The organism is Corynebacterium auris, from assembly GCF_030408575.1.
In the GTDB taxonomy this organism is placed as follows: Bacteria; Actinomycetota; Actinomycetes; order Mycobacteriales; family Mycobacteriaceae; genus Corynebacterium; species Corynebacterium auris.
In genome coordinates this window covers 1869762-1926369 of sequence record NZ_CP047047.1, presented here as the reverse complement: position 1 = coordinate 1926369, position 56608 = coordinate 1869762, and the positions used below count along the sequence as shown (strand labels likewise).

General features: G+C 65.9%; 45 protein-coding genes, 7 tRNA genes, 3 rRNA genes and 1 pseudogene (2 of these 56 only partly in view). 40 read left to right on the top strand and 16 right to left on the bottom strand.

Features of this window, described 5'->3' with window-relative positions; all coding sequences use genetic code 11:
- Positions 1-913: the 3' portion of a succinyl-CoA:acetate CoA-transferase ScpC gene (gene scpC, locus CAURIS_RS09230; RefSeq protein WP_290341756.1), read on the top strand. The gene continues 590 nt to the left of window position 1, outside the view; only the last 913 of its 1503 coding nucleotides appear in the window; its start codon lies beyond the left edge, outside the window; its stop codon occupies positions 911-913.
- Between the two features lie 28 nt (positions 914-941).
- On the opposite strand, the gene CAURIS_RS09225 is transcribed toward scpC, so the two are convergent.
- From CAURIS_RS09225 to CAURIS_RS09215, 3 genes are read right to left on the bottom strand one after another with little or no spacing between them, the layout of a single operon-like run.
- Positions 942-1871: an ABC transporter substrate-binding protein gene (locus CAURIS_RS09225; RefSeq protein ID WP_290341755.1), complete on the bottom strand. Its 930-nt coding sequence runs from the start codon at positions 1869-1871 to the stop codon at positions 942-944.
- A gap of 12 nt (positions 1872-1883) precedes the next feature.
- Positions 1884-2651, bottom strand: coding sequence for an ABC transporter ATP-binding protein (locus CAURIS_RS09220; RefSeq protein WP_290341754.1), 768 nt, complete (start codon positions 2649-2651; stop codon positions 1884-1886).
- Complete coding sequence (locus tag CAURIS_RS09215; protein ID WP_435384046.1) at positions 2648-3655, bottom strand: FecCD family ABC transporter permease; 1008 nt, start codon at positions 3653-3655, stop codon at positions 2648-2650. Before CAURIS_RS09215 ends, CAURIS_RS09220 begins: the two co-directional genes overlap by 4 nt.
- Positions 3656-3785: 130 nt before the next feature.
- Between CAURIS_RS09215 and CAURIS_RS09210 the strand changes: the two genes are divergently transcribed.
- Positions 3786-3858: transfer RNA gene (locus CAURIS_RS09210), tRNA-Lys, on the top strand.
- Positions 3859-3893: 35 nt separating this feature from the next.
- Here CAURIS_RS09210 and CAURIS_RS09205 read toward each other — a convergent pair.
- Together CAURIS_RS09205 and CAURIS_RS09200 are read right to left on the bottom strand one after the other, a co-directional pair.
- Positions 3894-4478, bottom strand: coding sequence for a CG0192 family protein (locus CAURIS_RS09205; protein ID WP_290341752.1), 585 nt, complete (start codon positions 4476-4478; stop codon positions 3894-3896).
- The gene (locus CAURIS_RS09200; RefSeq protein ID WP_290341751.1) at positions 4478-4795 is read right to left on the bottom strand and encodes a metal-sensitive transcriptional regulator; all 318 of its coding nucleotides are present in this window, start codon (positions 4793-4795) and stop codon (positions 4478-4480) included. The genes CAURIS_RS09205 and CAURIS_RS09200 overlap by 1 nt, the downstream gene beginning before the upstream one ends.
- 157 nt (positions 4796-4952) lie before the next feature.
- Here CAURIS_RS09200 and CAURIS_RS09195 point away from each other — a divergent pair.
- The 5 genes from CAURIS_RS09195 (at position 4953) to CAURIS_RS09175 (ending at position 5893) form a co-directional block, all read left to right on the top strand.
- Positions 4953-5025, top strand: a tRNA-Glu gene (locus CAURIS_RS09195).
- A gap of 40 nt (positions 5026-5065) precedes the next feature.
- Positions 5066-5139 (top strand) — tRNA-Asp (locus CAURIS_RS09190).
- 190 nt (positions 5140-5329) lie between these two features.
- Positions 5330-5403 (top strand) — tRNA-Asp (locus tag CAURIS_RS09185).
- Positions 5404-5428: 25 nt separating this feature from the next.
- Positions 5429-5501 (top strand) — tRNA-Phe (locus CAURIS_RS09180).
- Positions 5502-5602: 101 nt separating this feature from the next.
- Positions 5603-5893: a GNAT family N-acetyltransferase gene (locus CAURIS_RS09175; RefSeq protein ID WP_290341750.1), complete on the top strand. Its 291-nt coding sequence runs from the start codon at positions 5603-5605 to the stop codon at positions 5891-5893.
- A gap of 32 nt (positions 5894-5925) precedes the next feature.
- Here the strand turns inward: CAURIS_RS09175 and CAURIS_RS09170 are convergent, their stop codons facing one another.
- Positions 5926-7158, bottom strand: a complete 1233-nt coding sequence (locus CAURIS_RS09170; protein ID WP_290341749.1) for an HNH endonuclease signature motif containing protein — start codon at positions 7156-7158, stop codon at positions 5926-5928.
- 317 nt (positions 7159-7475) lie between these two features.
- Between CAURIS_RS09170 and CAURIS_RS09165 the strand changes: the two genes are divergently transcribed.
- Positions 7476-8825 (top strand): IS256 family transposase, encoded by a 1350-nt coding sequence (locus CAURIS_RS09165; RefSeq protein ID WP_290340938.1) that lies wholly within the window; start codon positions 7476-7478, stop codon positions 8823-8825.
- Positions 8826-9476: 651 nt separating this feature from the next.
- Positions 9477-10238, top strand: coding sequence for a S41 family peptidase (locus tag CAURIS_RS09160; protein ID WP_290341748.1), 762 nt, complete (start codon positions 9477-9479; stop codon positions 10236-10238).
- An 18-nt stretch (positions 10239-10256) separates the two neighbouring features.
- On the opposite strand, the gene epsC is transcribed toward CAURIS_RS09160, so the two are convergent.
- A complete protein-coding gene (epsC, locus tag CAURIS_RS09155; RefSeq protein ID WP_290341747.1) occupies positions 10257-10844 on the bottom strand; it encodes a serine O-acetyltransferase EpsC in 588 nt (195 codons plus the stop codon).
- Positions 10845-10887: 43 nt separating this feature from the next.
- Entirely contained in the window at positions 10888-11829 is a 942-nt protein-coding gene (gene cysK, locus CAURIS_RS09150) for a cysteine synthase A (RefSeq protein WP_290341746.1), read from the bottom strand.
- A gap of 281 nt (positions 11830-12110) precedes the next feature.
- On the opposite strand from cysK, the gene ramA reads away from it, so the two are divergent.
- The 10 genes from ramA (at position 12111) to CAURIS_RS09100 (ending at position 28520) form a co-directional block, all read left to right on the top strand.
- Positions 12111-12950 carry an acetate metabolism transcriptional regulator RamA gene (gene ramA / locus CAURIS_RS09145; protein ID WP_290341744.1) on the top strand — a complete coding sequence of 280 codons (840 nt, stop codon included), beginning with the start codon at positions 12111-12113 and terminating at the stop codon, positions 12948-12950.
- Positions 12951-12976: 26 nt separating this feature from the next.
- Positions 12977-14227: a UDP-N-acetylglucosamine 1-carboxyvinyltransferase gene (murA, locus tag CAURIS_RS09140; RefSeq protein WP_290341743.1), complete on the top strand. Its 1251-nt coding sequence runs from the start codon at positions 12977-12979 to the stop codon at positions 14225-14227.
- Positions 14228-14769: 542 nt separating this feature from the next.
- Positions 14770-16285, top strand: a 16S ribosomal RNA gene (locus CAURIS_RS09135).
- Positions 16286-16629: 344 nt separating this feature from the next.
- Positions 16630-19715: ribosomal RNA gene (locus CAURIS_RS09130) — 23S ribosomal RNA — on the top strand.
- A 122-nt stretch (positions 19716-19837) separates the two neighbouring features.
- Positions 19838-19955: ribosomal RNA gene (gene rrf, locus CAURIS_RS09125) — 5S ribosomal RNA — on the top strand.
- Together the 16S, 23S and 5S rRNA genes form the textbook arrangement of a ribosomal RNA operon.
- A 117-nt stretch (positions 19956-20072) precedes the next feature.
- Positions 20073-20837: an ABC transporter ATP-binding protein gene (locus tag CAURIS_RS09120; RefSeq protein ID WP_290341742.1), complete on the top strand. Its 765-nt coding sequence runs from the start codon at positions 20073-20075 to the stop codon at positions 20835-20837.
- 11 nt (positions 20838-20848) lie between these two features.
- Entirely contained in the window at positions 20849-23392 is a 2544-nt protein-coding gene (locus CAURIS_RS09115; protein ID WP_290343370.1) for an ABC transporter permease, read from the top strand.
- A gap of 142 nt (positions 23393-23534) precedes the next feature.
- Positions 23535-24281, top strand: coding sequence for an ABC transporter ATP-binding protein (locus CAURIS_RS09110; RefSeq protein WP_290341741.1), 747 nt, complete (start codon positions 23535-23537; stop codon positions 24279-24281).
- A gap of 2 nt (positions 24282-24283) precedes the next feature.
- The gene (locus CAURIS_RS09105) at positions 24284-26815 is read left to right on the top strand and encodes an ABC transporter permease (protein WP_290341740.1); all 2532 of its coding nucleotides are present in this window, start codon (positions 24284-24286) and stop codon (positions 26813-26815) included.
- A 136-nt stretch (positions 26816-26951) separates the two neighbouring features.
- Positions 26952-28520, top strand: coding sequence for an MFS transporter (locus CAURIS_RS09100; protein ID WP_290341739.1), 1569 nt, complete (start codon positions 26952-26954; stop codon positions 28518-28520).
- A gap of 14 nt (positions 28521-28534) precedes the next feature.
- On the opposite strand, the gene CAURIS_RS09095 is transcribed toward CAURIS_RS09100, so the two are convergent.
- Together CAURIS_RS09095 and CAURIS_RS09090 are read right to left on the bottom strand one after the other, a co-directional pair.
- Entirely contained in the window at positions 28535-28891 is a 357-nt protein-coding gene (locus tag CAURIS_RS09095; protein ID WP_290341738.1) for a FluC/FEX family fluoride channel, read from the bottom strand.
- Positions 28891-29217 (bottom strand): CrcB family protein, encoded by a 327-nt coding sequence (locus CAURIS_RS09090; RefSeq protein ID WP_290341737.1) that lies wholly within the window; start codon positions 29215-29217, stop codon positions 28891-28893. Before CAURIS_RS09090 ends, CAURIS_RS09095 begins: the two co-directional genes overlap by 1 nt.
- A 91-nt stretch (positions 29218-29308) precedes the next feature.
- Here CAURIS_RS09090 and pgm point away from each other — a divergent pair, with 91 nt between their 5' ends.
- From pgm to CAURIS_RS09065, 5 genes are all read left to right on the top strand, one after another.
- Positions 29309-30952: a phosphoglucomutase (alpha-D-glucose-1,6-bisphosphate-dependent) gene (pgm, locus tag CAURIS_RS09085; RefSeq protein ID WP_290341736.1), complete on the top strand. Its 1644-nt coding sequence runs from the start codon at positions 29309-29311 to the stop codon at positions 30950-30952.
- A gap of 154 nt (positions 30953-31106) precedes the next feature.
- Positions 31107-31502 carry a MauE/DoxX family redox-associated membrane protein gene (locus CAURIS_RS09080; RefSeq protein WP_290343369.1) on the top strand — a complete coding sequence of 132 codons (396 nt, stop codon included), beginning with the start codon at positions 31107-31109 and terminating at the stop codon, positions 31500-31502.
- 45 nt (positions 31503-31547) lie between these two features.
- On the top strand, positions 31548-32294 hold the full coding sequence (locus CAURIS_RS09075) for a DsbA family protein (protein ID WP_290341735.1): 747 nt from the start codon (positions 31548-31550) through the stop codon (positions 32292-32294).
- 74 nt (positions 32295-32368) lie between these two features.
- Positions 32369-32441: transfer RNA gene (locus tag CAURIS_RS09070), tRNA-Ala, on the top strand.
- A gap of 29 nt (positions 32442-32470) precedes the next feature.
- Positions 32471-32543: transfer RNA gene (locus tag CAURIS_RS09065), tRNA-Ala, on the top strand.
- Positions 32544-33470: 927 nt separating this feature from the next.
- Here the strand turns inward: CAURIS_RS09065 and erm are convergent.
- Positions 33471-34307 (bottom strand): 23S ribosomal RNA methyltransferase Erm, encoded by an 837-nt coding sequence (erm, locus tag CAURIS_RS09060; RefSeq protein WP_290341734.1) that lies wholly within the window; start codon positions 34305-34307, stop codon positions 33471-33473.
- Between the two features lie 722 nt (positions 34308-35029).
- On the opposite strand from erm, the gene CAURIS_RS09055 reads away from it, so the two are divergent.
- The 5 genes from CAURIS_RS09055 to CAURIS_RS09035 are packed head-to-tail and all read left to right on the top strand — an operon-like array spanning position 35030 to position 39447.
- Entirely contained in the window at positions 35030-36322 is a 1293-nt protein-coding gene (locus CAURIS_RS09055) for an adenosylmethionine--8-amino-7-oxononanoate transaminase (protein ID WP_290341733.1), read from the top strand.
- Between the two features lie 4 nt (positions 36323-36326).
- The gene (locus CAURIS_RS09050) at positions 36327-37484 is read left to right on the top strand and encodes an 8-amino-7-oxononanoate synthase (protein WP_290341732.1); all 1158 of its coding nucleotides are present in this window, start codon (positions 36327-36329) and stop codon (positions 37482-37484) included.
- Positions 37481-38182 (top strand): dethiobiotin synthase, encoded by a 702-nt coding sequence (gene bioD, locus CAURIS_RS09045; RefSeq protein ID WP_290341731.1) that lies wholly within the window; start codon positions 37481-37483, stop codon positions 38180-38182. The genes CAURIS_RS09050 and bioD overlap by 4 nt, the downstream gene beginning before the upstream one ends.
- Complete coding sequence (locus tag CAURIS_RS09040) at positions 38179-38661, top strand: methylated-DNA--[protein]-cysteine S-methyltransferase (RefSeq protein WP_290341730.1); 483 nt, start codon at positions 38179-38181, stop codon at positions 38659-38661. Before bioD ends, CAURIS_RS09040 begins: the two co-directional genes overlap by 4 nt.
- 27 nt (positions 38662-38688) lie before the next feature.
- Positions 38689-39447 carry a fructosamine kinase family protein gene (locus CAURIS_RS09035; RefSeq protein WP_290341729.1) on the top strand — a complete coding sequence of 253 codons (759 nt, stop codon included), beginning with the start codon at positions 38689-38691 and terminating at the stop codon, positions 39445-39447.
- Here CAURIS_RS09035 and nadE read toward each other — a convergent pair.
- Complete coding sequence (gene nadE / locus CAURIS_RS09030; RefSeq protein WP_494337241.1) at positions 39444-40292, bottom strand: NAD(+) synthase; 849 nt, start codon at positions 40290-40292, stop codon at positions 39444-39446. The two genes, CAURIS_RS09035 and nadE, sit on opposite strands and share 4 nt — an antisense overlap.
- Positions 40293-40441: 149 nt before the next feature.
- Between nadE and ykgO the strand changes: the two genes are divergently transcribed.
- From ykgO to nrdE, 4 genes are all read left to right on the top strand, one after another.
- Positions 40442-40564, top strand: a complete 123-nt coding sequence (gene ykgO / locus CAURIS_RS09025; RefSeq protein WP_012732041.1) for a type B 50S ribosomal protein L36 — start codon at positions 40442-40444, stop codon at positions 40562-40564.
- A gap of 282 nt (positions 40565-40846) precedes the next feature.
- Positions 40847-41077 carry a glutaredoxin-like protein NrdH gene (gene nrdH, locus CAURIS_RS09020; protein ID WP_290341727.1) on the top strand — a complete coding sequence of 77 codons (231 nt, stop codon included), beginning with the start codon at positions 40847-40849 and terminating at the stop codon, positions 41075-41077.
- 65 nt (positions 41078-41142) lie between these two features.
- Complete coding sequence (gene nrdI, locus CAURIS_RS09015; protein WP_290341726.1) at positions 41143-41679, top strand: class Ib ribonucleoside-diphosphate reductase assembly flavoprotein NrdI; 537 nt, start codon at positions 41143-41145, stop codon at positions 41677-41679.
- A gap of 13 nt (positions 41680-41692) precedes the next feature.
- Positions 41693-43858: a class 1b ribonucleoside-diphosphate reductase subunit alpha gene (gene nrdE, locus CAURIS_RS09010; RefSeq protein ID WP_290341725.1), complete on the top strand. Its 2166-nt coding sequence runs from the start codon at positions 41693-41695 to the stop codon at positions 43856-43858.
- Between the two features lie 7 nt (positions 43859-43865).
- On the opposite strand, the gene CAURIS_RS09005 is transcribed toward nrdE, so the two are convergent.
- Complete coding sequence (locus tag CAURIS_RS09005; RefSeq protein ID WP_290341724.1) at positions 43866-44618, bottom strand: FadR/GntR family transcriptional regulator; 753 nt, start codon at positions 44616-44618, stop codon at positions 43866-43868.
- Positions 44619-44769: 151 nt separating this feature from the next.
- Here CAURIS_RS09005 and nrdF point away from each other — a divergent pair, with 151 nt between their 5' ends.
- Positions 44770-45789, top strand: a complete 1020-nt coding sequence (gene nrdF / locus CAURIS_RS09000) for a class 1b ribonucleoside-diphosphate reductase subunit beta (RefSeq protein WP_290341723.1) — start codon at positions 44770-44772, stop codon at positions 45787-45789.
- Positions 45790-46062: 273 nt separating this feature from the next.
- On the top strand, positions 46063-47853 hold the full coding sequence (ctaD, locus tag CAURIS_RS08995) for an aa3-type cytochrome oxidase subunit I (protein WP_290341722.1): 1791 nt from the start codon (positions 46063-46065) through the stop codon (positions 47851-47853).
- Positions 47854-47930: 77 nt separating this feature from the next.
- Here the strand turns inward: ctaD and CAURIS_RS08990 are convergent.
- Positions 47931-49191: pseudogene (locus tag CAURIS_RS08990) on the bottom strand (IS3 family transposase).
- 189 nt (positions 49192-49380) lie between these two features.
- Between CAURIS_RS08990 and serB the strand changes: the two are divergent.
- Positions 49381-50634, top strand: coding sequence for a phosphoserine phosphatase SerB (gene serB, locus CAURIS_RS08985; protein WP_290341721.1), 1254 nt, complete (start codon positions 49381-49383; stop codon positions 50632-50634).
- Positions 50634-51380, top strand: a complete 747-nt coding sequence (locus CAURIS_RS08980) for an aminoacyl-tRNA hydrolase (protein ID WP_290341720.1) — start codon at positions 50634-50636, stop codon at positions 51378-51380. Before serB ends, CAURIS_RS08980 begins: the two co-directional genes overlap by 1 nt.
- On the opposite strand, the gene CAURIS_RS08975 is transcribed toward CAURIS_RS08980, so the two are convergent.
- Together CAURIS_RS08975 and CAURIS_RS08970 are read right to left on the bottom strand one after the other, a co-directional pair.
- Positions 51340-53301: an ATP-dependent DNA helicase gene (locus tag CAURIS_RS08975; RefSeq protein ID WP_290341719.1), complete on the bottom strand. Its 1962-nt coding sequence runs from the start codon at positions 53299-53301 to the stop codon at positions 51340-51342. The two genes, CAURIS_RS08980 and CAURIS_RS08975, sit on opposite strands and share 41 nt — an antisense overlap.
- Positions 53302-53320: 19 nt before the next feature.
- Complete coding sequence (locus tag CAURIS_RS08970) at positions 53321-54658, bottom strand: nicotinate phosphoribosyltransferase (RefSeq protein WP_290341718.1); 1338 nt, start codon at positions 54656-54658, stop codon at positions 53321-53323.
- Positions 54659-54811: 153 nt separating this feature from the next.
- On the opposite strand from CAURIS_RS08970, the gene clpS reads away from it, so the two are divergent.
- The 3 genes in view from clpS to CAURIS_RS08955 are tightly spaced (at most 32 nt apart) and all read left to right on the top strand, a layout consistent with a single transcriptional unit that may run on beyond the window.
- Positions 54812-55111, top strand: coding sequence for an ATP-dependent Clp protease adapter ClpS (gene clpS, locus CAURIS_RS08965; protein ID WP_290343368.1), 300 nt, complete (start codon positions 54812-54814; stop codon positions 55109-55111).
- 32 nt (positions 55112-55143) lie between these two features.
- Positions 55144-55683 carry a DUF2017 domain-containing protein gene (locus tag CAURIS_RS08960; protein ID WP_290341717.1) on the top strand — a complete coding sequence of 180 codons (540 nt, stop codon included), beginning with the start codon at positions 55144-55146 and terminating at the stop codon, positions 55681-55683.
- A 19-nt stretch (positions 55684-55702) separates the two neighbouring features.
- Positions 55703-56608, top strand: partial view of a P1 family peptidase gene (locus CAURIS_RS08955; RefSeq protein WP_290341716.1) — the 5' portion only. 66 nt of this gene lie beyond the right edge of the window; the window shows 906 of its 972 coding nt (coding positions 1-906); its start codon is at positions 55703-55705; its stop codon lies beyond the right edge, outside the window.

Genomic DNA, 56608 nt, shown 5'->3' with positions numbered 1-56608 from the left:
CGGGTGCGGCGACCGCATCGGCACCACCTACATCGAGATCGACCCGGAGAAGGTCGTCGCGGTGATCAAGACCGACGACGCGGACCGCAACGCGGCCTTCAAGGCCCCGGATGAGATTTCGGAGCAGATCGCCGGCCACTTCCTCGATTTCCTGGAGTTCGAGGTCAAGGCGGGGCGCCTCTCGTACGACGGCTACATCATGCAGTCCGGTGTGGGTAACGTGCCGAACGCCGTCATGGCGGGCCTGATGGACTCCAAGTTCGAGAACATCCAGGCGTACACCGAGGTTATCCAGGACGGCATGGTGGACCTCATCGACGCGGGCAAGATGTCGGTCGCCTCCGCGACCTCGTTCTCGCTGTCGCCGGAGTACGCCGAGAAGATGAACAACGAGGCCTCCCGCTACCGCGAGTCCATCGTGCTGCGCCCGCAGTCGATCTCGAACCACCCCGAGGTCATCCGCCGCATGGGCCTGATCGCGTCCAACGGCATGATCGAGGCCGACATCTACGGCAACGCCAACTCGACCCACATCAACGGCTCCCGCCTGATGAACGCGCTGGGCGGTTCGGGCGACTTCACCCGCAACGCCTACATCTCCTCCTTCATTTCGCCGTCCGTGGCGAAGGACGGGGCGATTTCCGCGATCGTGCCCATGGTCTCCCACGTCGACCACACCGAGCACGACGCGATGGTGTTCATCACCGAGTACGGCGTCGCCGACCTGCGCGGGCTTGCCGCGCGCGACCGCGTGGAGAAGATGATCTCCATCGCCCACCCGAGCTACCGTCCGCTGCTCCAGGAGTACGTCGAGCTCGCCTCGAAGTCCCAGTTCCAGGCCACCCCGCACGACCTGAAGCACGCGTTCGACTTCCACAACCGCATCATCGAGACCGGGACGATGCAGAAGTAGCACTTCGCTTATCGACGCCCCCTCGGCGTCACTCCCCGGGGGTGTAGATGGCGCGGGCGACGGCGGCGAGCCCCTCGCCGACGCGCGCCGCGCCCGCCACCGTGACCTGGTCGCTGGGCAGGTAGTGGATGTTGCCGCTGAGCACGGCGGGCACCTGGCTCAGCGCCGGGTTGCCCAAAATCTCCTCGAAGTCGCTGCGGCCTCGGCCCCGGAAGTCCTCGATGAGGATGACGTCGGGGTTCAGCGCGGCGATGAGCTCCGGGTCGGCGGGGGCGGGGCCGCGCCCGCCGGAGTTGCCGGTCAAAGCCTCCGCCCCGGCCTCGGCGACGAGCCCATGCAGCAGCGCGGAGGGCGGGACGACCATGCGCTGCTCGCCGCGGGCCATCAGCGGCAGGACCCGCGGCGCCGGGCCCCCGGGGATCTGCTCGTGCACCCGGGCGCGGGTGGTTTCGATCTCCTCGCGCAGCTGCGCGGCGCGCTCGGGCTCACCGAGCAGTTCGCCGAGCTTGTCGATGTTGTCCACGATGGCGTCGATGGTGGAAAAGTCGCTCGCCCCGTCGAATTGGACGACGGGGATGTTACTTTGCTCCACCAGGGCGGCGGCGTCCCTTTCCTGGCCGTGGCGCGAGGTCAAAAGAACGAGGTCGGGGGAGGCGCTGAGGATCTGTTCGGGGTCGACGGCGTGATCGCCCCGGAGCACCTGCGGGCCCTCGGGGGTCTGCTCGCCGATGTCGGTGATGACGGCGATGTTTTCGGGTTTCGCGATGGCGGCGACTAGCGAGGCGACATCGCTGGACAGCGCCGCGATGCGCTGGGGCTGCTCGACCGCGGGCTGCTCGGCGGCAGGTTCGCTGCTGGGGGCTGGCTCGGGGTTCGCGCCGGAGGAGCAGGCGGCGAGCCCGACAGACAGCGCCGCACCGCACATAAGGGCGACGCAACGGGTGGCAAGCGTGTTCATGGTGAGTCCTTTCTAGGTGAGTACCGTGACGATCGGTGTGTGGGTAAATGGGTCCCGGTGGATGCGCACCGGGACGTCGTAGGCCGCGCCGATGACCTCCTCCGTGATCGTTGAGTCCGGGGGGCCGGACGCCGCCACCTTCCCCTGGGCGAGGAGGGTCACGGTGTCGCTGACCCGCGCGGCCAAGCTCAGGTCGTGGACGACGGCGACGACGGCCCGGCCGCCGTCGCGCGCCGAGCGCATGAGCTCTTCGATGCCCGCCTGGTGCTTGAGGTCGAGGGCGCTGGTGGGCTCGTCGAGAAGCATGAAGGGCGCGTCCTGCGCCAGCGCCCGGGCAATGTGGACGCGCTGGCGCTCGCCGCCCGACAGGGAGGCGACCGTCCGGGTGGCGAGGTGCTCCGTGCCCGTGAGGGCGAGGGCGTCCGCAATGCGGCGGCGGTCCTCGCCGCTGGCCCGGTCGAAGCGGCCGATGTGGGGGTGCCGCCCGGTTTCCACGAGCTGGTGTACCCGCATCTCGGCGCCGGCTGTCGTGTCCTGCGGGACGAGCGACATGGCCCGGGCGCGCTCGCGCGCGCCGAGGGAGGGCAGGGGGGTGTCGTCGAGAAGCACCTGCCCGCGCTCGGGGCGGACAAGGCCCGCGAGGTGGGCGAGGAGCGTCGATTTGCCCGCGCCGTTGGGGCCGATGATGGTGGTGATCTCGCCGCGCCGGGCGGAAAACTCGACGTCGTGGAGGATCCCGGCGCGGCTCAGACCCGTTGCGCGGAGGCGGGTGTACGTCACAGCTGCCCCCTCCCCGCTGGCCCGAGGGTGCGCAGCAGCAGCCAGAGGAAGATGGGTGAGCCGATGAAGGCTACGACGGATCCCGTTTGGAGGACCACGGGGTCGAAGATCGTGCGCGCCACGGTGTCTGCCGCGACGACGAAGGTCGCCCCCGCCACAGCCGCGAGCGGCAGGAGCGCCCGGTGCTCCGGCCCCACGGTGAGGCGGACTAGGTGCGGGACGACAAGCCCCACGAAGCCGATGATCCCGGACACGGCCACGGCGCACGCGGCGAGCAGGGCGGCCAGTGACAGGACAACGGGGCGCAGGATGGAGGTGTTCACGCCGAGGCTGCGTGCTGTGGAGTCGCCGAGGGTAAGCACGTTGAGGTCGCGGCCCAGGGCGATGAGGGCGATCAACCCTACGAGAATCGGTAGTGCGACGCCCACGTGGGTCCACGTGCGGGCGACCAAGTCGCCGTTGAGCCAGAAGGCGATGCCGCGGACGTCGCTGTCCTGGGGAGCATTTGCCACCGCGGCGGAGGTTACGGCGCCCAGGAAGGCGCTGGCCGCAATGCCGACCAAGACGAGCGTGATCGGCCCGCCGCCGCGCCAGTAGGCGATGGACTGCACCACCGCGACGGTGCACAGCGCGCCGACGAAGGCGGCGGCGGGAAGTACCCACGCCCCAGCGGCGGTGAGACCGAACACGATGGAGAGCACGGCGGCGCTGGCGGCGCCGGCGGACACGCCGATGATGCCTGGGTCGGCAAGCGGGTTGCGAAACACCGCCTGCATGACGGCGCCGGACACCGCCAGGGCGGCGCCGACGAGGGCACCGACGATGATGCGTGGAAGCCGAATGTTGTAGACCACGGAGGCGGCGGGGGAGGAGCGGTCGCCGACGGTGGCGTCGCGAAGCGCGGCGACAGCCTCGCCCGCTCTCAGGGTGACCGGCCCGATTGCCACGGCGAGCAGCACCACGGCCGCAAAGGCGAGTCCCGCGACGACAAAAGCGAGCGCCATCCGGCTGCGTTCGAGGTGAGGTTCCACCAGCCAAACCTTAGTAGGAAAAGCCCGTTATGAAAACAATTGCCATTAAGGCGAGGGCGGTTTCCCTCCGCGGCCAGCGGGGCGCTACACTACACGGCAGCAAGGGCCTTTAGCTCAGTTGGTAGAGCTACGGACTTTTAATCCGCAGGTCCCGGGTTCGAGCCCCGGAGGGCCCACAAAAAAGCCGCCCTACGGGGCGGCTTCGGCGTTTCTAGGTCCACACCTCGAGGCGCATGAGCGTGGCCCCGCTGTCGGTGACGAGGGCAAGCTCGTCGTCGTCGGCCGCCGCCTGGTCCTGGACGAAGCGCTGGATGCGTAGCTGGAACTGGTGCTGTTCGCCGTCGATAAGCGCGGTGCCAAGCGAGGTCCAGCCGTTGCAGTCCTGAATCTCCACGTCGCTGACCTCCGCCTCCGCCGACGTGCCGTTGCCGCGGACCGGGAAGATCGGCTCGCCGTTGTCGAAGTCCGCGCCGGGGGCGCCGCGCAGGATCGTGGCGATGATCTCGCGCACGGCGACGGCGTCATCGGTGAGGTAGGCCACGGAGCGCTCACCCAAGACCGAGTGCTGCATGCGCAAAAGCTCGGTGTCCAAGGCTTCCTCGGCGGGGCGATAGGTGAGGGCGAGCTGGACAACGTTGTCGTCGGAGTCTTTGCCTACTAGCACCTCGATACCTACGACGTCCTCGGGGTCCACGACACGGTAGGAGCCGGATAGCTCGACGATCCGGGAGTTGGAAGCGGCCACTTCTTCCTTGGTCGGTTGCAGTTCGGCGTCGTAAATCTTCGCGGTTGCCATCAGCTTTTCACCATCCGTTTAATTGCTTGCATTGCCTCCTTGATTCTAGCCTCGACGGCTTCCTGTCCGCCGTCCTCGATCGCGCCGGCGACGCAGTGCGAGAGGTGCTCATCGAGCAGGGCCAGGCCGACGTTTTCGAGCGCGGAGGTGATGGCCGAGATCTGGGTGAGGATGTCCACGCAGTACTTGTTGTCCTCGATCATGCGCTCGACCCCGCGCACCTGGCCCTCGATGCGCTTCAGGCGGGCGATGTAGCGGTCCTTGTCGGCGCTGTAGCCGTAGTTGCCGTCCGTGGCAGTGTCCCTGGCAGTGTCCATGGCAGAGACCTTACCCCCGTGCCCCGAGGCCGCGTCGCCAAACGTCCTCGCAGGTGAACAGGGAGAAAAAAGCGCCAGCCAGCAGGTTTGGCGCGGTAAAAGGCGCTGGTTTATGATAGTCGAGCTGCACGGGAGCAACGCGCTTTTTATGCAGCGGGCCCCCATCGTCTAGTGGCCTAGGACTCCGCCCTTTCACGGCGGCAACACGGGTTCGAATCCCGTTGGGGGTACGTGGATCCCGCCGGTGGTGCGGTCCAGACAAGAGAATATGGCCCTGTGGCGCAGTTGGTTAGCGCGCCGCCCTGTCACGGCGGAGGTCGCGGGTTCAAGTCCCGTCAGGGTCGCGGTAGGCGGTCGGCGCTCTTCGGAGTGTCGGCCGCTTTTTTCGTTGCCGTTGGCAGCGCTCCGTAAAAACGGTGCCTAAGCTGTTGATTTGTAGAGTTTCCGGGCGTCTGTGTAGAGTATCAACTCGTGCACGCGACAGTGTGAGGCAGTAAAAAGCCGCGGCTGGCGCAGGCAGAAACAACAAAATACGGCCCTGTGGCGCAGTCGGTTAGCGCGCCGCCCTGTCACGGCGGAGGTCGCGGGTTCAAGTCCCGTCAGGGTCGCAGAACAGCTCCTCGGAGCAGTTCCGGCCAGATAGCTCAGTCGGTAGAGCACACGCCTGAAAAGTGTGGGGTCGCCAGTTCGATCCTGGCTCTGGCCACATTGAATGCCCTTCCCGGGATACTGGGAGGGGCATTTTTCGTACGGTTTCCTTTTTCTGGTCCGCTATGCTGGGGCACCTTCCCAGAGAAAGGAGCAACAATGTCCGAGAACACAACCCCCGACCTGCTGAAGAACGAGGAGAAGGGGCAGTACGAAATTCACGTCGACGGCCAGCTCGCCGGCTACGCCACCTTCCAGGACCGCGCCGGCGTGCGCGTTTTGCCGCACACGGTAGTCCACGAGGAGTTCCAGGGCCGCGGCCTGTCCAAACCGCTGATTGCCTTCGCGCTTGACGACGCCCGCAGCGACGGCCTGAAGGTCATCCCCCAGTGCTCGGCGGTGGCGCGTTTCATCGAGAAGAACCCCGACTACGCCGACCTCGTTGCCTAACAGCTCGGTCCTCCGGCGTTTTTCTGTGGTTTCTAGGCCCAGGTGATGTCGTTGTATTCGGTGAGGGTGCGTGCGTTGTCGTTGCGGATAGGTAGGCCGTAGTTGTGGCTTACGTAGCGTATGCCGCCGGGGTAGAGGAAGTGGGTGTCTGCGTGGTCGCGGAGGATTTTTACTGCGCCGTCGCTGACGAGGCTGTGACAGGCGGAGCATAGGGGGAGCAGGTTGTCGAGGTCGGTGGGTCCGCCGTCGGCCCAGTCGTGGATGTGGTGCATTTCGATAAAGCGTGTGTGGGTGCAGCCGGGCATGGCGCATTGTCCGCGCCACATGAGCATCAGCGCGTTGACTTGTGCGTTGGTGGCTAGGCGGAAGCGTCTTCCTGTGTTGAGGACGAGGCCGGTGTCGTCGACCGTGTTGATGCGGTAGTCGGCGTTGGCGAGGAAGTTTTTCACTGCGTCGGATGGTGCGCCGGGGTTGGTGGGCAGATAGGCTTTTCCGTCGGTGGTCATGACGATGTTGACGTGGGCGCCGGGGGCGCGCAGCGGGTTGTTGGGCTGTGTTAGGGCGATGTTGACCATGCCCATGAACGCGCTGACGAGGTGTTCGCTAATTGGTGGGCCGAATCCGGTGCAGTGGCGGGGTGTGTGGTGGTTGAGTTCGGTGGTGATGTGGTTGGTGTCGAGGTAGCCGTCGCTTCCTAAAAGGGTGTGCCAGTCGACGTCGTGCCAGGCGAGTTCGCCGACTTTGAGTGCGGCGGTGAGTCGGGCTGCTTCGGCGGGGTTGAAGTCGGCCCACAGGCGCAGGCGCCCGTTGGGTTGTGTTTTGAGCCGGACGTAGGTTTTTCTCGTGGGTGTGGGTGGGCGTGTGCGGTAGCGAAGCAGGGCGAGTTCGAGTTCGTGGTAGCCGAGTGTGCAGGCGAGGTCGACGAGTTCGGTTTCGTTGTCATCGGTAAGAAGCGGCAGGATGAGCCGGATTTTGGAGTAGTTGGTGGTGCCGTCGAAAAATGCGGTGGCCAGGGTGGTGAAGCGTTTCATGGCGCGGGCGATTTTGACGTATTCGTGGGCGGTGGAGTTGGGCAGGGCGAGTGTTCGGATGAGCCATTGTGCGGTGGTGCTGGCGCCGAAGTGGCGGGCGAGGTTGAGGGCGTCGAAAAGCGCGATGGTGTGCAGGGTGGTGGCTTTGTGGCGGGTGAATGCTGCGAAGCTGTTTTCGATGGTCGCGGCGATGTGTTCTGGTGTGCTGTCGGTGGTGATGGTTGGCGTGTGCATATAGTCCCCCTGGGTGTAGATCGTGTGTTCGTTTTGTACGGTAGCAGGGGGTCTGGACATGGGTGTCTAGCTGCTGTTTTGAGGTTTATGGCGGGGTGTATAGAGCGCGTGTTTGAACAGGGTGCGTAAGGTCCGCATTGCGGACTGACTTGACCGTTGATGCAGTCACCCGGACCCCGCATTGGGATCCTTCGTGGCGCCCGGTTCGCGCAGCCCCGCAGACTCCGCATTGCGGACTCTTTGGGCTACTTTTCGACAAGCGAGGGTGTCAGGAAGTTTGTGTGTGAGGCTCTGATCCAGAAGGAGTTTCACTGATAATGACTACCGTGTCACCGAAGAAAGGCCATGACCCGAGCAGGGTCAACGAGATCAGCGCGAAGCTGATGGAAAACCCGGAAATCGCCGCACTGATCGGCGAGCTATCAACCTCCGTCGACGATGCCAGCGACCTGGTCAAAGGTCTATTGCAAGCCTCGATCAACGCGGGTCTGCAGGCGGAGATGGACGCCCATTTGGGGTACGGGCACTCAGATCGCGCGGCCAAAGCCCAGGTAAGCCCCTCAAACGGTGGCAATCACCGCAACGGGTCGTACACCAAAACTGTGGGCACCGGCTACGGCCCGGTGGACATCACAGTGCCTCGGGATAGAGCGGGCACGTTTCACCCGGTCATGGTGCCGAAAGGGGCACGCCGGCTGACAGAGCTCGATGACATGATCGTCTCGCTCTACGCCGGCGGAATGACGGTACGCGATATCCAGCACCACCTGGCATCGACCCTGGGGGTGGACATCAGCCCGGATACCATCAGTACCATCACCGATGCGGTCCTCGATGAGGTGATGGTGTGGCAAAACCGTCAGCTCGATGAGTTCTACCCGGTCATTTTCCTCGACGCGCTGCGGGTGAAAATCCGCGATGGTCACCGGGTGGTCAATAAAGCCTGCTACATGGCTGTTGGCATCGACATCGACGGGACCAAACACATCCTGGGACTATGGATCGCCGACAATGAAGGGGCTGCATTCTGGGCATCCGTGTGCGCGGACCTGGCGAACCGTGGAGTCAATGACGTGTTCATCGTCTGCTGCGACGGGCTCAAAGGCCTGCCTGAGGCCGTGGAAGCGACCTGGCCGAACTCGATGGTACAAACCTGCATCGTGCACCTGATCCGGGCCGCCAACAGGTGGGTGTCCTATAAGGACCGCAAATCTGTATCCAGCGCGCTGCGGCAGGTCTACACCGCACCGAACGAGGACGCCGCTTGCGCCGCCCTCGATGCCTTCGAAGCCTCGGAACTGGGGCGGAAGTACCCCCAGTCGGTGAAGGTCTGGCGTGATGCGTGGGAGAGGTTTATACCGTTTCTGCAGTTCCCGCCTGCAGCTCGCCGGGTGCTCTACACCACCAATGCCATCGAGTCGCTTAACGCTGAGCTGCGGAAAGCGACCCGCAACCGTGGCCAATTCCCCACGGATGCTGCGGCGTTGAAGACGCTGTGGTTGATGGTCTGCAACATCGAGGACAAACGCGCCGCCCAACGCGCGAAAAAAGCGAAGCGGGCAATCGACTGCAACGGCTATATTGAAGGGGCGAAAACCTCAGGGTGGAAACAAGCCATCAACCAACTATCCGTGGCCTACCCAGACCGGTTCGCCAACTACTTGTAAACCAAGCCCCCGCACACAAACAAACGGACACTCTCCGACAAGCGCGGGCGAGCTATCCGACCCCCCATCCCACGTGAGGGAGTCCGCAATGCGGACTTTTCAGGGGGCTCCGCTCGGCGCGAGGGCCGACCCCACACCGCGAACTCTCCCAACCCCGCACCCCGCGGGCCGAATCCGCATTGCGGACTCTCGGGCGTAAAGGCAGTCGTGGCACGCATCTCCTGCGATCCCGGGAGAAGCAGCTGCGTGGCGGTTAGGCGCAGCTAACACCCGCACGTTCCCGGCCTGTGGCTGTGGCGCCTGGGGGCGCTGACAGATGCGGGTGCGAGGTAAAGTGATCGCTTCTGCAAGGCCGCGGGGAAAACGCGTCCAAAGATATTTACTCAGTACTCTATTGCGGTGAGTTGTCTTCCATGCGAGGAATGAACTGTGACACGCGGAAAGAAAATCGCAACCGGCTGTGGCGTCGTAGTTGCCGTGGTGCTCGTCGCCCTCGCCGCCGCAGCCTACACATGGGGACCGGCGACCACCGGGGCGCTCACGGGCACGACTCAGTACCTTTTTAAGCCGTCTCCGCAGAAGTATGCGAAAGACGTGGCACGAGTTGCGGAGAGGCTTGGTATCTATGCAGAGTCGGAAGAGTTTTCAGCGGTGAAGGATGACGCATTGCGGCAGGTCCGGGGAGTTGAATCCTATGAGGACACGCACGCGTCGCTGCGCGAGGTGATTAAGGCGGCTGGGGGGAAACACTCCAACATCTTCCCCGCGGGCGAGGACTCGGCTGAAGATCCGGACCAGCGCGATCCTTCGGTGGTGCCTCGTGGTGACGTCGCTTTCGCCACAGTGCCGGACGTTTCGCGTCACGACGACGTGCAGGCGTACGCCGACACCCTCACCGAGGGGATCCTCGCGCACGCTGCCTGCGGCGCGGTCGTTGACCTGCGTGGCAATGTGGGCGGGGACATGGGCCCCATGGTCGCGGGCGTTTCGCCCTTGCTTCCCGACGGCCCAGCTCTCTCTTTCGTTTCACGATTCGGCACCACTGATGTCACCGTCGATGGCAACTCCGTCAGAGGCGGTGGGACGCCAGTGACCACGCAAGGAGGTAAGCGCGACGTGCCGGTCGCCCTGCTCGTGGACGCCGACACCGCTTCCTCCGGCGAAGCTACGATGTTGGCCTTCCGAGGGCTCGAGCGCTCCCGCAGCTTCGGCGAACCCACTGCAGGCTATGCCTCCGCCAACATGGTCATCGACCTTTACGACGGGGCCCACATGACCATCACCACCGCGAAAGACAAGGCCCGGACCGGGGAGGAATTCGCCGAGGACCCGATCCAGCCGGACGTGCGTACTACCGACGCCGAAGCCGAGGCTATCGCCTGGCTGAAAGAGCAGGGCTGCTCGCCGGAGTAGTGCGGTGAGCGGCCCCAGCTAGATGATGTAGCTGCCGGGGTCGAAGTACTTGTCCGGGTCGACGAGGTGCTTGGTCTCCTCGGCCCGGCGCTCGCGCACTTTGGCGGGGATGCCCACGGCGATGGAGTTCGGCGGGACCGATTTGGTCACCACGGCATTGGCGCCGATGGCGGAGTTCGCCCCGATGGTGATGGGGCCGAGCACCTTGGCACCGGCACCGATGGTGACGTTGTCGCCGATGGTGGGGTGGCGCTTCGTCTGGGTGAGCACCTGGCCGCCCAGGGTGACACCGTGGTAGAGCATGACGCCGTCGCCGATCTCTGCGGTCTCACCGATGACGACGCCCATGCCGTGGTCGATGAAGAAGCGGCGCCCGATGGTGGCGCCGGGGTGAATCTCAACGCCGGTGAGGAAGCGCGCGAACTGCGCGAGGACGCGCGCGGGGCCCCGGACCTCGCGCTTCCACAGCCAGTGGCAAACTCGGTGGATCCAGATGGCGTGGAGCCCCGAGTAGACAATTGCGTTTTCGATATCGCCTCGGGCGGCCGGGTCGTGAGCGCGAGCATTGCGCAGGTCTTCCCGGATCATGTTCACGGCCTTCCACATGTGTGCCGAGTGTAACACCGCCCGGGCGTCGAGAAGCATGCGCTTAGTCGCGGATGTCCTCGTAGAGGATGGTGGAGATGTAGCGCTCGCCGAAGTCGGGGACGATGACCACGATGGTCTTGCCTTCGTTCTCCGGGCGGGCGGCCACGTCGAGGGCGGCCTTCAGGTTTGCGCCGGTGGAGATGCCGCCCAGGATGCCCTCGGTGCGGGCGAGCTCGCGGGAGACGGAAACGGCGTCCTCGTGGGGGACGGCGATGACCTCGTCGAGGATCTCGCGGTCGAGGGTGCCCGGGATGAAGTTCGCGCCCAGACCCTGGATCTTGTGCGGGCCGGCCTCCCCCTTCGTCAGCAGGGGGGATGCGGCGGGCTCGACGGCGACCAGCTTCACCTCGGGCTTGCGCTCCTTGAGGTAAGCGCCCGCGCCCGAGATGGTGCCGCCGGTGCCCACGCCCGCGACGAGGATGTCGACTTCGCCGTCGGTGTCCTCCCAGATCTCGGGGCCGGTGGTGGCGTAGTGGATCTTCGGGTTGGCGTCGTTTTCGAACTGGCGCGCCAAGATGGCGTTGTCGGTGGAGTTGACGATCTCGTCGGCCTTCTCCACTGCGCCCTTCATGCCGGCCGAGCCGGGGGTGAGCACGATCTCGGCGCCGAGGGCGCGCAGGACCACGCGGCGCTCGGTGGACATGGTCTCCGGCATGGTGAGAACGACCTTGTAGCCCTTGGCGGCGCCGACAAGGGCGAGCGCGATGCCGGTGTTGCCGGAGGTGGCTTCGACGATCGTGCCGCCGGGCTTCAGTTCGCCGGAAGCCTCGGCGGCCTCGACGATGGCCTTGCCGATGCGGTCCTTGACCGAGTTGGCGGGGCTGTAAAACTCCAGCTTGGCGAGGACGCGGGCCTTGACGTCCCCGGTGACGTCGTGAAGCTCGACGAGCGGGGTATTGCCGATGAGGTCGAGAACGTTTGCAGCGATCTTGGGTTGTGCCATGATGTCTCCCTTTTCGTGGTTGGGGTGCATCCGCACCCGATGTCCAGTTTCTGGGCGCAAGTGTACACGCTCTATCTAGACCGCCACGTCTCCATTAAGTAGACTACACGGTCTACATTGCGCGCGCATGCGCTACCCCCGCTTCGGGCAGGGAGATCTACGACACAAAGCTAACGGGCTGGGCGGGTGTAATTTGGCTACCCCCGGAAGCCGGTTATGATGTTGCTCATCGTGGTCACTATTGGATGCACGCGAACGCAGATAGCCCCGAAGGATCGATGATGGACGCCCAGAGAATCAGAGATGACGACGACGCCATCCGTTCAGCGCTCACCGCGCTGAAGACCGCCACGGCAATCCCGGTGGCGATGTACGGCACTCTGCTCAACGACAACCGCCTGCAGATCACCCAGTGGATCGGCTTGCGTACCCCGGCGCTGCAAAACCTGCTGATCGAGCCCGGGTCCGGCGTGGGCGGTCGCGTCGTGGCCACGCGCCGCGCCGTGGGCGTGTCCGACTACGTGCGCGCGAGCGTCATTTCCCACGAGTACGATCGCCAGATTCAGGACGAGGGCCTGCACTCCGTCGTCGCGGTGCCCGTCATCGTGCAGCGCGAGATCCGCGGCGTCCTCTACGTGGGCGTCCACTCGCCCGTCCGCCTCGGCGACAAGGTCATCGAGGAGGTCACCATGACAGCGCGCACCCTCGAGCAGGACCTCGCCATCAATGCCGCTTTACGACGTTCCGAGGGCGCCGCCGGCAACCCGAAGCCGGGCCGGATCATGAACGGCGCCGAGTGGGAACAGGTGCGCTCGACCCACTCAAAGCTGCGCATGCTGGCCAACCGCGTCAAGGACGACACCCTGCGCAAGGAGCTCGAGCAGCTCTGTGACCAGATGGTCTCGCCCGTGCGCGTGAAGCAGTCGACGAAGCTGTCCGCCCGGGAGTTGGACGTTTTGTCGTGCGTTGCGCTCGGCCACACGAACGTGGAGGCGGCCGAGGAAATGGGCATCGGGGCGGAGACAGTGAAGTCCTATCTGCGCAGCGTGATGCGCAAGCTGGGCGCCCACACCCGCTACGAGGCCGTCAACGCGGCCCGGCGCATCGGGGCGCTGCCCTAACACCCGCTTTCTGTAGGGTGGGTCGCGTGAAGGAACGATTTCTTGTTCAGGGCGGGACCCGCCTAGAAGGCTCCGTCCGCGTGGACGGCGCCAAAAACAGCGTGCTCAAGCTCATGGCCGCCACCCTTCTAACGGAGGGAACGACCACGCTGCGCAACTGCCCGCAGATCCTTGACGTCCCCCTCATGCGCGACGTGCTCGTCGGACTGGGCTGCGAGGTGGAGATCGACGGCTCGGTGGTCACCATCACCACTCCGGCGGACGTGTCACCGCACGCCGACTTCGATGCCGTGCGCCAGTTCCGCGCCTCCGTCGCTGTCCTCGGCCCTTTGGCGGCCCGCTGCGGCGAGGCCTACGTGGCCCTGCCCGGTGGCGACGCGATCGGCTCGCGCCCGTTGGACATGCACCAGTCCGGCCTCGAAAAACTGGGGGCGACCACGTACATCCAGCACGGGGCCGTGGTGGCCAGGGCGGACAAGCTTACCGGCGCGAACATCAAACTGGACTTCCCCTCCGTCGGGGCGACGGAGAACATCGTCACCGCCGCCGTTTTGGCCGAGGGGCGGACCACGCTGGACAATGCCGCCCGCGAGCCCGAGATCGTGGACCTATGCGACATGCTCAATGCGATGGGCGCGCGGATCGCGGGAGCCGGCACCTCGACGATCACGGTCGACGGGGTGGATAAGCTGCGGCCCACCGAACACACGGTAGTCGGCGACCGAATCGTCGCCGGCACGTGGGCGTACGCCGCGGCCATGACCCGGGGCGACATCACGGTGACCGGCATCGCGCCGCGGCACCTCCACCTCGCGCTGGAAAAGCTCAAGATCTCCGGCGCGAGCGTCGAAAGCTACGACAGCGGCTTCCGCGTCCGCATGCAGGACCGCCCGCGCGCTGTGGATTACCAGACCCTGCCCTTCCCGGGCTTTCCCACGGACCTGCAGCCGATGGCAATCGGCATTTCCGCTATCGCCGACGGCGCCTCCGTGATCACGGAAAACGTCTTCGAGGCGCGCTTCCGCTTCGTTGACGAAATGCTCCGCCTCGGCGCGGACGCGAGTGTCGACGGCCACCACGTGGTCCTGCGCGGGGTGGAGCGCCTGTCGTCCACGGACGTGTGGGCCTCCGACATCCGGGCGGGCGCCGGGCTGGTCCTGGCGGGGCTAGTTGCAGACGACGTAACAACGGTGCACGACGTCGCCCACATTGATCGGGGCTACCCTAACTTCGTGGAGAAGCTGACGGCCTTGGGCGCCGATATACGCCGCGTGTAACGCCCGCCTTTTTGTGGGTTGTGCTGGGAGTTTGTGTTTGGTTGGGGGGGTGTGTAACTTTGTGTGAGTCAGCGAGACCGACAGCCCCCGCCGCAGTGAGTGTGGTGAGTGGTTGCGAGGGAAACGTTCGCTGGTGTTTCAGCTGCTGTGATTGCCCTGTTTGGTGGGGTGGTTGTGGTGTGCGTGTGTTGTGTGAGAACTCGATAGTGTGCCAATGTACTTTTGTTTGTGGGTTGGTTGTGTGCTGCTTGCGCTGGCTGCTGCTGTTTTGTGGTGGTGGTTGGTGTGTGCCGGCGGGTGGTGTCTGAACCATTGATGGGATGCTGCTTTGTTGGTGTTTGTGGTGCGTGATTGATTCGCGTTTTTGCAGATACTTTGTGCCGCCCCCCTTTTTTTTGTTGTGCCCTCGTCGGGTTGGGGGGTGGTTGGTAATTTTTGGATGGCCAGTTCTGCTGTAGTCCTGCTTTGTGTGGGGTTGTGGTGGTGTTGGTTTGTTTTGGTTGGGTTTGGGCTTTTCACGGCCTGTTTCTTGTCGAAACTTTTTTGTGGAGAGTTTGATCCTGGCTCAGGATGAACGCTGGCGGCGTGCTTAACACATGCAAGTCGAACGGAAAGGCTCCCGCTTGCGGGGGTATTCGAGTGGCGAACGGGTGAGTAACACGTGGGTGATCTGCCCTGTACTTCGGGATAAGCCTGGGAAACTGGGTCTAATACTGGATAGGACTGCTGGTTGGTGCTGGTGGTGGAAAGCTTTTGCGGTATGGGATGAGCTCGCGGCCTATCAGCTTGTTGGTGGGGTAATGGCCTACCAAGGCGTCGACGGGTAGCCGGCCTGAGAGGGTGTACGGCCACATTGGGACTGAGATACGGCCCAGACTCCTACGGGAGGCAGCAGTGGGGAATATTGCACAATGGGCGCAAGCCTGATGCAGCGACGCCGCGTGGGGGATGACGGCCTTCGGGTTGTAAACTCCTTTCGCCAGGGACGAAGCGTTTTGTGACGGTACCTGGATAAGAAGCACCGGCTAACTACGTGCCAGCAGCCGCGGTAATACGTAGGGTGCGAGCGTTGTCCGGAATTACTGGGCGTAAAGAGCTCGTAGGTGGTTTGTCGCGTCGTTTGTGTAAGTCCATGGCTTAACTGTGGGACTGCAGGCGATACGGGCATAACTTGAGTGCTGTAGGGGAGACTGGAATTCCTGGTGTAGCGGTGAAATGCGCAGATATCAGGAGGAACACCGATGGCGAAGGCAGGTCTCTGGGCAGTAACTGACGCTGAGGAGCGAAAGCATGGGTAGCGAACAGGATTAGATACCCTGGTAGTCCATGCCGTAAACGGTGGGCGCTAGGTGTGAGCCTCTTCCACGGGGTTCGTGCCGTAGCTAACGCATTAAGCGCCCCGCCTGGGGAGTACGGCCGCAAGGCTAAAACTCAAAGGAATTGACGGGGGCCCGCACAAGCGGCGGAGCATGTGGATTAATTCGATGCAACGCGAAGAACCTTACCTGGGCTTGACATGCACTGGATCGGGCCAGAGATGGTCTTTCCCTTTGTGGCTGGTGTGCAGGTGGTGCATGGTTGTCGTCAGCTCGTGTCGTGAGATGTTGGGTTAAGTCCCGCAACGAGCGCAACCCTTGTCTTATGTTGCCAGCATTTGGTTGGGGACTCATGAGAGACTGCCGGGGTTAACTCGGAGGAAGGTGGGGATGACGTCAAATCATCATGCCCCTTATGTCCAGGGCTTCACACATGCTACAATGGTCGGTACAGCGCGTGTGCGATACTGTGAGGTGGAGCTAATCGCTAGAAAGCCGGTCGTAGTTCGGATTGGGGTCTGCAACTCGACCCCATGAAGTCGGAGTCGCTAGTAATCGCAGATCAGCAACGCTGCGGTGAATACGTTCCCGGGCCTTGTACACACCGCCCGTCACGTCATGAAAGTTGGTAACACCCGAAGCCAGTGGCCTGTCATGGGAGCTGTCGAAGGTGGGATCGGCGATTGGGACGAAGTCGTAACAAGGTAGCCGTACCGGAAGGTGCGGCTGGATCACCTCCTTTCTAAGGAGTTTTTGTTTTTTGTGTGCCCTGCAAGGGTTTTGTGGGGTGTGGGTGGTTGAGTGCCCGTGTGTGGTGCTGCCACTGTTTGTAAAGTCCGGGTGGACACATGCCGGCGCGGAAGGATAGGTTTCGTGCGTTGTGTGGGTGGTGTGCGACCTGTTCCTGCAAGCATTGTGAGTGTGTTGGTGCGCTGTTGGGTGTCTGGGACTTCACGCGTTGTGTGTTGTTTCATGGCTTGCGCTCTTGTGTGCTGCTGCTGTTGTGTGGTGGTGCGGGGGTGTGGGTGTGGTGTGTGAGAACTGTATAGTGGACGCGAGCATCTTTATTCTTGTGTTTTTTGTGTTGTGTTTGTTGTTCAAGGGCGTACGGTGGATGCCTTGGCATGCTGAGCCGATGAAGGACGTGTGAGGCTGCGTTAAGCCTCGGGGAGTTGCCAACTGAGCGTTGATCCGAGGATGTCCGAATGGGGAAACCTGGCACCGGTTGTGTGGTGTTACCCGCAGGTGAATTCATAGTCTGTGTGGGGGTTGACGCGGGGAAGTGAAACATCTCAGTACCCGTAGGAGAAGAAAACAAGTGTGATTCCGTTAGTAGTGGCGAGCGAAGGCGGATGAGGCTAAACCATGTGTGTGTGATACCTGGCAGGGGTTGCGCATGTGGGGTTGTGGGGATGCATGGGCAGGCACTGTCATGTCTGCGCGTTTGTGTGTGTGTTAGCGGAAGTTGCCTGGGATGGTGCGCCGTAGTGGGTGAGAGCCCCTGTACGTGAAGGCATGCATGGAGGCGTTTGTGTGTTTCCCGAGTAGCAGCGGGCTCGTGGAATCTGTTGTGAATCTGCCGGGACCACCCGGTAAGCCTAAATACTCAGTGTGACCGATAGTGGATAGTACCGTGAGGGAATGGTGAAAAGTACCCCGGGAGGGGAGTGAAATAGTTCCTGAAACCGTGCGCTTACAATCCGTCAGAGCGCCTCGTGTGTGTGATGGCGTGCCTTTTGAAGAATGAGCCTGCGAGTCAGCGGCATGTCGCGAGGTTAACCCGTTGGTGGGGTAGTCGTAGCGAAAGCGAATCCTCATGGGGTGTTGTTAGTGGCATGTCCTGGACCCGAAGCGGGGTGATCTACCCATGGCCAGTGTGAAGCAGCTGTAAGAGGTTGTGGAGGCGCGAACCCACTTAGGTTGAAAACTGAGGGGATGAGTTGTGGGTAGGGGTGAAAGGCCAATCAAACTCCGTGATAGCTGGTTCTCCCCGAAATGCATTTAGGTGCAGCGTCATGTTAGCTTGCCGGAGGTAGAGCTACTGGTTGGTTGAGCGGGACTATCATCTTAGCAATGTCAGCCAAACTCCGAATGCCGGTTGAAGTGGTGCATGGCAGTGAGACTGTGGGGGATAAGCTTCATAGTCGAGAGGGAAACAGCCCAGATCGCCGGTTAAGGCCCCTAAGGGTGTACTAAGTGGAAAAGGATGTGGGATCGCGAAGACAGCCAGGAGGTTGGCTTAGAAGCAGCCATCCTTGAAAGAGTGCGTAATAGCTCACTGGTCGAGTGGTTCCGCGCCGACAATTCAGTGGGGCTCAAGTACACCGCCGAAGCCGCGGCAGGCACACCTTGTGGTGTGTTTGGGTAGGGGAGCGTCGTGCATGGGGTGAAGCAGTACCGTAAGGGGTTGTGGACTGTGTGCGAGTGAGAATGCAGGCATGAGTAACGAGTGGTAAGTGAGAATCTTATCCGCCGGATGACTAAGGGTTCCTGGGTCAAGTTCGTCTTCCCAGGGTGAGTCGGGTCCTAAGGCGAGGCCGACAGGCGTAGTCGATGGTGAACGGGTTGATATTCCCGTACCCGTGTATACGCGCCCAAGTGCGAGGCGGTGATACTAACCATGTTGCGCTGTACTATTTACACGGCCTTTGGTTGTGTGTGGTGTGGTGTGATGTGGGGCCTGATCCGTAGTAGTGCAGTGATGGGGTGACGCAGGAAGGTAGCCACGCCGTTTAATGGATTGCGGTGTAAGCGTGTGGCACGGGCCTTTGTGAAATGCGGGGCCCTTTATGTGTGAGGCGTGATGCGTAGCCCCTGGTGGGTGATGGTGGTGATCCTATGCTGTCGAGAAAAGCCTCTAGCGAGTGTGTACACGGCCCGTACCCGAAACCGACACAGGTAGTCAGGTAGAGAATACTAAGGCGGTCGGGTGAACTGTGGTTAAGGAACTCGGCAAATTACCCCCGTAACTTCGGGAGAAGGGGGACCATGTGCGGTGCGCTGCTTGTACGGTGGTGGTGCTGTGTGTGGTCGCAGAGAATAGAGGGGAGCGACTGTTTATCAAAAACACAGGTCCATGCGAAGACTTCACGTTGATGTATATGGACTGACGCCTGCCCGGTGCTGGAAGGTTAAGAGGACCTGTTAGGCCCTGTGTGGTCGAAGCGGAGAATTTAAGCCCCAGTAAACGGCGGTGGTAACTATAACCATCCTAAGGTAGCGAAATTCCTTGTCGGGTAAGTTCCGACCTGCACGAATGGCGTAACGACTCCCCTGCTGTCTCAACCACAGGCCCGGTGAAATTGCAGTACGAGTAAAGATGCTCGTTTCGCGCGGCAGGACGAAAAGACCCCGGGACCTTCACTATAGCTTGGTATTGGTGTTCGGTGCGGTTTGTGTAGGATAGGTGGGAGACTGTGAAGCGGCTACGCTAGTGGTTGTGGAGTCGTTGTTGAAATACCACTCTGACCGTAGTGGATACCTTAACCTTGGCCCATGATCTGGGTTGGGGACAGTGCCTGGTGGGTAGTTTAACTGGGGCGGTTGCCTCCCAAAGAGTAACGGAGGCGCCCAAAGGTTCCCTCAGCCTGGTTGGCAATCAGGTGGCGAGTGTAAGTGCACAAGGGAGCTTGACTGCGAGACTGACTAGTCGAGCAGGGACGAAAGTCGGGACTAGTGATCCGGCACCTACTTGTGGATGTGGTGTCGCTCAACGGATAAAAGGTACCCCGGGGATAACAGGCTGATCTTCCCCAAGAGTCCATATCGACGGGATGGTTTGGCACCTCGATGTCGGCTCGTCGCATCCTGGGGCTGGAGTAGGTCCCAAGGGTTGGGCTGTTCGCCCATTAAAGCGGCACGCGAGCTGGGTTCAGAACGTCGTGAGACAGTTCGGTCTCTATCCGCCGCGCGCGTTGAAACTTGAAGAAGGCTGTCCCTAGTACGAGAGGACCGGGACGGACGTACCTCTGGTGTGCCAGTTGTTCCGCCAGGAGCACGGCTGGTTGGCTACGTACGGAAGGGATAACCGCTGAAAGCATCTAAGCGGGAAGCCTGTTTTAAGATGAGGTTTCATTCGAGGTTCCCCACAGACGATGGGGTTGATAGGCCGGATCTGGACACGCAGCAATGCGCGAAGGTGACCGGTACTAATACACCAAAAACCAACACAACCCAAACAAAAAAACACGACGAACCGTGCACGCGTCCACTATGCAGTATCTGACACACCACCCCTATACACACGCGGGCCAACAAAAAACACATCATGGTGTTCATAACGTCCCACGACTGTGTCGGTGGTTGATGGCGGCGGGGAAACGCCCGGACCCATTCCGAACCCGGAAGCTAAGCCCGCCCGCGCTGATGGTACTGCCCCCGGGAGGGGGTGGGAGAGTAAGTTACCGCCGACCCAACAACTTCACAAAAACAACACCGAAGGAGCGTGACCCACCCAGGGCACGCTCCTTCGGCGTATTGAGGCGGTACCCTCGGAAAGGTAACTTTCGGCCGGTCAGGGAAGGGGCAGCATGGGACGGCACTCGCTTGACAGGGCGCCGGAGGGGCGTCGAGACGCGGCCGCGCGCGCCGTCGACCTCGTGAAAACCTACGGGGAAGGCGAAACCGAGGTGGTGGCCCTGGACTCGTTGAGCGTTGAGTTTGCAGCCGGGGAGTTCACCGCGATCATGGGGCCGTCCGGCTCCGGGAAATCCACGCTGATGCACACGATGGCGGGGCTCGACTCTTTTACGTCGGGAGCAGCGTACATCGGCGGCACCGACCTAGCCGGGTTGGGCGAGAAGGAGCTGACCGCCCTGCGGCGCGACCGGCTCGGCTTTATCTTCCAGTCCTTCAACCTCGTGCCCACACTGACCGCGGCGGAGAACATCACGCTGCCCACGGACATCGCCGGGCGCAGCGTTGACCAGGAGTGGTTCGACGAGGTGACGGCGCGGCTCGGCCTGGCGAAGCGGCTGAGCCACCGGCCCAGTGAACTGTCCGGTGGGCAACAGCAGCGCGTTGCCTGCGCCCGCGCGCTCGTGAGCCGGCCCGAGCTGATCTTCGGCGACGAGCCCACGGGCAACCTGGACTCCAACGCGAGCCGGGAGGTCCTGGACATCCTGCGCCACGCCGTCGATGAGGACGAACAGACCGTGGTGATCGTCACTCACGACGCCCGGGCCGCCTCCTACGCGGACCGGGTGGTGTTCCTTCGCGACGGGCGGATCGTCGACGAGCTGCGCGAGCCCACGATCGACGCCATCCTCCAGGTGATGTCCGGGATCGAGGGATAGCCGTGTCCACCATGATGCGGGTGTCGCTGCGCAACATCGCCGCCCATAAGCTTCGCCTGGCGCTGACGGTGCTCGCCGTCGTGCTCGGCACCGCCTTTATCGCAGGCTCCCTCATGTTCACGAACATGCTGGAGCGCACCTTCGACCAGGCTGTCGGCTCGCGCTACGACGGAGTCGGGGCTGTCGTCCGCCCGGGCGAGGGAAGCGCGGGCGTCGACCTTGCCGTCCTCGACGAGATGGAGGGCTACCCGGAGGCCGGGAACGTCAACGCCAGCGGCACAACGGTCGTCGTGGCCGCGCGCGCGGACGAGACGACTATCCAGACCTCGCAGGGCGTGTCCACCGTGGGCATCTACTACGGGCCGGACGAGGCCGTCGCCGCCGCGCCGGAGGTAGTGGAGGGCGCCGAGCCCGCCGTACGCGGGGAGGCCGTTGTCAACGCCAACGCCGCCGAGGCCTACGGTATCGGGATCGGCGAGGAACTCATCGTCGTCGACCCGAACTCCCGCCGCGACTACACCGTCGTCGGCTACTACACAGACGAGCTCACGCCGTCGTCCTCCGTGGCGCTTTTGACCACGCCGTCGACATACATCGAGTTCTACCGCGAGGACGAGACCGCGCCCGAGGCGCTCGTCTCCGCGGCCGAGGGGGTCAGCGCGGAATCGCTTGTCGACGCCTTACGAGCCGCGCACCCCGACCTCAGCATCGAGACTGGGGAGGCAACCGCCCAGGAGGCGGAGGAGGCGATCCGGGAGGGGCTGAACTTTGTCAGTTACTTCCTCGTGGCCTTCGGCCTCGTCGGTCTGCTCGTTGGCACCTTCCTCATCGCCAACACCTTCTCCATGATCGTTGCCCAGCGCACCAAGGAGTTCGCGCTTCTGCGCGCGTTGGGCGCCTCGCGCGGGCAGATCACCCGCTCGGTGTCGGTCGAGGCCCTCATCGTGGGGCTGATCGGCTCGGCGGTCGGCGTGGTCGTCGGCGCCGGGCTCGTCGCGCTCATCAAGGCGGTCATGGACGCTAACGGCATGGAACTGCCGCCCGGCGGGCTGGGGCTGAGCGTTGACGCCGTTGTCGTGCCCATCGTTGTGGGCACCGCCGTGACGCTTGTCTCGGCGTGGGCGCCGGCGCGGCGGGCGGGGCGGGTACGCCCCGTCGAGGCGATGCGCTCCGGGGAGTCGGCGGCCCCCCAGCCGCTGGCCGCGCGTACCTGGGTCGGAGTGGTCCTTATCGCCGCGGGTATTGCGGCTGCGGTCGGGGGAATCGCCTGGGAGGACGGCACGGTGCGCAACCGGGCGATCCTCGTCGGGGTGGCGGCGGTGGGCACCATCGCGGGCCTGTTCCTGGCGGGCCCGGCGTTCAGCCTGCCCCTCGTCCCGCCCTTCGGGCGGTTGATCGGGGCGCCTTTTGGGAGCGTCGGAAAGCTGGCGGCGACGAACACGCGGCGCAATCCCCGGCGCACCAGCGCCACGGCCTTCGCCCTCATGCTCGGCGTCGCGCTCGTGGCCATCATCGGGATGCTGGGCGCATCCATGCGGGAATCGGTGGCGGAGATCTCGCGCAGCGAGGTCCGCTCCGAGTTTATCCTCTCCGGCCCCGTGACCGGCCCCTTCCCGCTGCCGGCGGAGCTGTCCGCGGAGGTGCGCGAGACCGCGGGGGTCGCCGAGGTGGTCACCTACAGCGAAGCCCCCGTCACCGTCGATGGAGAGTACAGCTACAGCTTCGGCCCCTACGGCGCCACGCCGGTGTTCTCTGGAAACCCATCTGACCTGTTCGTCCTCGACATCACAGAAGGTCAGGCGCTCGTGGACGAGAACACGGTAATCGCCCCGCGCGAGTACGCGCAGGAGCGCGGCTGGTCCGTCGGCGACACGATCGCGGTGGGGGCGCCGGGGATCTCCGCCGAAACGGTGGAGGTGACGCTCGGCGGGGTCTTCGAGCCCAGCACCCTGCTCCAGGGGGTGGCCGTGAGCCGCGACACGGCGGTAAAGCTCGTGCCTGAGTCGACGCTGACCATTCAGATGCTCGGGGTCAACGGCGACGGCACCGTCGAACCGGAGGAGCTGCGCGCGAACCTGGAGGAGGCCGCCCAGCCGTACATCGTGGCGCAGGTGCGCTCGCCCGAGGAGATGAGCGGCGAGATCGGCGCGATGATCGATCAAATGCTCTTCATCCTCTACGCGCTGCTTTCGCTCGCCGTGGTCATCGCCGTGCTCGGTATCGTGAACACGCTGACGCTCTCGGTCATCGAGCGCCGCCAGGAAATCGGGATGCTGCGCGCCGTGGGGACACAGCGCGGGCAGGTGCGGACCCTGATCATCCTCGAATCCGTCCAGATGGCGGTGTTCGGGGCCGTCGCCGGGATCCTTCTGGGGCTTGGCTTGGGGTGGGCCTTCCTGACCGTCCTGCGTGAGCAGGGACTGAACGAGCTCGTGGTGCCGTGGCCGCTCGTCGTCGTGATGCTTCTCGGCTCGCTCGTCGTGGGGATCCTCGCCGCGCTGTGGCCGGCGCAGCGGGCGGCGGCGACGCCGCCTTTGGACGCAATCGCGGACTAAAAAGAAGTCGGGGACAACCCTGAACAAAAAATGGGGGGATGCTTCAGGGCTTTAACCGATGTGTGAGATGTCGTGCGTGAGCGAGGCTGACAGAGCATGCGCAACAGCAGCATGTTCCGCCTCCTCGCAGAAAGAGATTCTCATGACGTCTCCAGCGTCGGCCGTGCGGCGCCCCGCCGCCCGCGCCGTTCATCTTCAGAAAACCTACGGATTTGGTGACACTGCCGTCAGCGCGCTCGGCGGGGTCTCCGTCGAGTTCGAAGCCGGCAAGTTCACCGCGATTATGGGCCCGTCCGGCTCCGGGAAGTCCACCCTCATGCACTGCATGGCCGGGCTCGACCAGCCCAGCGGCGGCCAGATCTTCCTGGGTGAGACGGACGTGTCCACCCTCGACGAGGCGCAGCTTACAGAGCTGCGACGGGACCGCGTCGGCTTCATCTTCCAGTCGTTCAACCTCGTGCCCACGCTCACCGCGGCGGAGAACATCACGCTGCCCGCGAGGATCGCCGGGCGGACGCTCGACCAGGAGTGGTTCGGTGAGGTCGTGCGGCGCTTCGGCATCGAGCACCGCCTGGCCCACCGGCCCGCGGAGCTATCGGGCGGGCAGCAACAGCGCGTCGCGTGCGCGCGGGCCGTCGTGGGCAGGCCCGACATTATCTTCGGCGACGAGCCCACGGGCAACCTCGACTCCAACTCCTCGGCGGAGGTCCTCGAGCTGCTGCGCACAGCCGCCGACACGTACGAGCAAACGGTGGTGATCGTCACCCACGACGCACGCGCCGCAAGCTACGCCGACCGCGTCATTTTCCTCGTCGACGGCCAGCTTGTCGACGAGCTGAACGCGCCCACCGCGGAAAGCATCCTGACCATCATGGCGGGAATTGAGTAGCCATGAACCCCACACTTTTCCTCCTCAGCTGGCGCACGATCCGCGCCAACCTGACGCGTTTTATCCTTTCGCTTATCGCCGTCGTCCTCGGCACGGGCTTTGTCGCCGGCGGCTTCATGCTTTCCGAAACGATGGCCTCCAACTTCGACGACATCATCACTTCCCAGTTCCGCGGCGCCGACGTCGTCGTCCGCGCAGGGGAGGGCACACCCGTCGGCCGCGACGATTCTGCCTCGGTGCGCGGGCTCACCGGCGTCGCCAGAGTCGAGGTTGTCGACGAGCAGCTGATCGCGCTGCTTGTCGACGACTCCCCGGTGCGCACAGGCGGCGCCGGGGCGCACCTGTTCCCCTATACGCCCCAGGACCAGCGCGTCGTCGACAGCGGCGAAACGCTCGTCGAAAGAAGTGCGCCGAGCGCTCCGGGTCGCGCGGTTCTTAACTCCACGACCGCGGAGGACAACGGCGTGGAGGTCGGCGACGATATCGTCGTCATCGACGACAACGGCCGCCACACGTTCACCATCGACGGGATCGCTGACTACGGCTTTGCCGTCGGCGGCTTCGCCGCCGTGACCATCCCGCAGGAGCAGTACTGGGAGGAGTTTGCGACCGGCGAGAACGTCGTGATGCTTGCGGTCGACGTCGAGGACGGGGCCGCGGTAGACGACGTCATGCGGGAGATCGAGCGGGCACTACCGGGGGCGGAGGTCCTTACCGGGGAGCGCGCCGCCGAGATTGACTCGGAGGATCTCCGGGACGACCTGTCCTTCCTCACCTATGTCATCGGAGCTTTCGGCACGATCGCGCTGTTCGTGGGCGCCTTCATTATCGCCAACACGTTCTCCATGACCGTCGCGCAGCGCATCAAGGAGCTGGCGCTGCTGCGGGCGCTGGGCCTGTCGCGCCGGCAACTCACCGTGTCTGTCGTCGCCGAAGCCGTCGTCATCGGCCTGGCGGGCTCCCTGCTGGGCGTCGCCTTTGGGGCGGGCCTCGTGGCGGCTGCCATGTGGGGCCTCGACGCCGCCGGGTTCGGCCTGCCCAGCGGCGGTCTCGCGGTAACGTGGCAGGCTGTCGTGGTGGCCTTGGTTGTCGGGGTGCTGGTGACGGTCCTCGCAGCCTGGGCTCCCGCCCGACGAGCAGGGGCGGTGCCGCCCGTGCAGGCGATGCGCTCGGGCGAGGCATCATCGGACCAGCCCCTCCGCGTGCGTACCATCATTGGCCTCGTCACCCTGGTGGCGGGTGTGGCCGCGACGGCGGCGGCCGTGGCCATCGACGCGGAGTCCTCTGTCCGGTTCGGTCTTCTGGGCGGCGGCGCGGTCGGCCTCATCCTCGGCTGGCTGCTGAGCTCGGCGTGGCTGACGCGCGCCCTGTTGAGCCGCGCCCCGAAGCGCGGCAACGTGCTGGTCACCCTGGCCGGGACGAACCTCGCGCGCAACCCGCGGCGCACCGCCTCGACGGCCTTCGCCCTCACCCTGGGCGTGACCCTCGTGGCCGCGGTGAGCATCCTCGGCGCCACGATGAAGGACTCGGTGTACGGCGCGGTTGACGAAGGGCTGCGCGCCGACGCCGTCGTCAGCGCCGGGATGGTCTCCCCGTCCGGGGTCCCCGCCGCCCTCGTGGAGGAGATCGAGAGGCTCGACGTGGTCGCAGGCACCACGAGTTCGTTGTTCGCGCCGATCGGCATCGAAAACGTCGGTCCCGCCGAAAACCCGGTGACGGCTGTGGCGGCGGACGACCCGTCCGTCGGGCTCAACATCGAGGTCATCGACGGCGACTTTGACAGGTTGCTGCGCGAGCCGGGCGTGGGGCTGCGCCACGACCGGGCCGAGGACCTCGGCCTGCGGGTCGGTGACATCGTTGAGGTGGCCTCGCCGCTGGCACCGGAGCCAGTGCGCGTTCAGGTCTTAGCCACGTGGGACGACAACGAGGTTTACACCCAGGCGGCTGTCTCAGCGGTGACCGCGCGCGAGCTCGTGCCGGAGCACGAGTGGTTCCGCCAGCAGACGTGGGTGACGTTCGAGGAAGGGGTGGACGGTGCCGAGGCCGTCGAGAAGCTGCGGGATGTGGTCGACCCCTACGCCGTGTTGCAGGTCATGGACCGCGAAGAGTTTAAGGAGGCCAACGCAGGCGCGGTTAATCAGCTGCTCACGATCGTCTACGCGCTGCTGGCGCTGTCGGTGGTCGTGGCGATCCTCGGGATCGTGAACACGCTGGCGCTGTCGATCACGGAGCGGCGCCGAGAGTTCGGCATGCTGCGCGCCGTGGGGATGCAGCGCGGACAGGTGCGGGCGATGATCGTCCTGGAGTCGGTCGTCATCGCCCTGGCCGGGGCCCTGTCGGGCACGGTTGTGGGGGTGTGGCTGGGCTACGGTTTCTCCCGGGTCGTAGCCGACGATGCCGCGCTGGACCGTTTCGCAATCGCCTACGCGCAACTCGCCGTGCTGATCGTCGGGGCGTTACTGGTCGGGCTGGTTGCCGCGGTGATTCCGGCCCGCGCTGCGGCGCGGACGGCACCCTTACAGGGCCTCGGCTAACGCGGCAATACCAGGCGCGCATAAAAGGAAATTTTAAAGGAATGAATAAACGGCGTGGGCCCTGGCCAGGTCCGTTACGCTCCGAATTAAGACCACCTTGGTTGCCACCAGGTTAACGCCCCGAAGGAGGCCCCCTTTGAGCACCACCAATGATAACCGCCCGCGCGCGGGCACCCACACTGGGCGCCCCGATCCCGCCACCTACCGTGGCGACGACATCCTACTGCTCGGCCTCGTCCTGAGCGTCTCCACGTTCTGGCTGTTCGCCCAGACGGCGAACATCAACGGCCCGCGCATCCTCGAAGACCTGGGCTTGGGCGAGACCGTCCTCAGCTCCGGCGTCGCCGCCTCGGGCGTGGTCTGCGGCATGATCATCGCCCTGGCCGGCAGCATCGCCGACCGCAACGGCCACCTGCGCATGGTGATCGCCGGCAACGTGGTCAACATTGTGGGCTCGCTTCTGCTCGCCCTCGCCCCGGTTGGCGCGCTCGCCGTGCCGGCCTTCATCACGGGCCGCATCCTGCAGGGTATCGCCGCCGCCCTGATCATGCCCGCGTCGCTGACGATGGTCCGCACCTTCTGGGACGGCACCGCCCGCCACCGCGCGATTTCGATGTGGTCGCTGGGTAGCTTCGGTGCCTCGGGCGTGACCAGCCTGTTCGGCGGACTGTTGGAGCAGACTTTCGTCGGCTGGCGCGGCGTCTTCCTCATCGGTGCGGTGGTTTCCGTCGTGGGTATCATCCTGGTCCGGCGCGCTCCCGAGACGCAGACGCCGCGCAGCGGCGTGCGCGGGCTCGACTGGGCGGGAGCCATCACCTTCGCGCTCGGTATTGCCGCCGTGTTCACCCTGATCACCCAGATCAGCAAGCTCGACTTCGCCACCGCCCTGCCGTGGGTGCTCATCGCCGCCGCCGTCATCGTCTTCGCCATCTTCGGGGTGGTGGAAAAGCGCAAGGGCAGCAAGGCGTTCCTTGACTTCGCGCTGTTCAAGAACCGCCAGTACAGCAGCGTGACCGCCGCCAACTTCCTCCTCAACTCCATGGGTGGCGCGCTGGTGGTCTCGCTGTGGGCGCTCCAGGTCGGCTACGGGCTCGAGCCGGGCACCGCCGGCCTGCTCACCCTCGGCTTTGCCGCCGGTATTTTCGCCTTCCTGCGCGTCGGCGAGAAGCTCCTGGGCACGAAGGGCGCCAAGTTCCCCATCGTCATCGCGGCGACGCTGGTGCCCCTGTCGCTGGTGTTCTTCGCCTTCACCTTCCTGCCGCGCACCGAGTACATGATCCTGAACGTGGCGGCCTCTGTGGCCATCGGCGCCGGCCTGGCGATGTTTGCCACCCCGGCTACCGACGCCGCCCTGAGCTCGCTGCCCGCCGATAAGGTCGGCGTCGGCTCCGGGTTCTACAAGATGGCCTCCGCGCTCGGCAACGGCTTCGGCATCGCGGTCTTCACCACACTGCTGACCTCGCAGAGCGACGGCGGTCCGCTGGCCGACGTCATGGGCCGACTGCTGCCCTTCGCCGCCGACGGCGAAGTGGTGGTGCGCCAGGCTGCGGCGGCGGCCCTCGGCATCGGCGCGCTCTACGGTCTGGTGGCACTGATCGTCATTGTCCTGTGGGTGCCGAACCGCCCGCAGTCCGCCACCGAGGAACCGGCGGAGGGGCCCGCCGAGGACAAGATCGAGGACGAGGTCGACGCCAGCACCCCGTAGCACGCCGGGCCGCCTCAGCCGAACGCCCGGCGGCCGTACACCATCCCCCAGTACGCCGCCACGACGCAGACGGCGGCCGTAAGGGCGACGGAAGAGGCGGCATCGGCCCAGCGCCGGCCCTTGATGTGCTCGCCGATTTCCTTGGCCAGCGTCGACCACGTTGACAGCGCCCCCGCAAACCCGGCCCCGGCAGCCAGCGCCCACAGGTTGGGCAGGGCGAGGGAGAACCCCATGACCGCGGAGCCGATCACGTTCGCGGCCCACGTGCCGGGGTGGCGGGTGTCCGAGTTGAGGTGCGAGAGCGCCCAGCGGGCCACACCGCCGAAAAATCCCCCGCCAGCCACCGCGGCGAGGCCTACGAGCAGATCCATCAGCGCCGCCCGCCGATCGCGTGCCGGGCGGCGTCTCCCGCGTACCACCCCGCAATGCAGGTGGTGAAGCTGACGGCGAGCGCGGCCAGCGCGCCGCCGGCGCTGGACTGCGCCGCGGCGAGGGTGATCGCCGAGAGCGTGGAAAAGCCCCCGAGAAAGCCCATTCCCCAGAACTTCCCGGGGGCGAAAAAGCCCATGGCGAAGCAGGCGGCGGCGTTGAGCAGGTGGGTTTCCGCCCCTCCCGTGGGCGCGCCGAGGAGGAGAAGGTGGCGGGTGGCGGCGCCGAGGGCTGCGCCCAGGCCCACGAGGAGAGCTTCCTTCCACACGGGAAACAACCCTACGCCGAGGCGTGGCGGAAAGGCCGCGGCGGGGGGAAGATGGGGAGGCGAGACCGTCAAACCCGCAAAGGAGTGCTCCATGGCTCACGAACGCGCTGGCCAGCCGGCCCGCCCAGAAGACCTCATTGACATCGCCGAGGTTGTCACCGCCTACTACACCCGCGAAATCGACCCGTCCGACCCGGCCCAGCAGGTGTCCTTCGGCACGTCGGGGCACCGCGGCAGCTCGCTGGACAACGCCTTCAACGAGCAGCACATTTGGGCCACGACGCAGGCGATCGTGGATTACCGCCGCGACAACGACATCACCGGCCCGCTCTTCCTCGGCCGCGACACGCACGCGCTGTCCGAGCCGGCCATGGTCTCCGCGCTCGAGGTGCTCCTCGGCAACGACGTCGCAGTGCGTGTCGACGCCGCCGGGCGCTACACCCCGACCCCTGCGGTATCCCACGCGATCCTGCGCCACAACTCCGCCGGGCAGGCAGGAAAGGCCGACGGCATCGTGGTCACCCCGTCACACAACCCGCCGCGCGACGGTGGCTTCAAGTACAACCCGCCCACCGGCGGGCCCGCTGGCGGGGAGGCGACGGACTGGATCGCCGAGCGCGCCAACTCCTACATTGCCGCCGGGTTGAGCGGGGTGCGGCGGGTGGCCGTGCGCGGCGTGCTCGACGAGCGTGCCGAGAAGTACGACTACCTGGGGCTCTACGTCGCCGACCTGCCCAACGTGGTCGACCTGGAGGTCGTGCGCTCCTCCGGGCTGCGCATCGGCGCCGACCCGATGGGCGGGGCGAGCGTGGACTACTGGGGCGCGATCGCCGAGACCCACGGGCTGAACCTCACGGTGGTCAACCCGGAGGTCGACGCCACGTGGCGCTTCATGACGCTCGACACCGACGGTCAGATCCGCATGGACTGCTCCTCGCCGAACTCGATGGCCTCCCTCGTGGCCAACCGGGACACCTACGACATCGCCACCGGCAACGACGCCGATGCCGACCGCCACGGCATTGTCACCCCGGACGCCGGCCTGATGAACCCGAACCACTATCTCGCCGTGGCCATCGACTACCTCTTCGCCCACCGCCCCGGCTGGGCTCGCTCCACCGCGGTGGGCAAGACGCTCGTGTCCTCCTCGATGATCGACCGCGTCGTCGCGGACTTGGGCCGCGATCTCGTCGAGGTCCCGGTGGGCTTCAAGTGGTTCGTGCCAGGGCTTATCGACGGCACCATCGGCTTCGGCGGTGAGGAATCCGCCGGGGCCTCCTTCCTGCGCACCGACGGCACCGTCTGGTCCACCGACAAGGACGGGCTGATCATGGACCTGCTCGCCGCGGAGATCACGGCGGTGACCGGCCTGACGCCCTCGCAGCGCTACGCGCAGCTGGCGGAGAAGTTCGGCGCGCCCGCCTACGCCCGCACCGACGCCCCGGCCACCCGGCAGCAGAAGGCCGTGCTGAAGCAGCTGGCGCCGGAGCAGGTCAGCGCGACCGAGCTGGCGGGGGAGGAGATCACGGCGAAGCTGACGGAGGCGCCGGGCAATGGGGCGTCGATAGGCGGGCTCAAGGTGACCACGGACAGCTCGTGGTTCGCGGCGCGGCCCTCGGGCACGGAGGATAAGTATAAGATTTACGCCGAGAGCTTCCGCGGTAAAGAGCACCTGGCGCAGGTGCAGGCGGAGGCGCAAGCGCTGGTCGCGGCCGTGCTGGGGGAATCGGACTAAACCGCCAGGAAGTAACCACCACACCCACAGGTGGCGCCGATAGGCTATTTCGGAGGTGTGGGATAAGGTCGCGTATGTGACAACGAAGGAACTTCACGCACCTGCCACCCAGGATGTGGTGCTCGACATCCTTTCCGCGGCGGCGCGCTTTTTTATGGCGTACATCTGGCTGTCCGCGGGTGTGGCGAAAATCGGCGTGCACATGGATGTCACGCAGACGATCATGGCCTACGAGATCTTCACTCCGGCGTGGTCGGACCTGCTGGCGCACCTGATCGGGCCGCTCGAGATCGGCGGCGGGCTCCTCCTGCTGCTGGGGATCAAACTGCGGCCCGCCGGGTGGGTGTCCATCGGCGTGCTCACTCTGTTCATCATCGGGTTGGCCTCGGCGTGGTCGCGCGGCCTCGTCATCGACTGCGGCTGCTTTAACCCCAGCGCTGAGGACGAGGGCACGAATCTGCTGGTCACCATCGGCCGGGACGTGTGCTACATCCTGATCACGCTGTTTATGATTTACCGCCCGTACAAGAAGTTTGCGCTCTACCCCTAGAATCGGTACGTTCGGCAGACTCCCGAGAAGAAGAGGTTCAAAAACGTGACCACACGCAAGGTGCATAACCCCAACGAGAAGAAGGGCGGCGGCTTCATCTGGGCCGTCGTGGCGGTCGTGGCCATCGCCGCCCTCGTCATCGGCCTGGTTGTCTACAACGGCCGCAACCAGCGCGACGAGGCGATCGCCGAAAGGATGATCCCGGTGGACGGGCTGGAGCTGAGCTACGCCGAAGGCGACACCGAGATCACGCTGGCCTCGAGCCAGGGTGGCGACACCCCGAGCGTCGACTTCTTCGAGGACTTCTCCTGCCCGCACTGCGCCGACGTGGCCCGCGAGACCGATGAGGAGATGCTGGAGAAGATCCAGGCAGGCGAGCTCACCGTCCACCTGCGCCCGATGACCTTCCTCGACGGGCAGGGCGAGAACTACCAGCGCGGGCACTCCACCCGCGCCCTCGCGGCCGAGCTCGCCCTCGCGGCGCACAACGACGCCTCCGCGATGTGGAACCTGCGCGTCTACCTGCTGGAGAACCAGCAGGACGTGTTCAACAAGGTCGACGCCGATGACCTGGCTGACCAGGCCCGCGACTTCGGCGCCAGCGAGCAGGCCATCCAGGACATCCGCGATGAGAAGTACCTCTCCACCGCGGAGGAGATGGGCAAGGCGAACCTGGACTACCAGAACGAGCAGACGGGCGAGGCTTTCAGTCCCCGCGTCATGCGCGACGGCGAGGATCTGGAGATTCCGGGCGGCGACATCAACGACTGGGTTGACGCCGCGACGGCCTAACAGGGCGATTTGGCCGCCCCGAAGGCGCGCGTGTATATTAACCGAAGTTGCCCGGGCGTTTCGCCCGGCGCGGCGGGGCTATGGCGCAGCTGGTAGCGCACCACACTGGCAGTGTGGGGGTCACGGGTTCGAATCCCGTTAGCTCCACTCCACAACTTCATACCGTTTCTCAATGAGGGGCTATGGCGCAGCTGGTAGCGCACCACACTGGCAGTGTGGGGGTCACGGGTTCGAATCCCGTTAGCTCCACGGAAAAAGAACAAACCGAAAACTGCCCCGCCTGATGGCGGGGCAGTTTTGCTTTTGCGGGTTAAGGGGCAAAAAGCGTGTCCGGGTTCGGTGTTTCGCGGTAGCTGACCTGTAAGTCGCCGTCAGTATGTGCGCGCTGGGTGTGCCGCCTCGGGTCCGACGGAGGCTCTCAAGCCTGGGAAGGATGATAAGAGCCCTGGCGCTGCACGCCAGGGAGGATCCTAAAATCCGCTCGTGGGGCGATTGAGCGGGCCGTCGGTAAGTTCAGGGCACACCCCGAAGCGTTGCGGGGGTCGGTTCGTCGGGCCGAACTCGAGCACGAAGTCCGTGAATTGCGCCGGGCCAACGAGATCCTGAAGACGAGCGCGGCTTTTTCTCGGCCGCGCGGCTTGACTGTACCGGCCAGCAGCGGGACCGGTTCGGGGGGCGAAGTGATCTGCGCCGTCCCGGCGGGCACCGGTGAGCGGATCGCCCCGGGCGCCTGTTACGCGCCGGGACCAGCCGGCCCTCGGCACGTGCAATCCGTGACGTCGAGCTGGCCGAAGACAGCAGCCCCGCTCTCAAGGCCACCCGCGGTTTCTCGGGCGCCCGGAGCATCCTGACCGTCGGGGTGTTCGGGTTGCCCCGCCGATACTAAGGGGTGCCGGTTATCGCTGGTGAGGGATTGCAGGTCGATTGCAATGGGGCGATCCCGGCGATGGGTGAACTGCCGGGCGACATGACCACGCCTGCGCCACCCGGCTTGTGTCATGGTGTTACCGACCGGGAGGTAAGCCCCGGTCAGGAGCATGGCTAGCCGGGGGGGGCTGAGCCCAAGCCGGCACCGGACCGGCGGAATCCCGAATCGCTGTGAGAGCGCCCTGCCTGGTTGTTGGTGAGCGCACAGAGTGATTAATCCCGTTCAGGGGCTCCGACGATGCGGCCGCGCTACCGTGCTCGTCGACGGCTCCTCCTCGACTTCGGCTGCCCTTTCGTCGTACTACGCGCTGGCGGCGACGACCCTGTGGTCTTGAACAAGTCCACCCACGCCTGGGCAGACAAGTCCTTCGGTAGTCCGGCCGGTTTCGCGCCGTGGCTGGTCAGCCACGCCTGCGCCGCCCGGGTTGTGCCCAGTGAGGTGTTGCGCGCGACGATTTGGGGAAGTCCGCGGCCGCGGCCGGTGTAGATGCGGTGAACCAGGGCATGGAATTGGCGTCGCTCACCCCAGGGCAGCAGCGGATCTTCACGGCGGTGAATGCTGAGGATTCCACCGTCGACCTGCGGACGTGGAGTGAACGCGCGGGCTGGAACGCGGCCGTGCAAAGTGAACTCGAACCACGGTGCCCATTGCGCGGTCATCATCGTGACACCGCCAACACCCGCGCGGCGCCGGGCAACCTCCCATTGCATGAGCAAAATTGCATCGGTCCATGCGGGGGCGCGCAGGATACGGCGAAGCATCGCCGTGGTCAGATGAAACGGCAGGTTACCGACGATTACACGCGCAGACGCCGGAAGCCGGTAGGCAAGGAAGTCGTCAGCGATGACTTCCACATTCGGAAGGCGTCGATCGGTCAGCGACCGGGCTAACCGGAAATCGATCTCGACGGCTGTTACGGGTCGTCCGAGTTCGGCTAGGGGGGCGGTGAGTGCTCCCTCGCCGGGGCCGATCTCGACGATCGGGCCCTCGGTGGCGGCCACGAGTTGCGTCAACGTGGCGATGGTGGATGGGTCAGTCAGGAAGTTCTGGCCGTGCTCGTGACGGCCATCTCGGTAGGTAGGCACTGTTTGCTCCAAGGTTGTCGTGGAGCCGGGCACGCGAAAAGCCGCCCGGCCGAGATTACCGGGGCGGGAGCAATCACCCGTGAAGGATGCTCGCCGCTGTTAGCGGCTGCGCAGACGCAGCGAAGCAGTGCCACCAAATAACATGCCGACGAGCTTAGTCAGTTCCATTGCAGGCAAGCAACTTAGTACACCGACTCTGCTCAAAGGCGCAGATTCTCCGCGTGGTCGAGATTCGCAAAGTTAGGGATCCCGGCAAGGTTGCTACGGATTTTGAAGATCGGGGTTTGAAGAGGATTGCCTGTCCAATCGCGGGGGGGGGGGTATCTGTAACTGCCGGTGCAGGGGCCTCACACATGTGTGATGGCGGCGGCCGCTGAACGCAATCCCATTGGCCTGACCACCCAGCATGATGAGTTGCTCGCCCGAGCCCCACCGGATTTGGCGCGTCGGATGCTGCAGGACTTCATCTGGCGGCTCTTTCTCCACCCAGACGAACCGCCTCTTCGGGGCGCAGCGCGACACCGCAGCTGCGCAGAAGTCGGGGGCGTTGCGCGTGCCGGCGGCCAATCTGTCGGGCCGCAGAGTTGGGGGCCGGCCGGCAAAGACGTCAGACGAGGTGCGCCGCCGAGTGCGCCTTTCCTGGTGTGCACGCAGGCGGCGGAACAAGTTCCAGCTGCTCCGCCATCTCCCGCCGCCCGCAGGGCAGGGGTAGACTTCCCGGAATGGCTGACTACCCTCTGGGCACCACTGACCTGCTCGCAGCGGACGCGCGCCACGTGTGGCACCCGTACGGCGGCTTCCCGGCCGCCACGCGCCCCCTGCCCGTCGCCGCGGCGTCCGGGGTGCGGTTCACGCTCGACGGCGGCGCCGAGCTCATCGACGGAATGAGCTCGTGGTGGGCGGCGATCCACGGCTACCGCCACCCCCACCTCGACGCCGCGGCCCACGCCCAGATCGATGCTTTCAGCCACGTCATGTTCGGCGGGCTGACGCACCGCCCGGCGGTCGAGCTGGCGGAGCGCCTGGCGGCGCTCGCGCCCGGGGAGCTGGACAAGGTCTTCTTCGCGGACTCGGGATCGGTGTGCGTCGAGGTGGCGGTCAAGATGGCGATCCAGTACCAGCGCTCCCTCGGCCGGACGGGCCGGACCCGGTTGGCGACGTGGCGCGGCGGGTACCACGGCGACACGCTCAGCCCGATGAGCGTATGCGACCCCGAGGGCGGCATGCACGCGATGTGGCGCGGAGTAGTGCAGTCCCAGGTCTTCGCGGGAGAGCCGCCGGCGCAGTGGGACGAGGGATACGCCGCTGGCCTGGCGGAACTCGTCTGCCGCCACAGCGACGAGCTCGCGGCCGTCATCGTCGAACCCGTGGTGCAGGGCGCCGGCGGCATGCGCTTCCACGACCCGGCTTACCTGCGTGTTCTGCGGCGGGTGTGCGACGAGACCGGGGTGCTGCTCATCTTCGACGAGATCGCCACCGGCTTCGGGCGCACCGGGGAACTCTTCGCCGCCGAGCACGCCGGCGTCGCCCCCGACATCATGTGCGTGGGCAAGGCGCTGACCGGCGGATACGTCACTCTCGGGGCGGCGCTGACCACGGCGCGCATCGCCGAGGTCATCAGCGCGGGGGAGGCCGGGGGCCTCGCGCACGGCCCGACGTTCATGGCCAACCCGCTCGCCTGCGCCATCGCGGGGGCTTCGCTGGACATCGTCGAGGCGGGGAAGTGGCGCACGCAGGTCGCGGACATCGAGAGCCAGCTTCACGACGGCCTGGCGCCCGCCCGGGAGCTCTCAAGCGTCGCAGAGGTCAGGGTGCTGGGCGCGATCGGGGTGATTGAGCTGGTTTCGGACGTCGATATGCAGGCGGCGACCGACGCGATCACCGCCGAGGGGGTGTGGCTGCGTCCCTTCCGCAACCTCATCTACACCATGCCGCCCTACGTCTGCGGGGCCGAGGACATCGCGGCGATCTGCCGCGGTGCCGTTGCGGGGGCGCGCGCTCACGTATCGTCCTAAAGCTATGGCGAAGAAACCTTTCGTGCCCAGCGCCTCCCTCGACTGGCTCGACGCCGCGGCCGCGGCCCGCGCCCGCGCCGGGCTGGAGCGCACGCTGCGCCCGCGGGGCACCGCGTCTTCGGTTCTCGACCTGGCCTCCAACGACTACCTGGGGCTGTCGCGCCACCCCGAGGTGCTCGCCGGGGCGCGGGCTGGCGTGGACGCGTGGGGCGCGGGGGCGACAGGATCGCGCCTGGTCACGGGCACGACCGAGGCCCACGAGCTGCTTGAGGCGGAGCTTGCCGCGTTCCTCGGCCACCAATCCGCGCTCGTGTTTTCCTCCGGCTACCTGGCCAATCTGGGGGCGGTGGTGGGCTTGAGCGGGCCCGGCGCGCTCATCGTGTCCGATGGCGGGGCGCACGCCTCGCTGATCGACGCCTGCCGCCTCTCCCGCTCCCGCGTGGTGGTCACGCCCCGCGGCGACGCTGCGGCCGTGGCGGCGGCGCTTGCGCAGCGCAGCGAGAGGCGCGCCCTCGTGCTCACCGATTCCGTCTACTCCACGGACGGCGTGCTCGCGCCGGTCGCAGAACTCTACGCCGCGGCCCACGAAAACGGGGCGGTGCTGCTTGTCGATGAGGCCCACGGCCTCGGCGTGCGCGGCGCAGGCCGAGGCGTCGTCGCCGAGGCGGGCCTGGCGGGACGGGAGGACCTGGTGGTCACCGTGACGCTGTCGAAGGCGCTGGGCTCCCAGGGCGGCGCCGTCTGCGGCTCGCTCCGGCTGCGCGAGCACCTGCTCAACACCGCGCGCCCGTTCATCTTTGACACGGCGCTGGCCCCGGCGGCGGTTGGGGCGGCGCGCGCGGCGCTCGGCGTGGTGCGCCGCGAGCCGGAGCGAGTGCGCCGGGTCCACGAGGCCGCTCAGGAGCTCGCGGCGGCCGCCGGGGCCGAGGCGCCCGGCTCTGCCGTCGTATCCGTCGTGCTCGGGGAGGCGGACCGCGCCGCCGACGCGCGCGACGCGGCCTACGCGCGGGGAGTGGCGGTCGGCTGCTTCCGGCCGCCGTCGGTGCCGGAGGGGACCTCCCGGCTGCGGCTGACGGCGCGGGCCGACCTGACGCCGGCGGAGCTTGAGCTGGCCGGTAACGTGCTGCGTGATGTGACAGCGCAGAGATGGGAAAAGCGATGAACCAGCCCGCATACGTCGTGGTCTCCGGCACCGGCACGGAGATCGGTAAAACCATGGTCACCGCCGCGCTTGCGGCCCTGGCCCGCTCCACCGGCGTCCGGGTGGGCGTGGCAAAGCCCATCCAGACGGGGTTGACGCCGGGGGAGGAGGGCGACTGCCACCTCGCCGCCCGGCTTGCCGGCGCGGCCGCCGCCTTTGAGCACCGCCGCCTGCTCGAGCCGCTCGCCCCGGAGACCGCAGCGCGCCGCGCCGGTGAGGAGCAGTCCACCGCCGCGGAGCTCGCCGCGGCGGTGCGGGCGTGGGCCGAGGCGCACGACGGCGGGCTGGACGTCGTGGTCGTGGAGGGCGCCGGCGGGGTCCTCGCCCGGCTCGGGACGGACGTGACCATCCTCGACGTCGCGCGCCTGCTCGATGCGCCCGTGGTTCTGGTGACCCCGCCCGACTTGGGAACGCTGTCGACGACGGAGTTGGCCACCCGGCACCTGCGCGAGGCGGGCGTAGCGTGCGCGGGGCTGGTGCTCGGCACCTGGCCGGACACGCCCGACCTGGCGCAGCAGTGCAACCGCGAGGATCTGCCCCGGCTCACCGGGGTGCCGCTCGTGGGCGCCGTGCCCGCCGGGGCCGGGGCGATGGCTCCGGAGGAGTTCGCTGCCCGCGCGCCGGGTTGGTTCGCGCAGGGCTATACTTTCGGCTCATGAAATACACATCGTGGACGGTTGTTCACACCCCCGTCGGTGAGCTCATGCTGGTCAGCTCCGACGCTGGTTTGGCGCACGTGGTTTTCGAATGCGAGGACTTCGCTCTCCGGCGCTCTGAGCTAGGGCTTTCCGGGGCGCAGGCCCCCGGTGCAGAGGCCGCGCGGCAACTCGAGGAGTACTTTGCGGGGCGTCGCCGCAGCTTCGACCTCGCCCTCGACTGGGGCGCAGGTGGCGGCTTCCACCGCAGGGTCCAACGGGCGCTGGCGGAGATCCCCTACGGCGAGACCCGTACCTACTCCGAATTCGCCAGCCACTTAGGCAGCCCGAGGGCGGTGCGCGCCGTGGGTGCGGGCTGCGCGCGCAACCCGCTGCCCATTGTCTCCCCCTGCCACCGCGTGGTGCGCAGCGACGGCTCCCTCGGCGGCTACCGCGGCGGCCTCGAGGTCAAGCAAAGACTGCTCGAGCTGGAAGCGGCCTAAGCCTTAGCGGGCGTAGCCTGGCGAGGTATGTCCAGAGAGTTCACGAAAACAGCAAGCGCGCCAGGGGCCGCGGCCGCGGAGGCGGCCTACCTGAGGTGGCTGCGCGAGGGCAGCGAGGCGGTCGTCGAGGTCTACGCGCTCGACGAGGAAGCCAACACGCTCACCATCGAACGGGTGGACACGGCCCGCCCGACGGCAGAGGCGGCGCGGCGCGCCGGGCGGGAGCTGGCGGCGATCCACGCGAGGGGCGCCGCGGCCTTCGGGGCCCCACCGCCGGACTGGGAGGGGCCGAACTTCATCGGCCGTGCCGAGCAGGAGTGCACGCCGAAGAAGCGCTGGGCCGAGTTTTACGTGTACCAGCGGGTGTTGCCGTTCGCGGAGAAGGCCCAGGCTGCGGGCAGACTCTCCGAGGCGGACTATGGAGTGGTCAAGCGGGCGTGCGACGCGCTACTCGCGGAGGACGAGGACGCCCCGCTCGCGCGCATCCACGGCGACCTGTGGTCGGGCAACCTGCTCTTTTCCCCCGCCGGTCCGCGGTTTATCGACCCAGCGGCGCACGGCGGGCACCCGCTGACGGACATCGCGATGCTGGAGCTGTTCGGCGCGCCGTACCTCGAGGAAATCTGCGAGGGCTACCTCGAGGCCGGAGATGCCGGGCAAAGGTGGCGCGAGCGCATCCCGGTTCACCAGCTGCACCCACTCGCGGTGCACGCCTACACCCACGGCCCCTCGTACGGCCGGGCACTCGCGGACACGGCGCGCCGGGCGCTGGAGGTGATCGGCTAGCGCCACCACCCGTCGCGGGGCCCGGGCGGCAGGTGGCGTTTGTGCTCGCCTGCGGCCCACAGGCGAGCGAGGCGTTCGCGCGCCTGGGCGGGGACCGCCTTGCCCTCGAGGTAGTCGTCGATGTCGGCGTAGGAGAGGCCGAGGGCGGTTTCGTCGGGCAGCGCGGGCCGGTCCTCCTCGAGGTCGGCGGTGGGGACCTTCTCCCACAGCGCGCGCTCGGCGCCGAGGTGGGCCAGAAGCGCCGCGCCCTGGCGCTTGTTCAGCCCGGCCAGCGGCACGACGTCCGCGGCCCCGTCGCCGAACTTGGTAAAGAAACCGGTGACGTTTTCCGCCGCGTGGTCCGTGCCCACGACCAGCATGCCGCGCTCGCCCGCGATCGCGTACTGCGCGGCCATGCGCAGCCGGGCTTTGACGTTGCCCTTGTTGAAGTCGCCCAGCGCCTCCAGCCCGAGCGCGTGGGCCACGGCGTCGGACAGCGCGGCCGTGGCGTCCCGGATGTTGACGGTGACGCTCTCGTCGGGACGGATGAACGCCAGTGCCGCCTGCGCGTCCGATTCGTCGGACTGCACGCCGTGGGGCAGCCGCACCGCGACAAACGTCGCCTCCGCTCCGCTCGCTCGGCGCTTCTCGACGGCCAACTGGGCGAGCCGCCCCGCCAGCGTCGAATCCTGGCCGCCCGAGATGCCTAGAACAAAGCCTCGTGCCCCGGTGGCCGCGAGGTAGTCGGCGAGGAAGGCGACGCGCCTGTCCACCTCCGCGGCCGGCTCGATTGCGGGCGCGACGCCGAGGGTGGTGATGATGTGGGACTGAAGGTTGTCGGGGAGGTTGTCGGGCTGCGTGGACATGGCCGCCATCCTAGCGCGCTCGCGCGCAGTGGCATTTTGAGCACAGGTCGTTGTCGGGTAATATGACCTGCCGTGTCGCGACCCGTTGCCCCGCGCCGGGGCGGGCCGCTTGAAAAAGTATGAAACCTCACCCAGGAAAGGAGCGCCCGATGAAGGTTCGCAAGTCGCTTCGGTCGCTGAAGAACAAGCCGGGCGCCCAGGTTGTGCGCCGCCACGGCAAGGTTTTCGTGATCAACAAGAAAGATCCGCGCTTCAAGGCCCGCCAGGGCTAGTAGCGCCGGTTCCCGGCCGACCCCGCTTCTCCCGCTGTGGAGGGGCGGGGTTTTTCGTTGCGCAGGTTTTTCGGGTGCCGGGCTCAGGTGGTCATATCGAACTACATGTGGGTGATTACCGGGCGGTGTCCTGGGAATACCAGAGGTGTAACTACTACATGTAGTATCGGTTGCCAACGTATGGCACAAAGTATAGTGTTTAGGAGGTAAACGCCGACGGGTTCGGCGCACAACAGAACAGCCCGAATCGTCCGTACATCGCACAGAAAGAGCCAACAGGTTATGTCCATCACCGTCTACACCAAGCCCGCCTGCGTCCAGTGCACCGCCACCAAGAAGGCCTTGGACAAGGCCGGCCTCGAGTACACCCTCGTGGACATCTCCGTCGACGACGAGGCGCGCGACTACGTCATGGCGCTCGGTTATCTGCAGGCCCCCGTCGTCGAGGTCAACGGCGAGCACTGGTCGGGCTTCCGCCCCGATCGCATCCGCGGCCTTCAGGCGGCCGCCTAACCGCCCGTCCGCCGCCGCAGCCGTCGCCGCCGGGGGCGGCTTTTTCGCGTGAGGTATCGCTGCACATGCTTATCGTCTATTTCTCCTCGGCCACGGAAAATACGAAGCGCTTCGTAGACAAGGTGGGCCTTCCCGCCGCGCGGATCCCGCTGCGCAGGCAGGACGGGGAGCTCACGGTCACCGAGCCCTACGTGCTCATCTGTCCCACGTACGGCGGCGGGGCGTCGATTAGCCGCGATAACACTCGGCCGGTGCCCAGGCAGGTCATCCGGTTCCTCAACAACGAACACAACCGCGGCCTCATGCGCGGCGTGATCGCGGCGGGCAACTCGAACTTCGGGCCGGACTACTGTCTGGCCGGCGATGTAATATCGGCCAAGTGTAAGGTCCCTTACCTTTTCCGCTTTGAGCTCATGGGGGCGGAGGGCGACGCAGCGCACGTGCGCGAGCAGCTCATCACCCACGCCGAGCGGCTGGGTTTGGAGCCGGCGGCTCCCGGGGACGTCGATAAGCTCGCGGCGAAAGCCGACGCCGCAGAGGACGAAAGCGCGCGGCGCCTGGCGCGCCTGCGCGAGAAGTACAGCACGAGAAGAACAGCATAGGAGCGTTAACGAAGTGTCCACCCCCACCACCGAAAAGCACGGCAAGAGCGTTCCTGAGCCGGCGGATCAGCTCGACTACCACGCCCTCAACGCCCTGCTGAACCTCTACGACGAAAACGGTCAGATCCAGTTCGACAAGGACCGCGAGGCGGCGAACCAGTACTTCCTCCAGCACGTCAACCAGAACACCGTCTACTTCCACGACCTGGAAGAAAAGATGCGCTACCTGGTGGACAACAACTACTACGAGCCCCACGTCGTCGACGCCTACGAGTGGGACTTTGTCAAGGACACGTTCAAGCGCGCCTACTCCTACAAGTTCCGCTTCCAGTCGTTTCTTGGGGCCTACAAGTACTACACCTCCTACACGCTGAAGACCTTCGACGGGCGCCGCTACCTCGAGCGCTTCGAGGACCGCGTGGCCATGACCGCGCTCTTTTTGGCCCGCGGCAATGAGAAGCTGGCCAGCGCGCTCGTGGACGAAATCATGACCGGCCGCTTCCAGCCCGCCACGCCGACCTTCCTCAACGCCGGCAAGGCGCAGCGCGGCGAGCTCGTCTCGTGCTTCCTGCTGCGCATCGAGGACAACATGGAGTCCATCGGCCGCGCGATTAACTCCTCTCTGCAGCTGTCCAAGCGCGGCGGCGGCGTGGCGCTGCTGCTGTCCAACATCCGTGAGTCCGGCGCCCCGATCAAGCACATCGAGAACCAGTCCTCCGGGGTGATTCCGGTGATGAAGCTGCTCGAGGACTCCTTCTCCTACGCCAACCAGCTCGGCGCGCGCCAGGGCGCGGGTGCCGTCTACCTCAACGCGCACCACCCGGACATCCTGAGCTTTTTGGACACCAAGCGCGAGAACGCGGACGAAAAGATCCGCATCAAGACGCTCTCGCTCGGCGTGGTCATCCCCGACATCACCTTCGAGCTGGCCAAGCGCAACGACGACATGTACCTGTTCTCCCCTTACGACGTCGAGCGGGTCTACGGCGTGCCGTTTGCCGACCTGTCCATCACAGAGAAGTACGAGGAGATGGTGGAGGACCCGCGTATCCGCAAAACCAAGATCAACGCGCGCCAGTTCTTCCAGACCATCGCGGAGATCCAGTTCGAGTCCGGCTACCCCTACATCATGTTCGAGGACACGGCGAACCGGGCGAACCCGGTCAAGACCGGCCGCATCAACATGTCCAATCTCTGCTCGGAGATCCTACAGGTCAACTCCCCGTCGGTGCTCAACGAGGACCTGAGCTACGCGGAGATCGGCCACGACATTTCGTGCAACCTCGGTTCGCTCAACATCGCCATGGCGATGGATTCGGACGACTTCTCCCGCACCGTCGAGACGGCCATCCGGGGCCTGACCGCCGTCGCGGACTCCACCTCGATCGACTCCGTGCCGCCGGTGCGCGAGGGCAACGACGCCTCGCACGCGATCGGTCTGGGCCAGATGAACCTGCACGGCTACCTCGGCCGCGAGCACATTGAGTACGGCTCCGAGGAAGGCCTCGACTTCACCAACGCCTACTTCGCCGCCGTCATGTACGAGGCAATCAAGGCCTCCCACGCCATCGCGGTGGAAAAGGGCGAGGCCTTCGAGGACTTCGCGGCCTCCGAGTACGCCACCGGCGAGTTCTTCGACCGCTACGACCCGGCCGACTTCCAGCCGAAGACGGAGAAGGTCAAGGCGCTGTTTGCCAAGTCCACGGCGGCGGTGCCGACGGCGCAGGAGTGGGCCCAGCTCAAGGACGACGTCGCTCGCGACGGCATCTACAACCGCTACCTCCAGGCGGTCCCGCCGACCGGCTCGATCTCCTACATCAACAACTCGACCTCCTCGATCCACCCGATCGCGTCGAAGATCGAGATCCGCAAGGAGGGCAAGATCGGCCGCGTTTACTACCCGGCGCCCCACATGGACAACGAGAACATCGAGTACTTCAAGGACGCCTACGAGATCGGCTACGAGAAGATCATCGACACCTACGCCGTGGCCACGAAGTACGTCGACCAGGGCCTGTCGTTGACCCTGTTCTTCAAGGACACGGTGACCACCCGCGACATCAACCGCGCCCAGATCTACGCCTGGCGCAACGGGATCAAATCGCTCTACTACATCCGCCTGCGCCAGATGGCGCTCGAGGGCACCGAGATCGAGGGCTGCGTGTCCTGCATGCTCTAGGGCATGCTTAGCGACGCCCCGCGGGCTTGCCCCCGAAAATGGTGTCCCAGAACTCGTGCATGATCCGGCGCGAGGCGTTCTCGGCGGCCTCGCGGTCTCCGGCGGCGATCGCGTGGGCAACCTCGGTGTGCGCCTGGCGCGAGGTTGCGGAGGGGATCACCGGCAGATCGCCGTAGATCGTGCGTGCCTCCAGCTGAACCAACACCGAGCAGGCCAGCGCGGCGAACATGCGGTTGCCCGAGGCCTCCAGCACGAGGGTGTGGTAGCGCTTGTCCAGCTCCAGATACGCCGCGCGCACGAGGTCGGAGTCCGCGTCGGAGCGCGCGGCCAGGTCCTCCATTTTCATGGCCAAATCCGTGAGCTCCCGGGCCTGCTCGACCGTGGCGTTGCGGGTGGCGATGCCCGCCGCGAGCGGCTCCACCGCGTAGCGCAGCTGGTTGAGCTCATAGAGCTGGCGCGAACGCTGGTTGCTCGCCGACCAGCGCCATTTGATCACCGCCTGGTCGAACACAGCCCACTCGCTTTCCGGCAGCACCCGGATACCCACGCGGCGCGAGGAAGTGACCAGGCCGAGCTGCTCGAGCGCGCGCATGACCTCGCGCGCGACCGTGCGCGAGATGTTGAACCGGTTAGACAGGTCCTGCAGGGTAAACGTCTCGTCCTCGGCGATGAGGCCGGAGACGATCTCCTGGCCTAGCTGGTCCAGAACAGTAGTGAGCAGGGGAGTAACGCCTCCCCGGGAAACGCGCGAGACGGTCATGGCGGCACCTCAGTTTCTTTATCGTGTTGATTTATCACGGTTTCTTAATTGCAGTGTTTGGTTGGCTCTAAGGTTAACCTGCTTTCTGTGGCGCGGCTGAGTAAGTCACCCTTTTCGAGGGTGCGGGTGGGTCGCGGGGGCGCGTACTAAGATGAGCCGCGTGACTGAGAACGGAACTGACAACGAGCACGAGTACGGCGCCTTCCTCGCCGCCCACCCGGGCCCCGCTCGGGCAATCAACTGGAACGACATCCCGGACGAGAAGGACCTCGAGGTCTGGGACCGGTTGACCGGAAACTTCTGGCTGCCCGAGAAGATTCCGGTCTCGAACGACATTCCGAGCTGGAAGACGCTGACAGCGGAAGAAAAGCTCTCGACCATGCGGGTTTTCGCCAACCTCACCCTGTTGGACACCATCCAGGGCACCGTCGGCGCGGTTTCGCTGCTGCCCGACGCGATGACGCTCCACGAGGAGGCTGTGTACACGAACATCGCCTTCATGGAGTCCGTTCACGCGAAGAGCTACTCCAACATCTTCATGACGCTCGCCTCGACCCCGGAGATCAACGACGCCTTCCGCTGGACCGAGGAAAACGCCGAGGTTCAGCGCAAGGCCAAGATCATCGAGAGCTACTACCGTGGGGACGACCCGCTGAAGAAGAAGGTCGCATCAACCCTGCTCGAGTCCTTCCTCTTCTACTCCGGCTTCTACCTCCCGCTGAACTGGGCTGTGCGCTCCAAGCTCACGAACACCGCCGACATCATCCGCCTGATCATCCGCGACGAGGCGGTGCACGGCTACTACATCGGCTACAAGTACCAGGTGAACCTGCGCCGCGAGACGCAGCAGCGCAAGGACGAGCTGAAGGAATACACCTTCGACCTGCTCTACGACCTCTACGAAAACGAGATCCAGTACACCGAGGACATCTACGACCCGCTGGGCTGGACCGAGGACGTCAAGCGCTTTTTGCGCTACAACGCCAACAAGGCGCTGAACAACCTGGGATACGAGGGTCTGTTCCCGGCGGATGAAACACGGGTCTCGCCGGCGATTCTGGCCTCGCTGTCGCCCAACGCCGACGAAAACCACGACTTCTTCTCCGGCTCGGGCTCCTCCTACGTCATCGGGAAGGCCGAGGACACGCAGGACGACGACTGGGACTTCTAACCAGCTCGGGCCGTCCCGGCTCCCACGAACGGGGTAATCCGCGTTCCAGGCCCGCACGCGGCGACAGCGGGCGATGAGGGGTGTCGGTGCGGGTCGGGCGGGTGGCCCCCCGCTTGTTGCCCCCGGGGTTTACACTCAGTTCTGGAGCCCGCCTGGAAAGGCTGGCAAATCAATGTGCCGATCGCATATGATGATCCGGTATCAGTTGTGGCACGTGCGCCCTCGCCGCTGCGGAGCGACGGTGGTTACCGTGCCGTTAGTCAGGAGGAAGACATGACCGCAGTGGCGCCTAGGCTGGACAATTACGTCCCGCCGACACGTCCGGAGCCGACGGGCAACGCCCGCAAAGGCTCCAAACTTTACAATCTGCTGACCACGACTGACCACAAGACGCTGGGCATTTACTACATCATCATGTCCTTCGTCTGGTTCTTCGTCGGTGGCCTGATGGCGCTGCTGATCCGCGCCGAGCTGTTCAGCCCGGGTCTGCAGTTCCTGTCCAACGAGCAGTTCAATCAGCTGTTCACCATGCACGGCACCGTCATGCTGCTGGCCTTCGGTACGCCGGTGGTGTGGGGCTACGCCAACTTCATCCTGCCGCTGCAGGTCGGCGCGCCGGATGTGTCCTTCCCGCGCCTGAACGCCTTCGGCTTCTGGATCACCCAGGTCGGTGTCCTCGCGATGCTCTCCGGCTTCCTCACCCCGGGCGGCGCGGCGGACTTCGGCTGGACTATGTACATGCCGCTGGCGGACGCCACCCACACCCCGTCCGTTTCGGCGAACCTGTGGATCGTCGGTGTCGGTGCGACCGGTATCGGTACCGTGGCCTCCGCCATCAACATGCTCACGACCGTGCTCACGCTGCGCGCCCCGGGCATGACCATGTTCCGCATGCCGGTGTTCACCTGGACCATCTTCGTCACCTCGATCATCGCGCTGATGATCTTCCCGCTGCTGCTTGCCGCGGCCCTCGGTGTTCTCTACGACCGCCTGCTCGGCGCCCACATCTACGACACCGCCAACGGCGGCGCGATCCTCTGGCAGCACCTGTTCTGGTTCTTCGGCCACCCCGAGGTCTACGTTCTGGCCCTGCCGTTCTTCGGCATGATCTCCGAGATCATCCCGGTGTTCTCCCGGAAGCCGATCTTCGGCTACATCGGCCTCGTCTTCGCCACCCTGGCGATCGCCGGGCTGTCCATGGCGGTGTGGGCGCACCACATGTTCGCCACCGGCGCTGTGCTGCTGCCGTTCTTCTCCTTCATGACCTTCCTCATCTCCGTGCCCACCGGCGTGAAGTTCTTCAACTGGGTGGGCACGATGTGGAACGGCCACCTCACCTTCGAGACGCCGATGCTGTGGGTGATGGGCTTCCTGTTCACCTTCCTCTTCGGCGGTCTGACCGGCATCATGCTGGCCGCCCCGCCGCTGGACTTCCACCTGCACGATTCCTACTTCGTGGTGGCGCACTTCCACTACACCCTCTTCGGCACCGTGGTGTTCTCCGCAATCGCCGGCGTGTACTTCTGGTTCCCGAAGATGACGGGCCGCATGCTCGATGAGCGGCTGGGCAAGATCCACTTCTGGTTCACCTTCATCGGCTTCAACGTCACCTTCCTGGTCCAACACTGGCTGGGCAACATGGGCATGCCGCGCCGCTACGCCGACTACCTCGATAGCGACGGCTTCACCCTGCTGAACCAGGTCTCCACCGTCGGCTCCTTCATCCTGGCCGTGGGCATGCTGCCGTTCATCTGGAACGTGTTCAAGTCCTGGCGCTACGGCGAGATCGTCACCGTCGACGATCCGTGGGGCTACGGCAACTCCCTGGAGTGGGCCACCTCCTGCCCGCCGCCGCGCCACAACTTCACCTCGCTGCCGCGGATCCGCTCCGAGCGCCCGGCGTTCGAGCTGCACTACCCGCACATGGTGGAGCGTCTGCGCCGCGAGGCGCACAGCGGCCACAGCACGGACACGCCGGCCACCTGGAAGGGTGAGTCCCACGAGTTCGACTCCGCCGGCAACCGCGCGGAGGCGGAGGGCAACGCGCAGGACCTGCGCGGCTAGTACCTCCCGGCCTTCCTGACAAACGCGACACCCCCCACCGCTGTGAACTGGCCCCCGAAAGTTGGACTGGTTTAATTCTAGGCGGTTAGGGTTTCAAGGGTCTGATCCCGGTATTGCATCGGGGTCAGGCCCTTGAGTCGTTGTTGGAGGCGTTGCGTGTTGTACCACTGGATGTACTCGTCGACCGCGGCGGTGAATTGCTCAATGTTGTCGAAGACTTCTCCGTGGAACATTTCGGTTTTCAGGTGGCCGAAGAAGTTCTCCATGACTGCGTTGTCGTAGCAATTGCCTTTGCGTGACATTGACTGGACTCCATGGTGCTGGCTAATCAGGGTGCGCCAGGATGAGTGCTGGTATTGGAATCCTTGATCGGTGTGGATCATCCAGCCCGGCTCTGGAGCACACGCTTCGATCGCCTGCGCCAACGAGGCCGAGGTCAAGGCTGTGGTTGGCGATGTGGCCACTGTGTGGGCGACGATTACGCGGTCGAACAGGTCCATCACCGGTGAGAGATACACCTTGCGGCCGGCGACCTTGAACTCGGTGACGTCGCTGACGAAAACAGAGTTGGGTTTATCCGGGGTGAAGTTGCGCTCGAGTGTGTTCTCGGCGATGTGACTGGTGGTGCCTGTGTAGGAGATGTAGGGCCTGCGCTGGCGGATCTTGGCTTTCAAGCCCATCTCGCGCATGAGCTTTAAGACAAGTTTGTGGTTGACTATCCAGCCCTGGTTCCGAAGGTCGAGCAGTACCCGCCGGTAGCCGTAGCGGTGTTTGTTGCGCTTAAAACTGTCCCGGATCGCCTGTTTGAGCTCGGCATGTTTATCCGGTGCGGTGAGTCGTTTCTGGTGGTAGAAGAATGTCGAGCGTGCCATGCCGGCCGCATCCAGGAGGTACTCCAAGCGGTGGTGTGACTTGAGGATGACGATCGCCTGGGCTTTTAGGCGTGTCCCTGGTTCCTCAAGTCCCGCAATTTTTTTAAGTAGGCGTTTTCCGCTTCCAGCCGTTCAACCTGGCGGCGAAGCTTTTCTTCCTCAGAAAGCACCTTCGGTTTGCCTGAACCTTTCGGCCTGCCCTTCGGCTTCGGGCGCAGAGCCTCGTCGCCGCCTTTGCGCCACTTCATCACCCAGTCCTTGACGAGTTGGTCGGATGAAAGATTGAACTCTCGGGCAAGATCCATCTTCGACTCACCGGCAAGATGACGTTCCACAACCTCCTTCTTCGTCTCGAAGGAGTAGCGCTGCTTGTTCGGTTTCTCCACGAGACATAGCCTGCCACGCAGTTGGAAACGGCGATAGAGGCAGCGCGCTGCATCCCTCGAGACACCGACAACACGAGCAGCGGCTCTGGAACCCATTCCCTGCTCGAAAAGGTCGACTAACTGCTCACGCTGAACTTCACTCAGCGAACTACGTGCTCTCAAAGAACATGCTCCCCACTAGTTGTTAGCAACTGATTTCTCAGTCCAACTAATGGGGAGCAGTTCACTGCGGTGGGGGGTGTCGCGCGTGTGGGGTAGCATTCCCAACCATGACCGCCTTCGAAGTCGAACTGCAGGAGGGGCTGAAACACGCCGTCGTGTCCACCACAGGCCCGGACCGCCCAGGTGTGTCGGCGGCGTTCTTCGCGGTCCTGGCGCAGCACGGGGTCCAGCTTCTCGACGTCTCCCAGGTCGATTTCCGCGGCCGCCTCATGCTGGCCGCCTTCGTGGGCATGGACCCGCTCTCGCTCACCGACGTCGAGCGTGAGCTGCGCGCGGCACTGTGGGAGTACGGCCAAAGGGTGACCATCGAGACGGGCGCGGAGGTCCGCTCGGTTTCCCGGCCCCGCTCCACGCACGTGCTCGTCGCACTCGGCAACCCCGTGACGGCCGGCCAGGTCTCCCGCGTGGGCGAGGCCCTCGCCGCCTACGGGGCGAACATCGACCGGATCCGGGGGATATCGGATTACCCCGTCACGGGCCTGGAGTTTCGCGTCACCCTGGCGGACTACCGCCCGGGCGACGGCAAGCCGATCCGCCAGACGCTCGCCGAACTGTCCGCCGAAGAAGGAATCGACCTCGCCATTGAGCACGCCGGGCTGCACCGCAGAGCCAAGCGCCTCGTGTGCTTCGACTGCGACTCCACGCTGATTACCGGCGAGGTCATTGAGATGCTCGCCGCGCACGCCGGCAGGGAAGCGGAGGTCGCGGAGGTGACCGAGCGCGCCATGCGCGGCGAGCTGGACTTCGAGCAGTCCCTGCGGGAGCGGGTGGCCACGCTGGCGGGCCTCGACGCCGCGGTGATCGACGCGGTGGCCGCCGACATCACGCTCACCCCCGGCGCGCGCACCACTATCCGCACCCTGAACTCGCTGGGCTACCGCACGGCCGTGGTCTCGGGCGGGTTCATCCAGGTCCTCGAGGGCCTGGCCGCCGACCTGGAGCTCGACTACGTGCGGGCCAACACGCTGGAAATCGTGGACGGGAAGCTCACCGGCCGGGTGGTCGGGGAGGTCGTCGATAGGCAGGCGAAGGCCCGCCTGCTCGCGGAGTTCGCGGCCGATTCCGGCCTGTCCATGGCGCAGACGGTGGCCGTCGGCGACGGCGCCAACGACATCGACATGCTCTCTGTCGCCGGGCTCGGTATCGCCTTCAACGCCAAACCCGCTCTGAAGGAGGTGGCGGACGCCTCGGTCAACCACCCCTTCCTCGACTCGGTGCTCTACATGCTGGGCATTCCGCGCGAGGAGATCGACTCCGCCGCCGAGGCCGCCGGCCACGGCGGGAGGGTGGCGCTGCGTTGATGGACGCTCTCAGCGCCGCCCACAGCCTGTTGGCCACCCGACTGGGAGAAAAGCGCCCCGGGCCCCGCGAGGACCCCGCCGATCCGCGGACCGTGCAGGCGATGCAGCTGGTCATCAACCTGCCGAAGCAGGACCCGCCGGCGCGCGCTCAGGTGTTGGCAGACGCCGCGGTGAGCGTCGTGAAGCTGTGCCTTGACCCTCGGGCGGGTGAGGAGGGCTTCTGGCGCGACGGGCTCGAGCGCTGGTACACGCACCGCATCCGCAAGGTCGTGCGCCGCGCCCGCAACAAGGCGTGGCGCGACGTGCAGGCCCTGCCGGGGGTGACCGTGGGCAGCGTGCGCGCCTTCGTCCCCTCGGCGGTGGGGGAAGTCCCCAAAGAAATATCGAAGCTGCAGGTCAAGGGGACCGACCTCGAACCTTCCGAGGCGCTGCTTCGCGACGCCACCCTGCCCACCCTCTACATCAACTCGGACCTGGGCATGAGCGCCGGCAAGGCGGCCGCGCAGGCGGGCCACGCCTCCATGCTGCTCGCGGCGGCGCTGCCGGTGGATAGTGTGCGCGCGTGGGGCCAGCGCGGGTACGCGGTGAACGTGGTGGAGGCGCCCGCCGCTGAGCTGGCGCGCCGCCTGGACGAGGCGGGGGCGGTCGCGGTGCGCGACGCCGGCTTCACCGAGGTCGCCCCGGGCTCTCTTACCGCGGTGGCCGCTAGCGTCCGGCCACGAGGCGCCTCAGCGCCCCGCGGATGACCTCCGGGTCGGTCGTCTGCCAGAAGTCGGGGAGGGAGCGGCGCAGGAAGGAGCCGTAGCGCTTGGTCACCAGGCGGTTGTCGAGCACGGCGACGACGCCCCTGTCGCCGACGGAGCGCAGCAGGCGGCCCGCACCCTGCGCCATGAGCAGCGCCGCGTGGGTGGCGGAGACCTCCATGAAGCCGTTGCGCCCGGCGGCGTCCGCGGCCGCGGCGCGCGCCTGCAGCAGCGGGTCGTCGGGGCGGGGGAAGGGGATCCTGTCGATGAGCACCAGCGACAAAGACGGCCCCGGAACGTCCACGCCCTGCCACAGGGTGAGGGTGCCAAAGAGGCAGACGTTTTCGCTGGCGGCGAACTTTTCCACGAGCGCGCCGGTGGAATCCTCGCCCTGGACGAGGATGGTAAACGGAAGGCGCTTTTTCATCGCCTCGGCCGCCTCCTCGGCGGCGCGGCGCGAGGAGAACAGCCCAAGGGTGCGTCCGCCCGCGGCGGTGATGAGCTCCGCGATCTCGTCGAGGGTCTGCGGGGCCAACCCGTCGCGGCCCGGGGCGGGCAGGTGGCGCGCGGTGTAGAGGATCCCGGAGCGGCGCGGATCAAAGGGGCTGCCGGCGTCGAGGGCGTCCCAGGTACCGCGCGGTAGCCCCCACGCGGCGGCCATGGCGTCGAAGTTGCCGCCGATGCTCAGCGTGGCGGAGGTGAGCACGACGGTGTGCTCGGCGAAGAGGCGCTCGCGCAGCAGCGCGGCGACCGATAGCGGCGCCACGGCGACCGAGTCGCCGTGGTTGGCAGAGCGCGTCAGCCACACGACGTCGGTGTGCTTGGCGGGGTCCACCTCGTCGAAAACCTCGAGGATGCGGACGATGGAGTCGTGCAGGTCCTCCAGGTGGTTCTTCAGGTTTTCGCGCTCGGCGAAGGCCTCCGGGTGGTCGTTGGCCTCGCCCTCGGGACCGCGCGCGATGGCCTCGCGGGTGCGCCACAGCGCGTCGCGCACGGCGACGAAGCCAGTGCGCGCGGGGTCCGAGATGTTCTCCCACCTCCCCGGGTTCTCCAGGTCAATGGCGGCCGTGAAGTCGTCGATCACGCTTTCCAACTCGCCCTTCTTCGCCCCGAGCTTGGCGGCGCGTCTCGACGCCAAAGTCAACGCCCGCGCCGAGATCTCGCTGGTGGCCACCGAGGTGATGCGCCCGTCGAGCTCGTGCGCCTCGTCGATGACGGTGACGGAGTGGGCGGGCAGGATATCGGTATCGGAAAGGGCGTCGATGGCCAGCAGCGCGTGGTTGGTGACCACGATGTCCACGTTGCGGGTGCGCTCCCGGGCGAGCTCGGCGAAACACTCCTCGCCGTGCGGGCAGCGCGCCGCCCCGAGGCATTCGGCGGAGGTGACGGAGACTTGGCGCCAGGCCAGGTCGGGCACACCCGGGTCGAGGTCGTCGCGGTCGCCGGTGTCGGTTTCCTGGGCCCACTCGTTGACCCTTTTGACGTGGCGGCCGAGCCAGGAGATGTCGTCCTCTTCGATGAGCGCCTCCGGGGTGTCCTCGGGAGCGGAGATCTTGTGCAGGCAGACGTAGTTGTTGCGGCCCTTCTGGATGGCGAAGGTCGGGCGGCGCTGGAGGAGCGGCTCGAGGGCGTCGGCAAGCCGCGGCAGGTCTCGCTCAACGAGCTGGCGCTGCAGCGCGATGGTGGCGGTGGAGACGACCACGGGGGAGCCGGTGGCCTGGGCGTGGCGGATGGCGGGGACGAGGTAGGCGAGCGATTTGCCGGTGCCCGTGCCCGCCTGGACCGCGAGGTGGCGCTCCCGGTCCATCGCCTCGGTGACGGCGTTGGCCATGGCCACCTGGCCGGGGCGCTCGGTGCCGCCGAGGGATTCGACGGCCGCGGCCAGAAGGTCGGACGTGCTGATACTCAGGGGCTGCTCACTCACGGAGAACTAGTGTATGGGCTTACTCCGCGGGCTCGGGAAAGCCCACGAAGCGGGTGGGGATGGCGGGTTCGTCGCGCGACAGCGCCAGCCCCTCCCAGGGCAGCGTGGTGCGCGCCTCGGCGAGGTGGGCGCGGGCGTCATCGAGGCCGCCGAGCCCGTCGACGACTCGGCCGTCGCGCACCAGCGGGATGTCCATACGCCGGTATTCCAGGCCCGGTCGCGCCGTGATCTGCGTGTCAAAGGGGCACACCAGCTCGGTGACGGCGACGCCGGAGCCGCGGTAGGCCCGCAGCGCGCTTTTCGTGCCGCCGTAGGTGACCTTTCCGCTCGATCGCTTGGCGACGGGGTGCCCCTCCACCTCCACGAGCTTGTACACCATCCCCGCGGTGGGGGAGCCGGAACCGGTGACGACCGAGGTGCCCACCCCGAAGCCGTCAACGGGGTCGCCGCGCAGGCCCGCGATGGCGAACTCGTCGAGGTCGGAGGAGACGATGATCTTGGTGTTGTAGGCGCCGGCCTCGTCGAGCTGGCTGCGCACCCGCCGGGAGACGATGCCGAGGTCGCCCGAGTCAATGCGCACGGCGCCGAGCTCGGTGCCCGCCGCCGCGAGGGCGTTTTCGACGCCCTTGGTGATGTCGAAGGTGTCCACCAGAAGCGTCGTGCCCGGGCCCAGGGATGCGACCTGGGCGCGGAACGCGGCCCTCTCGTCCGGCGTGCCTTCGTCGTCGACGTGCAGCAGCATCCAGGCGTGGGCCGCCGTGCCCGAGGGCGGAATGCCGTAGCGAGTCGCCGCCTCCATGTTGGAGGTGGTGTCAAAGCCGGCGATGTAGGCGGCGCGGGCCGCGGATACCGCAGCGGCCTCGTTGGTGCGGCGCGAGCCCATCTCCATAATCGGGCGCCCGTCGGCGGCGGTGACCATGCGCGAGGCGGCGGTGGCCACGGCCGAGTCGGAGTTGAGGATCGACAGGATGATCGTCTCTAGGATGACGCATTCCGCGAAGGTGCCGCGCACCGTCATGATGGGGGAGTTGGGGAAATAGAGCTCGCCCTCGCGGTAGCCGTCAATATGGCCGGAAAAGGAGTAGTTGCACAGGTAATCCTTGGCCGCGTCGGACAGGAAATCGGCCGCCTCGAGCTGCTCTTTGGTAAAGCGGAACCGCGACAGCGCGTCGAGGATGCGCGCGGTGCCGGCGACGACCCCGTAGCGCCGCTCGCCGGCGAGCTTGCGGGAGAAGACTTCGAAGGAGCACTGGCGCTCGGCGGTTCCGTCCTGGAGTGCGGCGTCGAGCATGGTCAGCTCGTACATATCGGTAAGAAAAGCCGTCGAGGCGCGGGACTGGGGCGTGGGATTTGTCATAGCAACCCACGTTACCTGCATCACGTAAGGGGGCAGGCCGCGCGCGTGCGCGGTGAATAAATCCCGAACTGCAGGCTAGGGGAGGCAGTGGGTAGGGTGGGCAGCATGATTCCTTCACACGCTTCCGGTGCCCTCCCGGCGGTCGCGCGCGCCATGGGCTCCCCGACGGCGACACCCGACCTGGACGAGCAGATCGAGGTGGACGTCGCCGTCTCCGAGAACTTGCCGTGGATGTGCATCGTGTGGGACGACCCGGTCAACCTGATGAGCTACGTCACCTACGTCTTCCAGACAGTGCTGGGCTACGACCGCAAGCGCGCCAACGAGCTGATGATGCAGGTGCACACCGAGGGCAAGGCCGTCGTCTCCTCGGGTGAGAAGGACAAGGTCGAAGGTGACGTGAAGAAGCTGCACACCGCCGGGCTGTGGGCCACCATGCAGCAGGCCGGTTAAGAGACTGGGTAAGAGAGGGGACGAGGCAAAGAATGCAACCGTGGCGCCGCAAGAAGGGCCTGATGCGCTCGAGCGTGAAGTTTTCCACCCGGTTTGACCCGCTCGAGCGCGAAGTCATCGGGAACCTCACCGCCACCGTGTCCGAGGCGTTGATCTCCCGCGCCCAGTCGGCGCCGAAGGACGAGCTCGCCGAGATGATCGGCCTGGCGGCGGGCCACTCCGAAGCCCCCGAGGACCCGAAGCTGCGCCGCCTGCTGCCCGACTTCCAGCGCGAGGGCGACGAGGAGTTCGACGGCGACGCAGGCCTTCTGCGCAGCCTGCACGAAAACGACATCATCAGGACGAAGCTGATGAACCTGCAGGTGGTCAACCAGGCGCTCGGCCCCACCGGCGGCGTCGACGTCACCATCGAGGAAGACGAGGCGCACAAGTTCCTCGCCGCCGTCAACGACATGCGCCTGTACATCTCCGAAGACGACCGCCCCGGCGAGGCGGCCGAGCAGGACCGCGAACGGCTGCTCGAGTGGCTCGCCTTCTGCCAGGAGTCCCTCCTGGAAGCGATGATGGGGTAGGGCCAACTACAATCCGGCCATGACGGTAAGCAGCGGCCTGACACGCGTACCGGGGGTCCTCCTCGGGCACGCGAGCATGGGGGACACCGGAGTGAGCGCCGTCGTCGCGCGCGAAACGGCGGGCATGCTCGCCGCCGTCGACGTGCGCGGCGGCGGCCCCGGAACCAGGGAAACGGACCTCCTCGCTCCCCACAACACCGTCCAGCGCGTTCACGCGATCATCCTCGCCGGGGGATCGGCCTTCGGCCTGGCGGCGGCGGACGGCGCGATGAGCGAGCTCGAGCGCCGCGGCAGGGGATTTCCGGTGTTCGGGGAGAACGCGCCCGGCCCACGAGTGCCGATCGTCCCGGCGGCGGTCATCTTCGACCTCGTCGTCGGCTCCCCCGGGCACCGCCCCACGGCTGCCGACGGGGCGGCGGCGGTCGCGGCGGCCTTTGCGGGACAGAACGCCGAACAGGAGCCCGCCTCCGGGAGCGTGGGCGCCGGCTGCGGCGCGACCGCGGGGGTGCTGCGCGGCGGCTTCGGGCAGGCGGCGCGCGACGTGTGCGGCCACGTCGTCGCGGCGGGGGTCGTGGCGAACCCGGTCGGCAGCGTCGTCGACCCCGAAACGGGCCTGCTCTACGGCGACGGCGCGCGCCCGGCCGTCAACCTCGCGGAGTTCGCCCGCCTGGACTACCCAAAGCCGCAGCTCAACACCACGATCGGGGTCGTCGCCACCGACGCCCCGCTGCCGCTGGCGCAGCTGCAGCGGCTGGCCATGGCGGGCCACGACGGAATCGCGCGCGCCGTGCGCCCGGCGCACCTGCCCCTGGACGGGGACACGCTGTTCGCCGTCTCGACGGCGGGTGAGGTGGGCGCTGGGGTGGGCGTCGAGAAGCTAGCTGCACTGAGCGCGGCGGCGGCTGAGGCCGTGGAGGCGGCGATC

Bases quoted from the DNA above. Each gene is read 5' to 3' on its own strand.
- CAURIS_RS09225 (WP_290341755.1), bottom strand. From the start codon at position 1,871: ATGAACACGCTTGCCACCCGTTGCGTCGCCCTTATGTGCGGTGCGGCG.
- CAURIS_RS09215 (WP_435384046.1), bottom strand. From the start codon at position 3,655: ATGGCGCTCGCTTTTGTCGTCGCGGGACTCGCCTTTGCGGCCGTGGTG.
- CAURIS_RS09205 (WP_290341752.1), bottom strand. From the start codon at position 4,478: ATGGCAACCGCGAAGATTTACGACGCCGAACTGCAACCGACCAAGGAA.
- CAURIS_RS09200 (WP_290341751.1), bottom strand. From the start codon at position 4,795: ATGGACACTGCCAGGGACACTGCCACGGACGGCAACTACGGCTACAGC.
- CAURIS_RS09175 (WP_290341750.1), top strand. From the start codon at position 5,603: ATGTCCGAGAACACAACCCCCGACCTGCTGAAGAACGAGGAGAAGGGG.
- CAURIS_RS09170 (WP_290341749.1), bottom strand. From the start codon at position 7,158: ATGCACACGCCAACCATCACCACCGACAGCACACCAGAACACATCGCC.
- CAURIS_RS09165 (WP_290340938.1), top strand. From the start codon at position 7,476: ATGACTACCGTGTCACCGAAGAAAGGCCATGACCCGAGCAGGGTCAAC.
- epsC (WP_290341747.1), bottom strand. From the start codon at position 10,844: ATGTGGAAGGCCGTGAACATGATCCGGGAAGACCTGCGCAATGCTCGC.
- cysK (WP_290341746.1), bottom strand. From the start codon at position 11,829: ATGGCACAACCCAAGATCGCTGCAAACGTTCTCGACCTCATCGGCAAT.
- ramA (WP_290341744.1), top strand. From the start codon at position 12,111: ATGGACGCCCAGAGAATCAGAGATGACGACGACGCCATCCGTTCAGCG.
- CAURIS_RS09120 (WP_290341742.1), top strand. From the start codon at position 20,073: ATGGGACGGCACTCGCTTGACAGGGCGCCGGAGGGGCGTCGAGACGCG.
- CAURIS_RS09115 (WP_290343370.1), top strand. From the start codon at position 20,849: ATGATGCGGGTGTCGCTGCGCAACATCGCCGCCCATAAGCTTCGCCTG.
- CAURIS_RS09110 (WP_290341741.1), top strand. From the start codon at position 23,535: ATGACGTCTCCAGCGTCGGCCGTGCGGCGCCCCGCCGCCCGCGCCGTT.
- CAURIS_RS09105 (WP_290341740.1), top strand. From the start codon at position 24,284: ATGAACCCCACACTTTTCCTCCTCAGCTGGCGCACGATCCGCGCCAAC.
- CAURIS_RS09095 (WP_290341738.1), bottom strand. From the start codon at position 28,891: ATGGATCTGCTCGTAGGCCTCGCCGCGGTGGCTGGCGGGGGATTTTTC.
- pgm (WP_290341736.1), top strand. From the start codon at position 29,309: ATGGCTCACGAACGCGCTGGCCAGCCGGCCCGCCCAGAAGACCTCATT.
- CAURIS_RS09080 (WP_290343369.1), top strand. From the start codon at position 31,107: ATGGCGTACATCTGGCTGTCCGCGGGTGTGGCGAAAATCGGCGTGCAC.
- CAURIS_RS09055 (WP_290341733.1), top strand. From the start codon at position 35,030: ATGGCTGACTACCCTCTGGGCACCACTGACCTGCTCGCAGCGGACGCG.
- CAURIS_RS09050 (WP_290341732.1), top strand. From the start codon at position 36,327: ATGGCGAAGAAACCTTTCGTGCCCAGCGCCTCCCTCGACTGGCTCGAC.
- bioD (WP_290341731.1), top strand. From the start codon at position 37,481: ATGAACCAGCCCGCATACGTCGTGGTCTCCGGCACCGGCACGGAGATC.
- CAURIS_RS09040 (WP_290341730.1), top strand. From the start codon at position 38,179: ATGAAATACACATCGTGGACGGTTGTTCACACCCCCGTCGGTGAGCTC.
- CAURIS_RS09035 (WP_290341729.1), top strand. From the start codon at position 38,689: ATGTCCAGAGAGTTCACGAAAACAGCAAGCGCGCCAGGGGCCGCGGCC.
- nadE (WP_494337241.1), bottom strand. From the start codon at position 40,292: ATGTCCACGCAGCCCGACAACCTCCCCGACAACCTTCAGTCCCACATC.
- ykgO (WP_012732041.1), top strand. From the start codon at position 40,442: ATGAAGGTTCGCAAGTCGCTTCGGTCGCTGAAGAACAAGCCGGGCGCC.
- nrdH (WP_290341727.1), top strand. From the start codon at position 40,847: ATGTCCATCACCGTCTACACCAAGCCCGCCTGCGTCCAGTGCACCGCC.
- nrdI (WP_290341726.1), top strand. From the start codon at position 41,143: ATGCTTATCGTCTATTTCTCCTCGGCCACGGAAAATACGAAGCGCTTC.
- CAURIS_RS09005 (WP_290341724.1), bottom strand. From the start codon at position 44,618: ATGACCGTCTCGCGCGTTTCCCGGGGAGGCGTTACTCCCCTGCTCACT.
- nrdF (WP_290341723.1), top strand. From the start codon at position 44,770: ATGAGCCGCGTGACTGAGAACGGAACTGACAACGAGCACGAGTACGGC.
- ctaD (WP_290341722.1), top strand. From the start codon at position 46,063: ATGACCGCAGTGGCGCCTAGGCTGGACAATTACGTCCCGCCGACACGT.
- serB (WP_290341721.1), top strand. From the start codon at position 49,381: ATGACCGCCTTCGAAGTCGAACTGCAGGAGGGGCTGAAACACGCCGTC.
- CAURIS_RS08980 (WP_290341720.1), top strand. From the start codon at position 50,634: ATGGACGCTCTCAGCGCCGCCCACAGCCTGTTGGCCACCCGACTGGGA.
- CAURIS_RS08970 (WP_290341718.1), bottom strand. From the start codon at position 54,658: ATGACAAATCCCACGCCCCAGTCCCGCGCCTCGACGGCTTTTCTTACC.
- clpS (WP_290343368.1), top strand. From the start codon at position 54,812: ATGGGCTCCCCGACGGCGACACCCGACCTGGACGAGCAGATCGAGGTG.
- CAURIS_RS08960 (WP_290341717.1), top strand. From the start codon at position 55,144: ATGCAACCGTGGCGCCGCAAGAAGGGCCTGATGCGCTCGAGCGTGAAG.